At 53.6% G+C, this 57,671-nt stretch carries 41 protein-coding genes (2 of these 41 only partly in view); 30 read left to right on the forward strand and 11 right to left on the reverse strand.

Annotation, left to right across the window (positions count from 1 at the left end):
• The 8 genes from BLQ88_RS01010 to BLQ88_RS01045 form a co-directional block, all read left to right on the forward strand.
• Positions 1-577, forward strand: the final stretch of a protein-coding gene (locus BLQ88_RS01010) for a RagB/SusD family nutrient uptake outer membrane protein (RefSeq protein WP_090145831.1). 1,226 nt of this gene lie to the left of the window's left edge; 577 of the gene's 1,803 nt are visible here — the last part of the coding sequence; the start codon falls outside the window, past its left edge; it ends in the stop codon at positions 575-577.
• A 15-nt stretch (positions 578-592) separates the two neighbouring features.
• Positions 593-1,486 (forward strand): metallophosphoesterase family protein, encoded by an 894-nt coding sequence (locus BLQ88_RS01015; RefSeq protein ID WP_090145833.1) that lies wholly within the window; start codon positions 593-595, stop codon positions 1,484-1,486.
• A gap of 341 nt (positions 1,487-1,827) precedes the next feature.
• Positions 1,828-3,654: a right-handed parallel beta-helix repeat-containing protein gene (locus BLQ88_RS01020; RefSeq protein WP_090145835.1), complete on the forward strand. Its 1,827-nt coding sequence runs from the start codon at positions 1,828-1,830 to the stop codon at positions 3,652-3,654.
• Between the two features lie 88 nt (positions 3,655-3,742).
• The gene (locus BLQ88_RS01025) at positions 3,743-6,124 is read left to right on the forward strand and encodes a glycoside hydrolase family 95 protein (protein WP_090145837.1); all 2,382 of its coding nucleotides are present in this window, start codon (positions 3,743-3,745) and stop codon (positions 6,122-6,124) included.
• A gap of 200 nt (positions 6,125-6,324) precedes the next feature.
• Positions 6,325-6,954, forward strand: a complete 630-nt coding sequence (locus BLQ88_RS01030) for a (2Fe-2S)-binding protein (RefSeq protein ID WP_090145839.1) — start codon at positions 6,325-6,327, stop codon at positions 6,952-6,954.
• A complete protein-coding gene (locus BLQ88_RS01035; protein WP_090145841.1) occupies positions 6,951-7,958 on the forward strand; it encodes an FAD binding domain-containing protein in 1,008 nt (335 codons plus the stop codon). Before BLQ88_RS01030 ends, BLQ88_RS01035 begins: the two co-directional genes overlap by 4 nt.
• A gap of 6 nt (positions 7,959-7,964) precedes the next feature.
• Positions 7,965-10,202, forward strand: coding sequence for a xanthine dehydrogenase family protein molybdopterin-binding subunit (locus tag BLQ88_RS01040; RefSeq protein WP_090145843.1), 2,238 nt, complete (start codon positions 7,965-7,967; stop codon positions 10,200-10,202).
• A 13-nt stretch (positions 10,203-10,215) separates the two neighbouring features.
• Complete coding sequence (locus tag BLQ88_RS01045) at positions 10,216-11,058, forward strand: sugar phosphate isomerase/epimerase family protein (RefSeq protein ID WP_090145844.1); 843 nt, start codon at positions 10,216-10,218, stop codon at positions 11,056-11,058.
• 39 nt (positions 11,059-11,097) lie between these two features.
• On the opposite strand, the gene BLQ88_RS01050 is transcribed toward BLQ88_RS01045, so the two are convergent.
• Complete coding sequence (locus BLQ88_RS01050) at positions 11,098-11,553, reverse strand: hypothetical protein (RefSeq protein ID WP_090145846.1); 456 nt, start codon at positions 11,551-11,553, stop codon at positions 11,098-11,100.
• Between the two features lie 113 nt (positions 11,554-11,666).
• Between BLQ88_RS01050 and BLQ88_RS01055 the strand changes: the two genes are divergently transcribed.
• The 6 genes from BLQ88_RS01055 to BLQ88_RS01080 all read left to right on the forward strand — a co-directional run bounded on the left by BLQ88_RS01055 (position 11,667) and on the right by BLQ88_RS01080 (position 20,426).
• A complete protein-coding gene (locus BLQ88_RS01055; RefSeq protein WP_090145848.1) occupies positions 11,667-12,308 on the forward strand; it encodes an RNA polymerase sigma-70 factor in 642 nt (213 codons plus the stop codon).
• 12 nt (positions 12,309-12,320) lie between these two features.
• Positions 12,321-13,331 carry a FecR family protein gene (locus BLQ88_RS01060; RefSeq protein ID WP_090145851.1) on the forward strand — a complete coding sequence of 337 codons (1,011 nt, stop codon included), beginning with the start codon at positions 12,321-12,323 and terminating at the stop codon, positions 13,329-13,331.
• Positions 13,332-13,361: 30 nt separating this feature from the next.
• Entirely contained in the window at positions 13,362-16,997 is a 3,636-nt protein-coding gene (locus BLQ88_RS01065) for a SusC/RagA family TonB-linked outer membrane protein (protein ID WP_229212516.1), read from the forward strand.
• A 26-nt stretch (positions 16,998-17,023) separates the two neighbouring features.
• Entirely contained in the window at positions 17,024-18,523 is a 1,500-nt protein-coding gene (locus BLQ88_RS01070; RefSeq protein WP_090145853.1) for a SusD/RagB family nutrient-binding outer membrane lipoprotein, read from the forward strand.
• Between the two features lie 114 nt (positions 18,524-18,637).
• Complete coding sequence (locus BLQ88_RS01075) at positions 18,638-19,426, forward strand: sialate O-acetylesterase (protein WP_090145855.1); 789 nt, start codon at positions 18,638-18,640, stop codon at positions 19,424-19,426.
• 121 nt (positions 19,427-19,547) lie between these two features.
• Positions 19,548-20,426 (forward strand): sugar phosphate isomerase/epimerase family protein, encoded by an 879-nt coding sequence (locus tag BLQ88_RS01080; protein WP_090145857.1) that lies wholly within the window; start codon positions 19,548-19,550, stop codon positions 20,424-20,426.
• A 220-nt stretch (positions 20,427-20,646) separates the two neighbouring features.
• Here BLQ88_RS01080 and BLQ88_RS01085 read toward each other — a convergent pair whose 3' ends face one another.
• The gene (locus tag BLQ88_RS01085; protein ID WP_090145859.1) at positions 20,647-21,096 is read right to left on the reverse strand and encodes a cupin domain-containing protein; all 450 of its coding nucleotides are present in this window, start codon (positions 21,094-21,096) and stop codon (positions 20,647-20,649) included.
• Positions 21,097-21,665: 569 nt separating this feature from the next.
• Between BLQ88_RS01085 and BLQ88_RS01090 the strand changes: the two genes are divergently transcribed.
• From BLQ88_RS01090 to BLQ88_RS01100, 3 genes are all read left to right on the forward strand, one after another.
• Positions 21,666-24,041 (forward strand): TonB-dependent receptor, encoded by a 2,376-nt coding sequence (locus BLQ88_RS01090; protein WP_090145861.1) that lies wholly within the window; start codon positions 21,666-21,668, stop codon positions 24,039-24,041.
• 36 nt (positions 24,042-24,077) lie between these two features.
• Positions 24,078-25,310, forward strand: coding sequence for a DUF4374 domain-containing protein (locus BLQ88_RS01095; protein WP_090145862.1), 1,233 nt, complete (start codon positions 24,078-24,080; stop codon positions 25,308-25,310).
• Positions 25,311-25,420: 110 nt separating this feature from the next.
• Positions 25,421-26,302 (forward strand): helix-turn-helix domain-containing protein, encoded by an 882-nt coding sequence (locus BLQ88_RS01100; protein WP_090145864.1) that lies wholly within the window; start codon positions 25,421-25,423, stop codon positions 26,300-26,302.
• Positions 26,303-26,419: 117 nt separating this feature from the next.
• Here BLQ88_RS01100 and BLQ88_RS37495 read toward each other — a convergent pair whose 3' ends face one another.
• Positions 26,420-26,614, reverse strand: coding sequence for a hypothetical protein (locus BLQ88_RS37495; RefSeq protein ID WP_374754746.1), 195 nt, complete (start codon positions 26,612-26,614; stop codon positions 26,420-26,422).
• Positions 26,535-26,987 (reverse strand): Fic/DOC family N-terminal domain-containing protein, encoded by a 453-nt coding sequence (locus tag BLQ88_RS01110; RefSeq protein WP_090145869.1) that lies wholly within the window; start codon positions 26,985-26,987, stop codon positions 26,535-26,537. Before BLQ88_RS01110 ends, BLQ88_RS37495 begins: the two co-directional genes overlap by 80 nt.
• Positions 26,988-27,122: 135 nt before the next feature.
• Between BLQ88_RS01110 and BLQ88_RS01115 the strand changes: the two genes are divergently transcribed.
• Positions 27,123-27,683, forward strand: coding sequence for a hypothetical protein (locus BLQ88_RS01115; protein ID WP_143016770.1), 561 nt, complete (start codon positions 27,123-27,125; stop codon positions 27,681-27,683).
• 110 nt (positions 27,684-27,793) lie between these two features.
• A complete protein-coding gene (locus tag BLQ88_RS01120; protein WP_090145873.1) occupies positions 27,794-30,055 on the forward strand; it encodes a CRTAC1 family protein in 2,262 nt (753 codons plus the stop codon).
• Between the two features lie 62 nt (positions 30,056-30,117).
• On the opposite strand, the gene BLQ88_RS01125 is transcribed toward BLQ88_RS01120, so the two are convergent.
• Positions 30,118-30,639: a DinB family protein gene (locus BLQ88_RS01125; RefSeq protein ID WP_090145875.1), complete on the reverse strand. Its 522-nt coding sequence runs from the start codon at positions 30,637-30,639 to the stop codon at positions 30,118-30,120.
• A 189-nt stretch (positions 30,640-30,828) separates the two neighbouring features.
• Between BLQ88_RS01125 and BLQ88_RS01130 the strand changes: the two genes are divergently transcribed.
• The 4 genes from BLQ88_RS01130 (at position 30,829) to BLQ88_RS01145 (ending at position 38,080) form a co-directional block, all read left to right on the forward strand.
• Complete coding sequence (locus BLQ88_RS01130) at positions 30,829-31,410, forward strand: RNA polymerase sigma factor (protein ID WP_090145876.1); 582 nt, start codon at positions 30,829-30,831, stop codon at positions 31,408-31,410.
• A 102-nt stretch (positions 31,411-31,512) separates the two neighbouring features.
• Positions 31,513-32,499 carry a FecR family protein gene (locus tag BLQ88_RS01135; RefSeq protein ID WP_090145878.1) on the forward strand — a complete coding sequence of 329 codons (987 nt, stop codon included), beginning with the start codon at positions 31,513-31,515 and terminating at the stop codon, positions 32,497-32,499.
• Positions 32,500-32,791: 292 nt separating this feature from the next.
• On the forward strand, positions 32,792-36,274 hold the full coding sequence (locus BLQ88_RS01140) for a TonB-dependent receptor (protein WP_229212517.1): 3,483 nt from the start codon (positions 32,792-32,794) through the stop codon (positions 36,272-36,274).
• A 21-nt stretch (positions 36,275-36,295) separates the two neighbouring features.
• Positions 36,296-38,080: a RagB/SusD family nutrient uptake outer membrane protein gene (locus BLQ88_RS01145; RefSeq protein ID WP_090145882.1), complete on the forward strand. Its 1,785-nt coding sequence runs from the start codon at positions 36,296-36,298 to the stop codon at positions 38,078-38,080.
• A 251-nt stretch (positions 38,081-38,331) separates the two neighbouring features.
• Here the strand turns inward: BLQ88_RS01145 and rsgA are convergent, their stop codons facing one another.
• Positions 38,332-39,396 (reverse strand): ribosome small subunit-dependent GTPase A, encoded by a 1,065-nt coding sequence (gene rsgA, locus BLQ88_RS01150; protein ID WP_090145884.1) that lies wholly within the window; start codon positions 39,394-39,396, stop codon positions 38,332-38,334.
• Positions 39,397-39,811: 415 nt separating this feature from the next.
• On the opposite strand from rsgA, the gene BLQ88_RS01155 reads away from it, so the two are divergent.
• On the forward strand, positions 39,812-40,690 hold the full coding sequence (locus tag BLQ88_RS01155; protein ID WP_090145886.1) for a DUF4349 domain-containing protein: 879 nt from the start codon (positions 39,812-39,814) through the stop codon (positions 40,688-40,690).
• Positions 40,691-40,750: 60 nt separating this feature from the next.
• Complete coding sequence (locus BLQ88_RS01160) at positions 40,751-41,590, forward strand: hypothetical protein (protein WP_090145888.1); 840 nt, start codon at positions 40,751-40,753, stop codon at positions 41,588-41,590.
• Here BLQ88_RS01160 and BLQ88_RS01165 read toward each other — a convergent pair.
• Complete coding sequence (locus BLQ88_RS01165) at positions 41,587-42,921, reverse strand: hypothetical protein (RefSeq protein WP_229212518.1); 1,335 nt, start codon at positions 42,919-42,921, stop codon at positions 41,587-41,589. The two genes, BLQ88_RS01160 and BLQ88_RS01165, sit on opposite strands and share 4 nt — an antisense overlap.
• Before the next feature lie 181 nt (positions 42,922-43,102).
• Here BLQ88_RS01165 and BLQ88_RS01170 point away from each other — a divergent pair, with 181 nt between their 5' ends.
• From BLQ88_RS01170 to BLQ88_RS01190, 5 genes are all read left to right on the forward strand, one after another.
• Positions 43,103-46,159 carry a SusC/RagA family TonB-linked outer membrane protein gene (locus BLQ88_RS01170; protein WP_229212519.1) on the forward strand — a complete coding sequence of 1,019 codons (3,057 nt, stop codon included), beginning with the start codon at positions 43,103-43,105 and terminating at the stop codon, positions 46,157-46,159.
• A gap of 23 nt (positions 46,160-46,182) precedes the next feature.
• Complete coding sequence (locus tag BLQ88_RS01175; protein ID WP_090145892.1) at positions 46,183-47,853, forward strand: RagB/SusD family nutrient uptake outer membrane protein; 1,671 nt, start codon at positions 46,183-46,185, stop codon at positions 47,851-47,853.
• Between the two features lie 42 nt (positions 47,854-47,895).
• Positions 47,896-50,403 carry a hypothetical protein gene (locus BLQ88_RS01180; RefSeq protein WP_374754747.1) on the forward strand — a complete coding sequence of 836 codons (2,508 nt, stop codon included), beginning with the start codon at positions 47,896-47,898 and terminating at the stop codon, positions 50,401-50,403.
• A gap of 50 nt (positions 50,404-50,453) precedes the next feature.
• Positions 50,454-51,032: a Crp/Fnr family transcriptional regulator gene (locus BLQ88_RS01185; protein ID WP_090145894.1), complete on the forward strand. Its 579-nt coding sequence runs from the start codon at positions 50,454-50,456 to the stop codon at positions 51,030-51,032.
• Positions 51,033-51,122: 90 nt separating this feature from the next.
• Positions 51,123-52,196 carry an NAD(P)H-dependent flavin oxidoreductase gene (locus tag BLQ88_RS01190; protein WP_090145896.1) on the forward strand — a complete coding sequence of 358 codons (1,074 nt, stop codon included), beginning with the start codon at positions 51,123-51,125 and terminating at the stop codon, positions 52,194-52,196.
• Positions 52,197-52,218: 22 nt separating this feature from the next.
• On the opposite strand, the gene BLQ88_RS01195 is transcribed toward BLQ88_RS01190, so the two are convergent.
• From BLQ88_RS01195 to BLQ88_RS01210, 4 genes are all read right to left on the reverse strand, one after another.
• A complete protein-coding gene (locus tag BLQ88_RS01195) occupies positions 52,219-52,869 on the reverse strand; it encodes an HD domain-containing protein (protein WP_090145899.1) in 651 nt (216 codons plus the stop codon).
• A 69-nt stretch (positions 52,870-52,938) separates the two neighbouring features.
• Positions 52,939-53,799: a helix-turn-helix domain-containing protein gene (locus BLQ88_RS01200; protein WP_090145901.1), complete on the reverse strand. Its 861-nt coding sequence runs from the start codon at positions 53,797-53,799 to the stop codon at positions 52,939-52,941.
• Positions 53,800-53,859: 60 nt separating this feature from the next.
• Positions 53,860-57,402, reverse strand: a complete 3,543-nt coding sequence (locus BLQ88_RS01205; protein ID WP_143016771.1) for an ABC transporter permease/M1 family aminopeptidase — start codon at positions 57,400-57,402, stop codon at positions 53,860-53,862.
• A protein-coding gene (locus tag BLQ88_RS01210) for an ABC transporter ATP-binding protein (RefSeq protein WP_090146296.1) crosses the window boundary here: on the reverse strand, positions 57,396-57,671 show its 3' end. 621 nt of this gene lie beyond the right edge of the window; the window shows 276 of its 897 coding nt (coding positions 622-897); its start codon lies beyond the right edge, outside the window; its stop codon occupies positions 57,396-57,398. The genes BLQ88_RS01205 and BLQ88_RS01210 overlap by 7 nt, the downstream gene beginning before the upstream one ends.

Raw genomic sequence — 57,671 nt, forward strand, 5'->3', positions numbered from 1 at the left:
GATTACGCAGGCTGACCTGGACAAAACCGTAAACCTGGTGCGCGGACGTGTCCTGATGCCTGACCTGAAACTCGCCGCGGCCAATGGTAACCCCGACCCGGTAATGTCGCAGAAATACCCGAATGTGACCGGCGCGAACCGTGGCGTGATTTTCGAGATCCGCCGGGAGAGACGCGTGGAGTTTGCCTTCGAAAACCAGCGCTTCGACGACGTAATGCGCTGGCAGGCGGGTACTTTGCTGACCGCCATTCCGGAAGGTGCCTATTTCCCTGGCCTCGGCAAATACGACCTTACCGGCGACGGCGTGGAGGACATTATCCTGATCGACAAGTCCAAAACGATCCCGGCGGAGAAGGATAAGGAGAAAAACAGCCTTGGGGTAGTCCTGATCTACTATCGGGCAGGGTCCATCGGCGACGATGTGACTGTGTATCTCAAAAACGGCAACGCCGGAGGGACGATGGTGACCGAAACGGCCGTCCGTAAATTCGAAAATCCGAAATATTATTACCGACCTATCCCTCAGAAAGAAATGCTGCTGAACCCTGGTTTGAAGCAGGTTTTTGGGTGGAATTAATTTAAAATCAAACCAATGAACAGACGTTCCTGGATCCGGAAAACCGGATTGCTCACGGCTGCTTCGCTGACAGGCCCGGCTACCCACGCCGGGCTTGTTGCCGATAAGCCCGTATTGAAAATCGCGCACATTACCGACGTGCATATCCGCGAAGGCGACGACGCGCCCAACCGTTTCAAAAGGTGCCTCACCGATGTGCTGAAACAAAAGCCCGATTTCTTTCTCAACGGCGGCGACTCCATTCACGCCGCGGATTATAAGGATGTTACCCGCGAAACAATGCTGGGCTACTGGAAGCTCTGGGACGAATGCACGGCAGGCCTGAAAGATTACGAGATCCACAGCTGCATCGGCAACCACGATCCCTGGTGGGCGGCGCCTTCGAAGGAGGATGAGATGTACGGCAAGAATTACGTCGTGAAACGCCTCAAAACGCCGGGCCGCTATTATAGTTTTACCAAAAAGAACTGGCATTTCGTGATCCTCGACGGCAACAACGAGCATGTTTCACTGGACGAGGAGCAGTACCAATGGCTGGAAGCCGATCTGGCGAAGCTCGCGCCGGGTACATTTGTGCTCCTGATGTCGCATTACCCGATCCTGGGCGCCACGCCTATGCTCGCAGGCGGGGGAGGGCATTCGGATTACAAAAAGCTGAAAAACCTGTTCTACAAGCACCGCGACAAGGTACGTATCTGCCTCAGCGGACACCAGCATTTGCAGGACCACACCGAATACAATGGTGTTCAATATTGCTGCAACGGTGCCATGAGCGGCTTCTGGTGGGGCAAAGGCGATGCCGAATCCGTCGCGCCGAACTATTACCAGGAAACGCCGCCGGGTTTCGCCATGCTTGAAATGTATGCGGACGGCAGGGTGGTGAATACGTATTTGCCGCATAGTTATTAAGTGCAGCCCTTTTAATGATAGGAGAGAAATCCCGTCAGGCATATCAAGCAATGCGCGGTTGTTACATGCCTGACGGCATTCTCTGAATACATCATTCGGTTTAAGTCCTACCAATATTACATCGCTACGCGATTACGATTCCCCGCAAAATCGAATAACCCACAAAAAGCGCCAGAAAAGTTGGGCGCAGTCCCAAAAAAGTTGGGCGTAGTCTCAGACTACGTCCGAGCGCCCCGCGGTCTCCGACCGCACCGCACCAGACAAAAAGCCAACAGGCGAAACAATAGACCAACTATCCCGATTTTGACCTAATTTGCGGCATTGATCACAATCCCTGACCCATGCCCGTGCTGCACCGTTTTTACTTGCCAATTCTCGCCGGATTCCTGCTACTGCTTCACCCTTCCTACGCCCAAACCATTTCCGTAGCCAACGCCGGCATCCGCCCGGACACCTACGAAAATGCCACCGCACGCATTCAGAAAGTGATCGACGAGGCGATCCGCACGGGTAAGACAAGCCTGACGTTCGAGAAGGGCCGTTACGATTTCTGGCCCGACGGCGCCATTCGAGAACAGTATTTTATTTCCAATACTTCCACGGAAAAAGAGGATTCGCTTAAAATCCGCACCATCGGAATGCTTTTCCGTAACGCCAAAAACCTGACGATCGACGGGAACGGCGCATTGTTTGTTTTTCACGGCAAAATGTCGACGATCGTGCTGGAACATTGCGAAAATGTGAAACTGCAAAACATCCGCGTCGATTTCGAGCGGCCCACGATGTCGGAAATGCGGTATGCGGATGTATCGAACGGGGAGGTAGAGCTGGACATTCAGCGCGACGCCCGGTACGCGATCCGCGACGGCAGGCTCGAATGGTTTGGAGAAGGCTGGAAAACGACGCATTACCACGCCGTGGAGTTCGACACTACCTTGAAAACCATGCGTTACAGCGACTGGAAGCCTTACGCCAACGCGCAGGCGACCGAAATCCGCCCCGGCCGCGTGCGCTTTAAAACCAATGTCACACCCAAGCCAGGCAATATCCTCACCGTCCGCGACATTATCCGCGACCAGGTAGGCATGCATATCCGCGAGTCCAAAAACGTGACCCTCGAGGACGTAGGCATGCATTACATGCACGGCCTGGGCATTGTGAGCCAGTATTCCGAAAACATCACCATGCGCCGCGTCACTTGTGCGCCGCGACCAGAAACCGGCCGTATTATCGCCTCGTCTGCCGATTTTATGCACTTTTCGGGCTGCCGGGGAAAGGTTACCGTCGAAGATTGCCGGTTCTCCGGCGCGCACGACGATCCGATCAATATCCACGGGACTAACCTCCGCATCGTGGGCAAAGAGGGGACCAATGCGTTGAAAGTAAGGTTTATGCATGGCCAGAGCTATGGTTTCAATGCATTTTTTCCGCGCGATACCGTCGCATTCCTGCATTCGGCTACCATGGAACGCTTCACGAATGGGGTAGTAAAAACGGTAAGCCGCCTGAATGACCGCGAGTTGCTGTTGACCTTTGAAAAATCGGTTCCCGCAGCGCTCGAAGCGCACGATTGCGTCGAAAACATGACCTGGACACCGGAGGTACTCATTCGCGGCAATCATTTTACGCGTACCAATACCCGCGGCGTGCTGCTCACGACCCCGCGCAAGGCTGTCATCGAAAACAATACGTTTTTCCGCACGGGTATGAGCGCCGTGCTCATCGAGGCGGATGCGGAAGGCTGGTACGAATCGGGGCCGGTACGCGACGTGACAATCCGTAACAACGAGTTTGTGGATTGCGCTTACCAGGGCGGGCCGAACAATGCGGTTATCGCCATCAATCCGTCCAATAAGGTCGTCGATATCAAAAAGCCGGTGCATTTCAACATCCGCATCGAAGGCAATACTTTCAAAACATTTGACTACCCCGTGTTGTACGCCAAGAGCACGCAGGGTTTGGTGTTTAGTAACAATCAGATTATCCGCACGAATGAGCTTCAACCGCAGTCGGCTAATCATAATATGTTCTGGTTCAACGGTTGCTCGGGTGTAGACATCTCCGGTTTGAAGCTGGAAGAGGGCGTGCTGGGCAAGAATATCCGGCTCGAAAACATGCCAAAAACTGCCGTTAAAGTGAGCGGTGCGCCGAAACTGACGATCGAATGACAGCTTTCGATTTTCCTGCGACTGGCGGAAAATCCATTTTTTAATTCAAAAACGGCATCTAATTTTACCATTATTTGCCAAAACCTTTATGAAGAAAATACTCCCAGGCCTACTCATTTGCGCTGTCGCCGCATTCAGTCCGCTGAGCGCGCCGCTGCAAGCGCAGCCGAATCCCCAACCGCAACCCGCACCTTTGTCGCTCTGGTACGACCAGCCCGCGAAAGAATGGATGACCCAGGCATTGCCGATCGGTAATGGCCACGTGGGCGCCATGTTTTTTGGCGGAACCGAGGAAGAACGGATCCAGTTTTCGGAAGGCAGCCTTTGGGCGGGTGGTAAAGGGGCCAATGCCGAGTATAATTTTGGGTTAAAAAAAGAAGCCTACAAACACTTGCCGCAGGTGCGCGAGCTGCTCGCCGCCGGGAAAATGAAGGAGGCGCACGCGCTGGCCAACAAGGAACTGACCGGTGTTATCCACGAAAAAAAGGAGAATACACCCTCTTCCGATTTCGGCGCACAGCAAACGGTGGGCGATATTTTTATAAAAATGCCTTCCAAAGGCGCCGTACAGAACTACCGTCGTGAGCTCAATATCTCGGACGCATTGGGTAAAGTGAGCTACGACGCAGGCGGTACTCATTTTGAAAGGACGTATTTGGGTAATTATCCTTCCAAAGTAATGGTATACCGGTTCACTTCCTCGACGCCGGAAACCTATTCCATCCGCTTTGAAACACCGCATGCCAAAGATTATGAGCAGTTTACCAAAAATCAATACACTTTCGGCGGGCATTTAAAAGATAACCGTCAGGAGTTTGAAACTACCTACCGTATAGATACCGACGGTAAAACCGCATTCAACAATGGCGTGTTGACGGTAACCAATGCGAAATCCATTCTGCTTGTGCACACCGTGGCGACGGATTACATTATGAAATTCCCTGATTATAAGGGTAATGATTACAAAAAGGCGAATGCCGCCGCCATGGCCAAAGCGGCCGGAAAAACCTACGCCGCATTGCTCGCCGAGCAGCAAAAGGATTACCACAGCCTGTTCGACCGCGTCGCGCTGACATTAGGCAATGCCACTGCACCCGCCATTCCCACCGACCAACGCCAGAAGGCCTATTCCGCCGGACAACCCGATGCCCGTTTGGAAGAACTTTACTTCCAATACGGCCGCTACCTGATGATTTCCTCGACGCGCCCCGGCACGATGCCCATGAGCTTGCAAGGCAAGTGGAACGACAGCACCAACCCGCCCTGGGCGAACGATTATCACACCAATATCAATGTGCAAATGCTCTACTGGCCAGCCGAGGCGACCAACCTTTCGGAATGCCATTTGCCGCTGATGGATTTTACGCAATCCATTGTAGCGCCGGGCCGGCTGGCTGCGAAGGAGTTTTTCAATGCCAAAGGATGGATCGTGAACACGATGCTGAACGCCTATGGCTATACTTCGCCGGGCTGGGATTTCCCGTGGGGCTTTTTCCCGGGCGGCGCGGCGTGGCTTTGCCAGCATTTGTGGGAGCATTATGCATTTACCAATGATAAGGCATTTTTGAAAAACACCGCCTACCCGGTGATGAAGGAAGCTTCGGAGTTCTGGATGGATTACCTCACCAGCGACGGCAAAGGTCACCTCGTGTCGTCACCCTCGTACTCGCCGGAGCACGGCGGTATTTCTACCGGCGCCACCATGGACCACGAAATGGCCTGGGATGTGCTCAACAACACCGCCGAAGCCGCAGCCGTGCTGGGTATCGACGCCGATTTCGCACAAAAAGCCCGCGCTACCCGCGACAAGATATTGCCTTTGCAGATCGGCCGCTGGAAGCAGTTGCAGGAATGGCGCGAGGACGTCGACGACTCCACCAACCACCACCGCCACGTGTCGCACCTGTATGCGTTGCACCCGGGCAAGCAGATTTCTATCACCAAAACCCCCGCCGAAGCCGAGGCCGCACGCGTGAGTCTCAATGCCCGTGGCGACGACGGTACCGGCTGGTCGCTGGCATGGAAAGTCAATTTCTGGGCGCGCTTGCAGGATGGTAACCGTGCACACAAGCTGTTCAAAAGCGTACTCCGGCCCGTAGCCGACCAGGGTACCAATATGGCCGACGGCGGCGGCTCCTACGCCAACCTCCTTTGCGCCCACCCGCCATTCCAGCTCGACGGCAACATGGGCTCCACAGCCGGCGTCGCCGAAATGTTACTTCAATCGCAAACCGGCGTAATCGAACTGCTGCCCGCATTACCCGACGCCTGGGCCACCGGCTCCGTGAAGGGTCTGAAAGCACGCGGTAATGTGACGGTCGATGAAGTCTGGGAGAATGGTAAATTGAAATCCGTGACGCTCGTATCGCCCAATGCGCAGAAGCGGGTTTTGAAATATGGTAGCAAGACGATCAATGCCGAAATCGTTGCCGGAAAGGCGAAGACGTGGAATTCGAGTGATTTTAAATGATAGTGGTATTCAAATGCAGCAATTAAATCGCGTAGCGATGTAATATCGGTAGCAACGAATCGCACAAGACGTATCGCAAATGCCGTCAGGCATGCAACAGCAAAGCATTGTTGTTACATGCCTGACGGCATTTTTAGTAAAATCCGGTAAATCACACCCCAATCGCTCTTTTCAATACATTATCACCGAACTGAACGACCATGGAACCCGACCGAGACGCAATTCCGCCCGATGCCGAAAACGAAGACCGACGTTTTTTTCTGAAACAATCCATGTTCATCGCCGGTCTTTCGATGGCGCCGGCGGATTTCCTGCAAGCCGCGCTGGCACCCGACGACGGACCGGTGGGTAATGCGGTGAAGGTGAAATTGTCGCTCACTGTCAATGGCAAACGCAAGCGCATTACCATTGACCCGCGGATGACATTGCTGGACTTGCTTCGCGAAAACCTGGGGCTTACCGGTACCAAAAAGGGTTGTGATTTCGGGCAATGCGGAGCTTGCACCGTACACGTGGATGGCCGCAGGACGCTATCCTGCCTTACTTTCGCGGTGATGCAGCATGGAGCGAAAATAACAACGATTGAAGGGCTGTCGGATGGAGAAAAGCTGCATCCGTTGCAGGAAGCATTCATTAAGCACGATGGTTTCCAATGCGGGTATTGCACGCCGGGGCAGATCATGTCGGGTGTTGCGTGCATACGCGAGGGGTGCGCGGGGTCGGCCGGGGAGGTGCGGGAATATATGAGCGGTAACCTGTGCCGCTGCGGTGCCTACCCCAATATAGTGGACGCCATTTTGGAAGTAAAGAAGGAGGGACTGAAAGTATGAAACCGTTTCAATACCTCCGTCCCAAAACCGTCCAGGAAGCCGTTACGATGGCCACGGATAACCCCGAAGCGCAGTACATCGCAGGTGGTACCAACCTCGTCGACCTGATGAAGCGGGGCATTGCGTCGCCTTCGAAACTGATCGATATCAATCATCTCCCATTAAAAAAAATAGAACATCGCTACGACCGCCTCCGTATCGGCGCATTGGTGCTGAACAGCGATTTGGCGCAGCATAAGGCCGTGCTGACCCGCCAGCCGCTGCTCGCGCAGGCATTACTCGCAGGCGCGTCGGGGCAGCTGCGGAATATGGCCACGGTAGGCGGTAACCTCTTGCAGCGTACGCGTTGCAGTTATTTTTACGACCTCGCATTGCCTTGTAACAAGCGTAAACCGGGCGCTGGCTGCGGCGCGGAAGAGGGCATTAACCGTACGCACGCCATATTTTTTGCGGGAAATGGTTTTGGAGGTATAGAAAAGTCCTCTTGTATCGCAGTTCATCCGAGCGATATGTGCGTAGCGCTTACTGCCCTGGAAACGACGGTTGTGATAAACGGCCCGGATGGCGAGCGGCGGGTAATGATGAAAGATTTTCACCGGCTGTCGACCCAGCAGCCCGAACTTGATACCAACCTGGGCCCGGGCGAGCTGGTGACGGCCATCGAGGTGGTGGACAATGCATTTGCCAAACACAGCCATTACCTGAAAGTGCGCGACCGTGCTTCCTATGCCTTTGCATTGGTGTCGGTGGCGGCGGCGCTGCAAATGGACGGCGGCCGCATCTGGGATGCGCGGATGGCACTCGGCGGCGTGGCGCACAAGCCCTGGCGTTACTGGTCCATCGACCTCATGCTGCGCGGACAGGTACCTTCCGAAAAGCTTTTCAGGGAAGTGGCCGAACACGAAATGGAAGGCGCGAAGGCCACGGCGCAGAATGCATTCAAAATCAAATTGGCATCCAATGCAATGGTGGCGGCTTTGAAAACCGCAGCGGGCATTTCCTGAGAGCATATGAACAGAAAATCATTGGATAACCCTTCGGATAACTCGCTCAGCCGCGTCGACGGGGCGGTGAAAGTGACGGGTACCGCAACATACTCCGCCGAATACGTTGTTCCGGAGCTCGCGCACGCGGTACTAGTGACCAGCACTATTGCCAAAGGCAGCATTACCGCCATCGAATCGCAGGAGGCGGAAGCTGCGCCGGGTGTGCTGGCGGTTATCAGCCATTTGAACGCGATAGAGGTACCGGGCTGGCCCGCCCGAAAGCAGCCCGCAGAACGGGCGCCGGTTGGAACGGCATTTCGCGTATTTTACGACCCGCTGATCTATTTCGACGGCCAGCCTGTGGCGATGGTCGTGGCGGGCACACGTGAGCAGGCCGTGCACGCGGCTTCGCTCGTACGGGTGACTTATCGGAAAGAAATCCATCAGACACATTTTGAAAAAAATACCTCAAAAGCCGGCATTCCGCTGAATGTGCAACGCGCGAAAAATTCGCCTTTCCAGGATTATGCGCGGGGCGATGCGGCTGCGCTGACCAACGCCGAAGTCAGGATCGAAGCCGAATACACCATTCCTACCCAGCACCACCAGCCGCTCGAACCGCACGCGATCATCGCTGTTTGGGAAGCGGATGATAAGCTGACGGTTTATGATAAAAATCAGGGTGTCAAATCCGCGCAGGGGCAACTGGCGCAGGCATTCAAGCTGCCGAGGGAAAAAGTGCAGGTTGTGGCGACATACATTGGCGGCGCGTTCGGGTCGGGAATCCGGGTGTGGCCGCATACGATGGCGGCGGTAATGGCGGCGAAGCAGGTGAAGCGGCCGGTGAAGTTGGTGCTAGGGCGCGAGCAGATGTTTACTTCCGTCGGTTACCGGCCTTATACCGTTCAAAAACTCACTTTGGGGGCATCGAAAACCGGCCAGCTGGCGGGTATTATGCATGAAGGAACGGGGCAGACTTCGGCTTATGAGGAGCATTTGGAACGCACCGTCCTTGCGTCGCGTGCATTGTACGCGAGCGCATACGCGGCCACGCGCTACCGCCTGCTCCCGCTGGACGTAAACACGCCTACGTGGATGCGCGGGCCGGGCGATGCGACGGGAATGTTTGCTTTGGAGTCGGCAATGGATGAGCTGGCATTTGCATTGAAGATGGACCCGCTGGAATTCCGGCTGAAAAACTACGCCGAAAGTGATCCTGAGCGGAACCTGCCGTGGTCGGCGAAATCGTTGCGGGAATGCTATGAGCTCGGCGCGGAAAAATTCGGTTGGAAAAACCGGATGCAGGAGCCGCGGTCGGTGAAGCGGGGCGGAATGCTGCTGGGGTCGGGTATGGCGTCGAGCCTGTATGGCTTCCATAGGCATCCGTCCAAGGCGCGGGCGTTGATGCAGGCCGACGGCTCGGTGATCGTGCAAAGCGCCACGATGGACATCGGCCCCGGTACGGGCACAGCCATGACGCGCATTGCAGCGAAAGTTTTGGGTGTGAATGCTAAAAAAATACGTTTCGAGCTGGGCCATTCCGCATTGCCCGATGCGCCGGGCCAGAATGGCTCGTCCACGATCCCGAGCGTAGGTTCGGCGGTGCATGTGGTTTGCGAGGCTTTGAAAAGCAAGTTGGTCACTTTGGCCGGTGAAATGTCTGAGCGGTTCAGGTCGGGTGGTCAGCCGGTCGTCAGGAATGGGCAGGTTTTTAGTTCAGGTGAGGATAAAGAGGGGATTAATTATTCGGATATTTTAAAATACCATCAATTAAAAGAGCTGGAAGTAACGGAGGAGTCGAAATCGGGTGCCGAGCGCGACCAGTACTCGATGTATTCGTTCGGATGCCATTTTGTGGAGGTGGAAGTAGACCCGCTTACGGGCGAGGTACGCGTTACGCGCGTGGTCACCTGCGCGGATGTGGGCACGATTATCAACTACAAAACCGCCCGCAGCCAGTCGATCGGCGGGGTTGTCGGTGGTATCGGAATGGCACTGATGGAGCATTCGGCGATGGATCACCGTTTCGGCCGGTATGTTACCAACGATTTTGCCAGTTACCACATTCCCGTCCATGCCGACGTGCCGCCCATTGAAGTGTATTATATCGATAAACCCGACGTACACGTCAACCCCATCGGTTCGAAAGGTCTGGGAGAAATTGCCATTGTAGGCGTGGCGGGCGCGATCGCGAATGCGGTTTTTCACGCCACCGGTAAGCGGGTAAGGGAGCTGCCCATTACGCCGGATAAATTGATTTGAAATAGACAATTGTATGAAAAAGAATAACTTACTGATTGGGCTGGGTGTTGTCCTGGTGGCGGTTTCCGCATTGTTTTACAATTTTCGTCCGGCCGGCCCAGGTGGTGGTATGAAATGGAAGCCCGGCGTGGCATTGTATTCTTTCAACCGGTTTCCCTTCGAACAGGCGCTCGATAAGGCCGACAGTATCAATGCATTGTATGTCGAAGGATTCTTCTTTCACAAACTGGGCGATGCATTCGGCGGGCATTCTATCCCCAATCTGACCGACGAGGAGATTAAGACAATGAAGGGAATGCTGGACAAGCGTGGATTGAAAATGAAGTCGGTCTACGCCGATGGTAAAAGTGAGGAAGATTGGAAAGCCAATTTTGAATTTGCCCAAAAAATCGGCCTCGAATTCCTGACCGCCGAGCCGCAAAAACAGCATTGGGACGCGATCGAGAAGCTGGCCGAGCATTATAAAGTCAAAGTAGCCATTCACGAGCATGCCAAAGGATCGAGCTATTTCTGGCATCCCGATTCCGTGGTGATGGCAATGCAGGGCCGTTCGCATTTCCGCGCCTGTGCCGATATTGGTCACTGGGTCCGCAGCGGCCTCGACCCGGTGAAATGCCTGCAAACACTTCAAGGGAAAATCATTTGCCTGCATATCAAAGACCTCGACGCAGCGGGTAACCTCAAAGCCAACGACGTCATGGCAGGCACGGGGGTAATCGACTACCCGGCCATCATAGCCGAACTGAAACGCCAGCGTTTCGAAGGCTACGTGTACATCGAGCGGGAAGGGAATTGGGACAAAAACGTCACGGATGTAGATTATGCATTAAAATACCTCGACCGGCTGAACCGGTAATGTTCAACCAGCAAAAAACTATCGTAGGGTTAACTCCGATTATCTGCCGGCTTTAACCCACTTCACAATCAAATTCGCGATCAAGAGAACCTGGAAAGCGGCGAACGTGACGACCGCCATCATGAACCGCATTCGCAGGTCTTCCCATTCCTGGTACTGCTGCGGCGACATCGGTTTCCAGGTATCCATTGCCGTGTTGGGCGCGGAGCCCGTCGTACTCACGATGTAAAGCGCAATGCCGATCGTCGCGAGCACGTGTGCGGCTGTCAGCTGCGGGAAGCCCGCGCGGTTTCGCGTGACCCAATATAGCAGGCTGGCAAAAAGCATGATCGCGATCAGCAACTCCGCTACAAGGTAAACGGGGAGCACATAATAAGTATCGTGAAATTGCACATCTACCGTATAGCTGCGCCGAAACCAGGCGATGATGGCGATGACGGGGCAGGCGAGGAGCAGGGCGAGGTGGGGTTTGCTGTGAATGAAGCTTTTGCGCATTGTATCGTATTTTTATGGGTGCAAATTAAAAAAATGAAAGTTTTTTAATGAACAGCTAGGGTAGCCTTTCCAAATTTTGTCCTGTGGGTACAGCCTAAACCCAGCCCCGAACCGTGACGCCCGAACCTTCCGAAAACTTACCGGACGAAGCGCCTGACCGCGAAAGACCAATCGACCCGCGGGAGACCGGCGTGGATTCGAATGCGCCTGGTAACGCGTTGCCTGACAGGGAGTTTTTTCTCCGCAAAACATTCGAACAGGATGCCGCAAAAGGGTATGAGCTGTTGTTCAGGACCTATTACCGGCCGCTTTGCAGCCACGCCGCGCGATTTGTGTACAACAAGGAAATCGCGGAAGACCTGGTTACCGAAATTTTTCTGAATTTCTGGAAAAAAGAACTGCACACGGGCATTAGTACCACTTTCAGGGCTTATCTGTTTACCGCCGTGCGCAACCGGTGCTTTACTTACCTGCGCTGGGAGTTCCATAAAATCCGCCGAGAAGAGCTCGACGACGATTTTCGTTCGGATATGCTCCTGCCCGATCACATCATGGAAATGGACGAGCTCTATATGCAGGTGGAGCGGGTGATCGACACCTTGCCGCCGCAATGCCAGAAAGTATTTGTGCTGAGCCGGTTCGAAGGCAAGTCGTACCAGGAAATCGCTGCGAAGCTCGAAGTGTCGGTGAAGGCGGTGGAAGGGCATATATCGAAGGCGCTTAACATTCTGCGCCGCTCATTGAAAAAAAACTGACAAGCTTACAGCATGAACACACCATTATCCAAAGAAATGCTTTTCACCTACTTCTCGGGCCAGGCTACGGTGCTGCAAAAGCAGCTGATCGAAGAATGGCTCGGCGAACCGGGCAATGTGGAACGCTATTTCGAATGGTTGCAGGAATGGGAAAACGGTCATCCGCAGTTTTTGCCGGATGTGGAACAGGCATTCAAGCATGTGCAGACAATGCTGGAAGGGCCGCCGGCAAGCGGTGATTCCGCTCGGGAAAGCAAAGGTACGGTGCCGCTCCGGTGGCGGAACTGGCTTCGTGTGGCGGCTGCCGTATTGCTGATGGCAGGTGCAGGAGGGTATTTTTACCACGATGCGCTCATTTACCGGCATTACCGCACCGGTTATGCCCAAAGCCGGACCGTTGCGCTCAACGACGGAAGCCGCGTATCGCTTTTACCCAATTCCGATCTGAAACTGCTCCGGTGGGGCTTCGGGCGTATTGGGAGGGACGTGTACCTCACCGGCGAGGCCGGATTTGTGGTCACACACCAGGTCGATCATCAGCCATTTACAGTCTACACGCTCGATCACGGGAAGGTAACCGTGCTCGGCACCGAGTTTTTTGTGTATACCCGCAAAAAAGGCACGCAGGTGGTTTTGAGCAAAGGAAAAGTACAGATTTCCTCAGCGGAAATGGCTGTTCCGCTCGATATGAAACCCGGCGAAAAGGCCTCCGTCGCGACAGACGGCAAAATCGCAATACAACCGCTTACCGTTACGGAGCTGAAAGACCCGGTGACCTGGCAGGAGCATCATTTCCACTTCGACCATACCACACTCGCTGACGCCAGCCGTGAACTGAATGCGGTTTTCGGACTGGAAATAATGGTGACCGACCCGGCGCTGGCTGCCCGACAGGTAACGGGCACGTTCAAGGCACGGCAGGCCGACGAGCTGCTGTCGGTGCTGTCCGAAATGCTCGACATGCGCGTGCAGGTCGAAGCCGGCCAGGTACGCCTCATTCCCGATTCAACTGACACCAATTAGACCCTTTTAACTAACCAACCAAACGCTACCATGAACCCACATGTACCTTTGGCAAAGGCATTTGGCCTTTACGCCATGCTCAGCTTGTGTCCCCCGCCGGGATTCGGGCAGTTGCTGGCATCGGCACAGCCCACGCAGACCGAAGCGCGGCAGACACAGCCCGTACGCCTGCGCGACGCGTTGCTGAAACTGAAAGAGCGCTACGGCGCCGACATTCTCTTCGAGGAGAAGCTGCTGGACGATCTCAAAGTTTCGTCTACGGCCGTGAATCCGGCAAGAACGCTGGAACAGAACCTGGATGCGCTGCTGGCTTCCACCGGTTTGAAATACAAGAAAATCAAGGACAATACTTATGTGCTGCTGGCAACGAAAGAGCGCCGTAAGAAAGAAAATGCCGTGCCGGCCCGTGAAAGTTCAGCATTGCCGCAGGACAACAGCCCGCTGGCGTCGCTCGCACCCGTAACACGCACGGAGGCCGCCGAATCGACGGTTCGGGGCACGGTCGTTGATGCGAAAGGCGAGCCGCTGATCGGCGTGAGCGTGCTCGTAAAAGGCACAACACGCGGCACGGCGACGGACGTGGCCGGCAAGTATGAGATCCTCGCCGACGATGCTTCGGCGGTACTGGTTTTCTCATTTGTAGGTTATGTGCGGAAGGAAGTGGTGGTGGGTGCGCAGTCGGAAATCAATGTTACCCTCGCGGAAGACACGCAGAACCTTTCGGAAGTGGTCGTGACTGCGTTGGGTATCAAGCGCGACAAGCGTGCATTGGGGTATTCTGTCCAGGAAATCGGCGGCGATGCGGTCAGTACGGCCAAAGAGGCTAACCTTGCCACCACGCTGGCCGGAAAAATGGCGGGCGTGCAGGTGACGCGGTCGGCCAACGGGGCCGGCGGGTCGTCGCGGGTGGTGATCCGGGGCTCCAATTCGCTGGTCGGCAACAGCCAGCCGCTGTACGTGATCGACGGTATCCCGATGGACAACAGCAACCCCAATGCGCCGTCGTCCACGGGTGGGATCGATTACGGGGATGGTATTTCCAATATCAATCCGGAAGACGTGGAATCGATATCGGTGCTGAAAGGACCTAACGCGGCGGCGCTGTACGGCCAGCGCGGTAGCAACGGGGTGGTACTGATCACGACCAAATCCGGTAAATCCAGAAAAGGTATCGGTATCAGATACGGCATCGATTATTCCGTCGGCGACGCATTGGTACTGCCTGATTTTCAGGACGAATACGGCCAGGGGCTCGACGGCGCGTTTACGCATTTCCGCGGCAACGACGGCAAAATCTACACCTGGGCGGCAGCGCAGGCAGGGAATATCCAGGGAATGCCGAAGGTCAGCGGCGGTCGCGACCGCTTTACGCGTGCGAGCTGGGGCGCGCGTATGGATGGGCAGCAATATGAAGATCAATGGGGGAATGTGCTCAGTTTCTCCCCGCAGCCAAATACCTTCCAAACCTTTTTCAGAAAGGAAAAGCAACTGGTGAACAACCTGAGCCTGGAAGGGGGTAATGACAATATCAACTACCGGCTTTCATACGGAAATACCAACATCGATGGCTACACGCCGGGTAACACATTGAAACGCAATAATGTAAACCTGCGCACCGTAGCCAAGATCACTCCCAAGCTGGAACTGGACGTGAAAGCCAACTATATAGGTCAGAAAGGTGCCAATCGCCCGACGGTCTCCGACGCGAGCGATAACCCGGCCTACCTGTTCATCAGCCAGCCGCGCAGCATGCCCATGAGCATTCTGGCCAACTCGGCATGGACGGCCGAGGATGTGGCGAAGCAACTGGGCTATGGTACCGTGCCGTTTGTAGGGATGGAAAAGACTTATGCTACCAATTCGTCGACCGCGAATCCATACTGGACCGTCGATCATACGCGCAATTCCGACGACCGCCAGCGGCTGCTCGGGCTGATCCGCCTGAGTTACCAGTTCAACGACTGGATCCGGCTCACCGCGAAGACCGGTACCGACTTCTACACCGACCAGCGCCTGCGCTACCGCGAAAAAGGTACCTACCAGAGCGCCAACCGAAACGGGGATATTTCGGAGCAGGTGACCCGCGTGCGGGAAGACAACAGCGATATCCTGCTCTCGCTGACCCCGCAGCTGACCAAGGACATTTCCTTAGGCCTGAACCTCGGTGCCAACCACCAGAAATTCTATTCGCGGACCACGGGCAACACCGGTAGCGAGTTTATCGTGCCCGGCTTGTACGCGATCAATAACACGCTGATCAATTCCTATGTGTTCGGTCTGACGGAATCGTCGATCAACTCGGTCTATTTGTCGGGGCAGGTTGGGTTTAAGGAATACCTTTTCCTTGATTTTTCGGCACGCAACGACTGGTCTTCGACGCTTTCACCCGAAAACAACTCGTTCTTTTACCCGGCGGTGAGCGCGAGTTTTGTGATTACCGATGCATTCAATATCCGGAGCAATACATTGAGTTTTCTCAAACTTCGTGCTTCGGTGGCGCAGGCGGGAAGCTCGGGTTCGCCCTACCAGCTCACTGGTACGTACTCGCTGGACCAGGTTGCGCATGGCGGCGTTCCGCTGTCGTCCTTCTCGTCGACCATTCCCGATCCCAATCTGAAAAACGAGCTGACGACCTCCGTCGAGTTCGGGGTGGAGGCGCGGTTTTTCAAGAACCGGGCGGGGCTGGCATTTGCCTACTATAATGCGTCAACCAAAAACCAGATCCTGGATGTGCCCCTGCCGCCGTCGAGTACATTTGCCTCCCGGCGGATCAATGCGGGTGAAATCCGTAACCGCGGTGTGGAGCTGACCCTGAATGGTACGCCCATTAAAACGGCTGACGGTTTCACCTGGGATGCGACATTCAATTTTTCCAGAAACCGTAACCAGGTGGTGGCGCTCGCGGAAGGTGTGGATACCTACGTGCTTGGTGCCGACAGAGGCGTGAATGTGGTAGCCGAGCCCGGCAAACCCTTCGGTACCATTGTAGGAAATGGTTTCCAATGGCTCCGTGATGATAACGGGAACCGGCTGATCGATCCCGCGACCGGTTTGCCCCTGAAATCCAATTCCAAGATCCTTTACGAACTGGGCAATGCATTGCCGAACTGGATAGGCGGTTTCAACAACACCTTCCGCTACAAAGGCCTTAGCTTGTCCGGATTGTTCGATATCAGCCAGGGCGGCAAGATTTACTCACAAAGCTTGCGCGAAGAGCTGGTATACGGCACAATCAAGAAAACGCTGCCGGGCCGTGACGGTACCTACGTGGCCGATGGGGTAGTGGCTTCCAAATCCGAAAACGGAACGTGGGTCGGTACCGGACAGGCGAATACGAAGCAGGTGAAAGCGCAGGAATACTGGAATGTGGTGGCACCCGACAAGGACAACGTCATCCCCGAAGAAATGCTCAACGACGCAAGTTACATCATGTTTCGCGAGCTGACATTGAACTACCAGCTGCCCAACACACTTGTCAGCCGCACGCCATTCAAGGGTATCCGTGCGGGCATTTACGGACGTAACCTCTTTTATCTGCAACGCAAGACGGAAGGTTTTGCGCCGGAGGCTTCTTCCTTCAATGTCAATAACTCGTCGCTTGGGCTCGAATCCACCGCATTGCCATTGCTGCGGTATTTCGGGGTCAGCCTGAATGTGGAGTTGTAATTATTCAAACCGGAAATTTTTGAGAAATGAAAAATATCATCCCATCGATCCTGCTCACCGGTGCGATATGCCTTACACAGGCCTGCACCGGCGATTTTGAGGAAATAAATACACCGCCCACGTCCGTCACGACGGTGGACCCCGGCCTGCTGCTTTCGAAAGTGCAGAAAGACGCTGCTTTTTCGGAAGGATATGAGGTACCCAACAGCCAGTACGGCTCCTGGATCCAGCAATGGGCGGGCGGCGTGCTGGTGTCGAGCTCCCGGTATATCGAGCAAAGCGACAATAATACCTGGGACGCACATTATACCTTGATCCGTAACATCAGCCAGGTCCGCAACGAAGTTTTGAAAGGGAAGGAAAACGACCCGAGCGGCCGGAGCAAGCTGGCCATCGCCCGCATTGTCGAAATATCGGTATGGCAGCGTCTCACCGACCTTTTCGGCGACGTGCCATATTCCGGCACAGCCCTCGGCCCGACGGAAGTGAATACGAAGCCTGCATTCGATACGCAGGAATCGATTTACAAGTCGCTCATTAACGACCTGAATGCGGCCATGGCGCAGCTTACCCCCGGCGATGCGAGCTACGGAAGTGCGGATTTTTATTACAAAGGCGACATTGGAAAGTGGAAAAAGTATGCCAATTCGCTGAAAATGAGGCTGGGAATGCGCATTCGTTACGCCGACCCTGCATTGGCACAAAAGACGGTGACCGAAGCGATGGGCCAGCCGCTGCTGGAAAGCGCCGCCGATGACGCAACCGTACCGACCTACAACAATGCCACCAATGCCAACGTGCATCCGGTATTGAACCAGTTTTTGGCCGGAAGCCCCGATTTGAAATACCTCGCCGATGCATTTGTTACCCAATTGGTTACCACGAGCGATCCGCGCCTGCCGCGCATAGCGCAGCCGAGCGTCAATTCCGTGAAAGCGGGCACACCCGCATACAAGGGCATAGGCGTGGCATTGACCGACGAAATACTGAAAACCATCATCAAAGACGATTACAGTACCGTTTCGACGCTCACATTCTTCAACCGCGATTACAGTCCGGCGATACCTTGCATGGTGATGTCGTTTGCCGACGTCTCGTTCTATAAAGCGGAAGCTGCGCTGGAAGGGTGGGGCGGAACCGCGGCGGAGGCCGAGAAATACTACCAGGACGGCGTGAAAGCGGCATTGGCGCAAGCGCCGTACAATGTGACGACCGTGCCTGCTGCTTTTGAAAAGGAATTGTCGTTTACCGGCCTTACCAAAGAGCAGAAGCTGGCAAAAATAGGGGCGCAAAAATGGATCCAGCTTTTCGGACGTTCCTACGAAGCGTTTATCGAATGGCGGAGAATGGGTTATCCCACGTTGAAACCCGGCCCGTTCCAGGGGTCAACCGGCGGTACCATCCCGCGGAGGACGATCTACTCGTCACGCGAGGCGCTGCTCAACAAAGCGAATTATGAACAGGCGGTAGGTCGGTTGTCGAATGGCGATTCCTATGTTTCCAAAGTGTGGTGGGATAAAAAGTGACCGCTGTCCATGGTTAAACATGCAATCGGCCGTTAAAGAGCAAGTGCCCGGGATGTTAAATGTCCCGGGCATTTTGCTTTTGGTGGTATTCCAATAGTCGAATTAACGGATAATATGAAATTGATAAATTTAAAAAACTTGAAAGTGCTGGTGGGGCTGCTCTTAGGCGCGAGTACCGCCATCGCACAGACGGCGCCCGAACAAATGGACCTTTACCTATTGATAGGGCAGTCCAACATGGCCGGACGTGGCACGACGGATGCCGCCTCTCAGCCCGGTTCTCGCAAAATATGGGCCATTAACCGCCAGAATGAATGGAAAATCGCCGCTGATCCCCTGCATCAGGACAAACCGACCGTCGTGGGCGTGGGCCCGGGCCTTACTTTCGCGCAGGAAATCCTCAAAAAACACCCTGAGCGCCCGATCGGCCTCATTCCATGCGCGGTAGGCGGCAGCGGCATCGACGACTGGCTGCCCGGCGCTAAGCATGAACAAACCGGGATTTACGCCTACGACGAAATGTTAGCCCGCGTGAAAGAGGCACAAAAACGGGGAACGATCAAAGGCATTATCTGGCACCAGGGCGAGTCCGACAGTTCGCCGCAGAAAAAGGACGCTTACGCTGAGAAACTGGCCGATTTTTTCAAGCGCCTTCGCCGGGATACGCATACCGAGAACGTGCCGCTGGTAGTGGGAACGCTCGGTAATTTTTATCTGGCCAAAAACCCGGACGCAGCATTCATCAACGCTGTGATCACCGATTATGCCAAAAAGAACAAGCTGGTTTCCCTCGCATCAGCCGCCGGCCTGACCCACAAAGGCGACGACACGCATTTCGACACCGCCTCCGCAAGGGAACTAGGCAAAAGATACGCCGAAGCATTGCAACGCCAGGCCCCGTAACGCAAAGGTGCAGCGCACCGCAATACTTATAGGGTGAACAGCATCATTTTTCGTCATTATTATATCACGATATAAATTCAAAAACATAACCAGAACCTCACTAACCTCACCGCCATTTTTCATGAAAATTAAACATTTATCGCTTCGCGGGGCATTCCATGCGGCACTCTTCGCGGCTGTGGCTTGCGGATCTCCGGCTTTGGCCCAGAAAGGTAAACCGCTTTTTCCCGATCAGCCGGGAATGGTTTCCTACACGTTCAGAAACAGCCTTTCTAAAAATACAGCGGCCACATTGGATACAATCAAGGCGCTGAAAATTACCGACATGGAGTTCTCCAGTCTGTTTGGCAAGACGGCGGCCGAGCTGCGCAAGCTGCTCGATGAACGCGGGATCAAATGCTCCTCGTTCGGGGTAGGGTATGACGATGCGCTGAACAAGACCCAGGAAGTGGGTAATAATGCCAAAGCATTGGGCGCGAACTTCGTACGCGTGGCCTGGGTGCCTCACAAAGGCCCTTTTACGTTGGAAATGGCTGAAAAAACAGTCGCAGATTTCAACAAGATCGGCAAGCAGCTGAAAGACGAGTTCGGCCTCACATTTTGCTACCATAACCACGGCTACGAGTTCGAAAAGCACGGCGATGGCACGCTCATGGATTATATTATCCAAAAAACCGATCCGAAATACGTCAGCTTCGAGCTCGATATGCTCTGGACCTTCTTCCCCGGCCAGGACCCGGCCGCATTGATCAGCAAATACCCCGACCGTTTCAAACTCATGCATATGAAAGATTTGAAAAAAGGCATAACGGGCAATATGTCGGGCGGAACGCCGGTGGAGAACGACGTGGCATTAGGTACCGGGCAAATCGACATTCCCGCCGTGCTGAAAGCCGCCAGAAAAGCAGGCCTCAAACATTACTACATCGAGGACGAAAGCCCAAGCTACGCGACGCAGGTACCGCAATCGATCGCTTATTTGAAGAGTTTGAAATATTAATACTGGCCGCAATAGGTTGCGTAGCTGCGTCAGTTCCGGAGTAACCTACTGTTTCTAGCAATGGTCATCTAAAACGTTTGGCTCCGGAGGAGCACCCTGGGCAAGTCCCGGGATGCTCCTCCGGAGCCAAACGTTTTACGTACTGGACAATGCAATAAATAGGTGGCCTCTCCGAGGCGTTTTCCAGACGCAGCGCTTGGCCAGACTTTTTACTCCGAAACTATTTCTTGGCTGCCTTTGCAGGGTATTCGGGCGTGTAGGCGTTGCGGCCGTCTTTTATTAAAAATAGCAACAGCACGCGGGAAGGCTTGTCGGTGAGCTGGTTAGCCGCCAGCGAATGCAGCACATTTCTTTTCTCGAAAAACATCTGGCCCGCTTTGTAAACAACCGGCGCCGCATGGTCGAGCCCGATTTGCACTTCTCCTTCCAGGATATACCCGAAAAGATCGCAGTCGTGGCGGTGGCTAACCGTATCCTTCGCACCGGGTGCGATGGTCATCACCGACGATTCGAGTTTGTAACCTTTAAGTTCCGCATCGGTAAGCCACTCATTGCGAACGGTTTGAAACTGAAACGGGTCGGCAGTCGCATTGGGTTTGGAATGTTCATGCTGCGCAAAAGCCGGAAATGCGGCAAATGCCAGCATTGAAAGAAGCATGGTGGTTCGCATTGGTAATTGGGTTAGGTGAGTGAGCCAATATAAATAGGGCTCCGGCGAGCGCGGTAGTCCAATCGAAAGATAGTTGCTAGTCCGTTTCGTGGTTCCGAGAGACCCCTGTTTCTAGCAAATGTGTGACCGTCCATGGTCATCACCCAATATCGGTACCACACAATCCATCGGCGGTCCGCGGTCGGCCGTCGGCGGTCAAATCCGCACTCCCGCGCTCCCGCAATCTCCCTACGAAATCCCCCAATGTGCAAATTGTCCAGCTAAACCGGCAAATTGTATAAGCGTAACTGTCGCCGGGCGGCTACTTTTGTGGCGTTATTTAGAATAAGTCTACTTACTAATAAAATAACTCAATAAGTTGTTCGAAAAGTACAGTGCGGTTTGCTCTTCCTTACGCTACTATCATTTTGAAATGTTGCAATAACCCTCAAAAAACTGAAAGCATGAATTAACCACTATCTGAAATCCCCCCGAAGACATCAATTCAAAGTAAAAAACCGGATGGCTGGTACCCACCCGGTTTGCTGCGCCGAAGCGCATTACTTATAAACGCTGAAACATTTAAAGCAATGCAAATTAGTAAAATTCTGCATACAGGGCTCCTTTGTGCCTTGTCGTTCGTCGCCTTTGCCCAGCAGGCGGATGTTACCCTCACCGGGCAGGTCAGGTCGGAGGAGGGCGAGACGCTCCCCGGCGCTTCCGTGAGCCTCAAAGGCACCTCGCACGGTACCTTCACCAATGCCGATGGAAAGTATACCCTCAAAGACGTCCGTCCCGGTTCGTACAAGCTGCTGGTGACGTTTATGGGCTACCAGGCGCAATCCAAAGATATTACCCTTAAAGCCGGCGATCATTTCAAACACAATGCCAAACTGGTTTCCGAGACCCGCGAACTGGAATCCGTATCGGTGATTGGCCGTACGGAGACGAAGGAAATCAACCGCCAGGCGTACAATGTGACGGCCATCGATGCCAAAAAGCTTCAAAACTCCACGCTGGACCTTTCCCATGCACTCGACCGCGTGTCGGGGGTGCGTGTACGGGAGAGCGGGGGCGTGGGTTCGAACATGAACTTCTCGCTGAACGGCTTCACCGGCCGCCAGGTGAAGTTTTTCCTCGACGGCGTACCGATGGATAATTTCGGTTCCTCATTTCAATTGAACAATATCCCTATCAACCTCGCCGAGCGCGTGGAGGTTTATAAGGGCGTGGTGCCGATCTGGCTCGGCTCGGATGCATTGGGCGGCGCGGTGAATATCGTGACGAACACCCGCCAGAACAGCTACCTCGATGCTTCCTATTCTTACGGTTCGTTCAATACGCACCGCACGGCGATCAATGCAGGTTATACGGCAAAGAATGGCTTTACAGCCCAGCTGAATGCATTTCAGAACTATTCGGACAACAATTACTGGATCACGGTAGACGTGGCCGATGTGAATACGGGAGAGTATTTCCGGAACCAGCGCCTGCGCCGTTTCCACGACACCTATCATAATGAGACGGTGATCGCGAATGTGGGTGTTGTGGGCAAGAAGTTCGCCGACCGGCTTTTGCTGGGCATTACATTGGGTAAAAACAAAGCCGAAATCCAGACCGGCGCGCGGATGGTGAGCGTTTTCGGGCAGTGGCACCGCAAGGGTAATATTGTGATGCCGAGTTTGAAGTATCAGAAGAAAGACCTGTTTGTTAAAGGGTTGAATGTCAATATTTCTGCGAATTACAACCTCGGTCAGGAGCAGAATGTAGACACGGTATACCGCCGCTACAACTGGTTTCAGCAGTTCAAACAATACGAAGGAAAGGGTAGCGAACGGGAGCGCTCGCTGTACAAATTCCGGAACAACAACGGCCTGGCTACGGCAAATGTGACCTACCAGATCGACCCGCGGCATTCGGTTACGATCAATAATGTGCTGAATACATTCAACCGCAAAGGGCGCGACGAGCTTTTCCCGGAATCGGCCAAGTACGAGCAGCCGCGCGTGAATACCAAGAATGTACTGGGATTGGGTTACAAATTCGATTATAGCGAGCGTTGGAACACCTCTCTTTTCCTGAAACATTTCTCGCAAAACAACAAGTTTTCAGTCTCTTACAACCCGACGGGCAACTGGGGCGACGAAGCTTTTATGACCCAGCGAAACAAGTTTGAAAAGCTGGGTTACGGCATCGCTTCCACTTATTTTCTTTTCAAGAATTTCCAGCTAAAAGGTTCATTTGAAAAGAGTTATCGCCTGCCTGAAACCGACGAGCTCTTCGGTGATTTGCTCAACCTCGAAGGCAATATCGAACTCGATCCGGAGACGAGCTACAACTATAACCTCGGTTTCAGCTACAATGGCGCGATCAACCGCGTGCACCGGTTCAGCGTGGATGCCAATGTGCTCTACCGCGACGCGCAGGGCTTTATCCGTCCGCGCCTGAACGCCAACCAGACCAAGCAGGTAATGGATAACCTGGCCGATGTGACCAACTTCGGTGTCGACGGCGAAGTGCGCTACTCCTTCCGCCAGCTTTTCACGGCCGGGGCCAACATTACTTATCAAAACCTGCGGAACAACACACGTTTCGAGGAAGGCTATACCACTGAAAGCCCGCTGTACCGGGATCGCATTCCCAATATGCCATTCCTATTCGGCAATGCGGATGCGGCGGTTTTCTTCAAAGACCTCGGCAAAAAAGGCAACACGCTCACGCTTGGCTACAACCTGCTCTACGTGCATGCCTATTACCTCTACTGGCCTAGTCTCGGGAGCGACAAGCTCGACATTCCGGAGCAGCTGAGCCACGACGTGAATGTGGTGTACGCGATGGCCGACGGTAAATACAATGTCTCATTAGAATGCAAAAACCTGCTCGATGCGAAGCTGTTCGATAATTTCAGCTTGCAGAAGCCAAGTCGTGGTTTCTATGTCAAATTGCGCTATTTCATCAGTAAATAATCTCTAACAATTCAATAATCCAATCAAAAACAAAAAATGAAAAAGTCATATTTGAAATGGTTTTTCGTAGCGGGTATGGGCATCGCTTTGGGCGCGTGCAGTGACGATGATAAAACTGAACCGACGCCCGAACCAGGCAATGGCACCCAGTCGCGCTACGTAGTAGCTTCTGCGCCGATCGGCTCGCAGGGCGTCGCCGATTACCTCCTCACTACCGGCGACCTTTCGCAGGGAACCATCAGTACCATCGGGCAGGGGATCGAGCAGGACGGCTCTTACCGTTACTACCTGACGCACAAGGGCAAGTTTTTCAGCTTGTTGTATGGCCAGGGCAACCCGGGCGCTGTTACCACTTATGCATTGGATGAAAAAGGTGCTCTGGTAAAAACATCTGATTTTCAAAGCGAAACCGTGCAGGTTTTTGCACCGGCGGGTGACGATATTCTCACTATCAAGGTTCCAAGAAGCGGTAACGAAAGCGCTTCGTGGTTCCGCATTAATGCCGATCAGTCCAAAATCGTAGGCGAAGGACAGGTTAACATCGTAAACCTCGCAGGTAACGGCGAGCGTGCGCACTTCACGTGGGCTACGCAGGTGGGCGACAAGGTTTTCGCTCCTTACATGAGCATCAAAGGCGCCGCTCCCGACGTGTTCGGAACGGCATTCCCGGATAGCAGCTGGATCGCCGTGTTCAATTACCCGGCTATGACGCTGGATAAGGTGATCAAAGACAACCGCACGAGCTTTATCGGTTCGTATTTCAACAACGGTTTGTCGGTGGATGAAAACGGCGATGTTTATGGATTCTCGCCTGCATCGGCTACCAACAGCGGCGCGGCTACTACTACCAAGCCTTCGGCGTTTGTGCGTATCAAGAAAGGTACTACGGAGTTTGACAAAAGCTACTTCTTCAATGTGCAGGAAAAATCGGGCGGCTATAAAATCGCTAACCAGACCTACCTGGGCAGCGGCAAGTTCCTGCTTTATATGTACGGTGACATGGGTAAGGCATCCGGAAACAAGAAATTGGCCATTGCCGATGCTTACAATCAGACATTTGCATGGGTAACCGGTGCGCCGGAAGCTTTCGCGTCGTCATCGGCTTCCTATAACAACAATACTGTCAGCGATGACAAAAAGAGCGTCTTCGTAGGTATCAATACCGAAGCCGGAAGCTGGGTTTACACAGTGGATATCGCCACTGCGGTCGCCAAGCAAGGTCTCAAAGTCGAAGGCGGAGCTATCACAGCCATTGTTAAGGTCAAATAGTTTGGGTTTTAGAAGTACTACAAACCCCGCCGGAGCGATGCCCGGCGGGGATTTGTGTTGAAAAGACGATATTTGCGGCAGCGAATGCGGAGCAAGCAGCAGGAAGTGATATGGATTATACAGGTAGCAGGGCAACAGAGGAGCAGCATCATGAGCAACAGCGCAGTGAATTCCCGCTGCACGACATGGGTGACGCCTTTTTTGAAATGGCGACCATCGAAGGCGGCGACGAACACTTTTTCAACGGTGTCCACCGCCACGATTTTTATGAAGTGCTCTGGTTCACCGATATAAAACCGCAGCAGGCCCATTACATCGATTTCAACAAATACCCCATCGAACCCAACCAGGTTTTCCTCCTGCTGCCCGACCAGGTCCACAGCATGGACCGCGGTGACAAATGTGGTTTCCTGATGGCCTTTTCCAAAGATTTCTTCGAACGGCTCATCGGCAACGACATTTTCAAACTCTTCAAATACTCCACCAATTTCTCCGTCACGATACCCGATTGTCGCCAACCTGTCCTGAACACGCTGCTGGACCTTATCCGCAACGAATACGACGACACAAAGCGCCCGGCCATCCTCGAATCCTACCTGCGCAGCTGGTTCCTGCATTGCATCGACCTCCAAAAGGAAGCCGGCGAGACGGTCCCCCGCGATCCGCGCCTCCAAACGCTGCTCGAATCCATCGAAACCAACTACCGCAGGCAACGCAAAGCCGATTTCTACGCCAACGAGCTCTCTCTGAGTGCCAAACGCCTCAACGAGCTCACCCGCAGCTCCTTCGGCAAAACCATCAGCCAGATGATCAACGAGCGCCTCGTATTAGAAGCGAAGCGTGAAATCGGTTACGTACGAAAGCCTATCAAGGAAATAAGTTATGAACTAGGCTTCTCCGAGCCCGCCTATTTTACCCGTTTTTTCGGGAAACAGACCGGGTACGCACCGGAGGATTTCCGGAAGCGCATTGCGGCGATTTATGAAGGGTGATATGTATAGAAAATGCTGCTTTTCTATACATGTTTTTTGGATATGTATAGAAAATGGCACTTTTCTATACATGTTTTTGAGATATGTATAGAAAGCATGACTTTTCTATACATGTTGTCAAGTCTGGGGAAAGCTGTTAACGTTACCCAGGTGGTCGTACAAATCCAGGTTAATGTAGTAGTTATCTCTCCCGAATTTCTGCTTGTGTAATATCCCGATTCGGGCCAGCTGATCAAGATAACGTGTTGCGGTAATCCTGGATACCTCCAAATCGGCCACTACAAGTGCCGGGCATCCGCCGGAATCCCGCATTATTGGCTTCGATCGTTGCCTGAATCTGTAAAATATGGTTATTAGACACAAAACCTGCTTCCTTCACAATCTCAAACCCGCTTCGTAGCGCGCTCGCATAGGTGTGTACCTCCTTAGCCGCCAGATTCTTGAACTTTCCGGCAAAGGTGTCAAACTGGTACAGCTCGTCCTGCGTAGTTACAATGTTTTCGATCGCCGAACTGTCCTTCGCCTCCTGCAATGATGGCGTATTAATCAGGATTGTCTCATTCGGAATCCCGGCCACTGATCCTTTAAGTTCCGCCAGCGCGCTGCGGGCAGCGGCAACTTTCTTTAAAACTGCCCTGGTTTCAAGGTCGATGCTTAGAGGAAGTGGCGAAATTTTGTAGGACATACTTTGATTTGAGTTGCAGCTTGATTGCCCGAAAGCTTGGCTACAAATATAGTTGCGGCAATAGCACCTTCACTCATAAAATGAATGGAAATATTTCCAGAACATCTATCACTAAATAGCTGAAAAAGGGTACATTTGGAGAAAAACATTCGGTTGAGAAAGCTTTTTTCCATACTCATGTGCGGATTGCTGCTCTACAATGTCATGGGTTTTCCACTCGTGTATTGGGTAGAAGAGTATCTGGCTTGGGGAGAAAGCGGCTATACACCGTCGGAATCGCTCGTGCCCGAGGAGACGCTGGTGCTCAAAATCCCGATTATGATCCCTTATCAGACGGACTGGCAGGTGGCCGAACCGGCGGAAGGACGTTTGCGAAGAGGCGATGATTTCTACCAGATCGTGGAGCAGCAGTTGGTGAACGACACGCTGCACGTCAAATGCAAGCTCGACCTTACCGCCCGCGACCGTTATCTCGATCTCGTCGCGCATGTGGACAAGCATGTGAAGGGCGGCATGACCGACGGCAAGAGCAAAACCCCGCAACTGCTCAAAAATTTCCTGAAAGATTACCTGACGTTCAACCGTAAGCACTGGTTTTTTGTGGTCGACTGGATCACTTCCCAAAGCGGGTTTGAATGCATTCTGCCTACATTTTCTTCGTTTTTCCTGCTCGTAGCCTCACCACCTCCGAGGTGATTTTTGAAATAATCCTTTACACCCTTCGTCCCACCTTTGTCTTTGCAAACAGGGGCGGTGTTGCGTGTATATGCTGTTTATTCCAAAAATCAGAATTGTAATTACGTACGATGCAAAAACTTATACTTTTTGCCATTGCGCTCACAGGCGCTTTGGCTATAAGCCTGTGCACGAAACCCAGCTCCGAGGATAAAATGCTCGAAATGTTGCAGGAATCGAAGGCGAGGGCTTACAATTACCAGAACAATTTCTGCCCGGAGGCGCAATTGACCTACCTCGATTCGCTCCTGAAATCCATTCCGGAAGCAGAGGTTGCGCAACGGTTCCGCGCCAGCCATTTCAAGGCGAATGTGCTGCTGCAACTCGGGCGGCCCGACGAGGCGATCGGCATTCTGACCGCCCTGGAACGTAATCCGGGCCCTTTTGCCGTGATACCGGGTGTGGTCCGCAAAGTGACGGACGACCGGGCCGTGGCTTTCCTGCGGTTCGGGGAGCAGATCAACTGCATTAACAACCATTCCGTGGACGCCTGTATTTTGCCCATCAAAAACGGCGGTATCCATACCAACACGAAAGGTTCGAAAGGGGCGGTCGATATCTACAAAAGGCTGCTGGGCGATGCGCCGGAAGATTATGAATCGTTATGGCTGCTCAACATTGCGTATATGACGCTGGGTCAGTACCCGGCGCGGGTGCCCAAGCGAATGCTCATCCCTGCGATGGACCTGCCCGACGCCATTGCAGTGAAGCCGTTCCAGGACATCGCGCCGGACCTGAAACTCGACGTCCGGAACATGGCCGGGGGCGTTGTTACCGAGGATTTCGATAATGACGGTTTTCTGGACCTGGCCATGTCGGGTTGGGATTTGAGCGAGCCTATGCATTATTTCAAAAACAATGGCGACGGCACGTTCGCGGATAAATCGGTGCAATCGGGGTTGAGCAAGTTTACGGGCGGGCTGCACATGACGCAAACCGACTACAACAACGACGGCTACAAGGATATCTTTGTGCTGCGCGGGGCGTGGCTCAACGGCTCATTCGGCGAACAGCCCAATTCATTGCTGCGAAACAACGGAGACGGCACATTCACTGATGTAACGATCGACGCAGGCCTGCTTTCGAAACATCCCACACAAACCGCCACGTGGAACGATTTCAACAACGACGGCTGGCTGGATGTGTTCATCGGAAATGAAACGACGATCGGCGCCAATTACCACCCCTGCGAGCTTTACCTGAACAACAAAAACGGGACATTTACCGAAGTAGCGAAGGAAACCAACACCGCCATTGCGGCATTTGTGAAGGGGGTGAACTCCGCCGACTACGACAACGACGGCTGGAATGACTTGTTCGTTTCGACGCTGAGCGGTCGCCGTTTCCTGCTTCGCAACAAAGGCATGGGATCCGGTCCGAACGGGAAAGGGATCAGTTTCGAGGATGTAACCACGAAGGCAACGCTGGATAAAGACCAGAACCGCAGCTTCGCGACGTGGTTCTGGGACTACGACAACGACGGCTGGATGGATATCCTTTGCGGCGACTACACCATGGACTATGCCCTGAGCTACTACGCGGCCGCCGAACGACTGGGCAAGTCGCCCGAATTTCACGGGCAGCCGGTGCTGTACCATAACAACCACGACGGTACTTTCACGAATGTTACCCGCCAAATGGGCCTGGACAAAACAGGCTTCGCGATGGGCGGCAACTTTGGCGACATCGATAACGACGGCTACCTTGATATTTTTATTGGGACCGGAAATCCGAGTTATAAGTCGCTGGTTCCCAATAAAATGTTTCTCAATATCGACGGCAAGGGCTTTGCGGATGTGACCACTTCCGCCCAGGTCGGCAGCTTGCAGAAGGGCCACAGCGTGGCATTTGCCGACATGGACAACGACGGCGACCAGGATATTTATATTGAAATGGGCGGCGCTTACATTGGCGATGCTTACCAGAATTCGTTTTTCCTCAATCCCGGCCAGAGCGATAATAACTGGATCTCCCTCGACCTCGAAGGCGTCGCATCCAACAAGGCCGCTATCGGCTCGCGCGTGAAGGTGACATTTACCGAGAACGGCAGGACGAGAAGTGTGTACCGCGACGTCAATTCGGGCGGGAGCTTTGGCTCAGCGCCGTTCAAACGGGAAATCGGGCTGGGTAAGGCCACGAAAATCGACGAGATCGAGATACGTTGGAACGGGAGCGGAAAGGTGCAGAAGCTGCACAATATCGCTGCCAATCAGTTTATCCGGATTCGCGAAGGGGCAAACCCTGAAAAATTGCTAGTCAAGAAACTGGAATTCAAATCGCACGGCAAACATGAAATGCCGGTATGTGTACCGGTAGCGAAGGCCTCCATTTAAAGTTCGAATGTAAAACCTGGCGGAATGTCTATTAAAAAGGCTGTTGCCGCCAGGTTTATGCACTATGCGATTTTTAGCCCAAAATTGAACCGTTCGCTGACAACCCTCCGGAGAATGCCGATCTGCCCGCAGTGGTACATCGTGTGCTTCACATTCCAGTCGATCGCCTCGAACTTGTTGGTCGCTACCGGATGCGGTGTTGGAGTGGGCTCCAAGGGATTTTCGAGCTCTTCCGGTGTCACTGCCGCGAGTATTTCCAATGATTTTTGCTGCATGGTTTTCAAATCGGCAAGTAGTTTTTCCGGGTTGAATTTACCAATGGATTGCTCGGCCCGCGCGACGGTGAAGTAATCGCTGTATTCTTTGATCGGCAATTGCCGCAGGATATCCATTTGGTGCCCCCGGATAACCATCACCGTGTGAAAGTAATGGCTAATGATCAAATGCCCGACCTGCCAGCTGATGCTCGACTCGACGGTATCCGGTATGATTTCCCACTTTTCGAACGGGATGTTTTCGATGAGTTTGTCAGTCCAGCGGTAAGCGTCGGCGGTTTGATGAATGAGCAGTTCAATGGTGTTCATGAGGAAGTTGGTTGACTAAGGTGTGGTATGGCTAAAAATAGGGAATAAAGAACAGGTGACAAAGTGGGCGAGACATAGTCATTTTTAGTAATGGATAATTATTATGATTAATATCATTAAATTGTAAACACCTTCCGCTTTTCCGGTTATTTCCCTGAGTTTTTTAACCCTTTTACCACTGCGCTGCCCGTGATCCATTCTTACAGCCACTATTCCGAACAGGCCCTGATGACGCTGGTTTGCGAGCAGGACGAAGAGCTGGCATTCAGGGAGTTGTATCGCAGGCATGTGCGCTTGCTCGTGCATACGGCCATTCGTAAAACGGGCGTGAAGGCGATCGCGGAGGACCTCGTACAGGAAACTTTCGTGAAATTCTGGCTCGCGCGCCATAAGTTTGACATACAGAAAAATATCCAGGCCTATCTCAATGGCATGCTTCGCCATTGCATTATCAACTACTACCACCAGGAACAGCGCAAACAGGTGCTGACGCTCGGAGAGGACGATTTTCTGCCCGATAATGTCACGGCCGAGAACCTGGATTTCAATACCCTCAATGAATTCTACGAGCAGTCGCTGCTCAAACTGCCGGAGAAATGCCGGGAGGTTTTCACGCTCAGCCGCAAGGGATATACCCTCAAAGAAATCGCCGGCCAGATGGAAATTTCGGAGAAAACGGTGGAGGCGCACATCAGTAAAGCACTGAAAATCCTGCGCGTAGAAATGAAAGACTACATCGCGCTGGCGGTGCTCGTGCTGCCCCTCATTTGACACATCCAATTTTTTAAAAAAAATTACCATTGGAGTAAGGGATGTTCCCGCTTTTCCCTGACTGTACTGTTAGTCGATTAATAAGTGTAAAAGCTACACCTAATGAAAAAGCCCCCGTTTCATCCCGAAACCCTTAGAAAATATCTGGCGAACGAATGCTCTGATGAGGAGCGGCGCCTGGTGAACGAATGGTACCAGCAAGTCGACGAGCCTGCCGATGAGCCGTTTACGGACGCCGATCAGGACCGGCTCTACAACCGCATTCGTACTTATCTCACCGAATTGCGCAAAAGCGACGAAGCTGCGCGGCCGGTATACAGCCTGTGGCATTACATGACGCGCATTGCGGCCGTTTTTGCGGTTGGCCTGGGTGTATTGTATTTTTTATACGAAAGACCGACCGGAATGGGGCAGCAAAATGACCGGCCGGACGGCGATTGTGTGAGTTATACAAACGAAAAGCAAAAAATTGTGCCGCATATGCTACCCGATAGCACCGTGATCTGGTTGCACCCCGGCGCCAGCATTTCTCGCACTCATCCATTTGTAAATCGTCATATTACATTTTCGGGCGAAGCGTTTTTCTACGTGAAGCCCGACTCGCTACGGCCGTTCGTGATCCATACCGGTGACGTTGAAACGAAAGTGCTCGGGACGAGCTTCAATGTCCGCGCCATTCCCGGCGAAGCCACGTTCAGAGTATCGGTGGCGACGGGCCGTGTGGAGGTGAGCGATGTGAAAAAGAACGAACGGGTAGTGCTGAAACCGGAACAGGAAGTGGTACTTGGACCCAAAAGCCTGCATTTGGAAGTTCAGAAAGTGCAGGAAAAGGCATCGGATAAAGAACTCTGGCAATCAGCATCGCTGGTTTTCAATGATACCCCGATGACGGAGGTAGCGGAGCGCATTATGCAGACATTCCACGTAAAAATCGGTTTCGCAGACGACGGCCTGGCCGATTGCCGCCTCAAAGTCGATTTTACCGACCAGCGCCTGCCTGAAATCCTCGAAATGATCGACACGCTGCTCGGAAGCACCTACCGCATCGATCGCGACAGCATTACCCTAAAAGGCCAGGGCTGCAAATAGATGCTTTACAATTCTTACGGTGCGCTGCACCGATTTAGCGGAGGTGCAGAGCACCACAAGAATTGTAGACGGAAAATTTTGATCAACAATTTATCATCCCCTGACAACCATCATGAAAACTTGACCACCCCCAACCAGCGATTTTAGCCCATAAAAAAATCAGGAGTGGTTGCGACACCCCTGATCGGAAACCGGCTAAAATATCCCGGAACGTGCGGTTCACAGGCTCGCCCGAAGGCAGGCTTGGCAGGATAACTATTGTCTGAATTTTAACACAGTCAACCGTAAAATTATGAAAAAACCTTTTCATCCATGGCATAGATTGCTACTCCATATCATGCGCCTGACTTTTTATCAGTTACTATTGATCAGCCTTTGCTCGGTGGTGGCTGTGGCGAGCCATTCGCCGGCCCAGGAGCTGCTGAACCGTGACGTGACGCTGGACCTGAAAAATGTCACGCTGAACGAAGCCCTTACCCGGCTCGAACAGGGTACGAAAGTGAAATTTGCGTACAGCAGCGGCTTGGTCAACCTTCAAAAGACCGTCAGCGTAGAAGCGCGGCAGGAGAAGCTTTTCGCGGTGCTCGACCGCCTGCTGATGCCGCTGGACATCAATTACCGCGTAAGGAATAACCAGATACTCCTGTCGCGGGCTCCGAAGAAAACGGGCGGAATTCCCGCGGCTACCACAACCGAAAATCTCGCGGAAGCTGCCGACCGGACGATCAAGGGAACCGTTACTTCGCCCGAAACCAACGAGCCATTGCCGGGAGTGAGCATTATCCTGAAAGGCACGCAGCGCGGTACTACTACCGACGTTTCCGGCAAGTTCCAGCTCGAAGTGCCGGACGAGAATGCGACCCTGATCTTCTCCTTCGTGGGTTACCTTTCGCAGGAAGTGATCGTGGGCAACCGCACCGACCTTGCCATTGCATTACAGCTCGATACCAAGGCATTGGATGAGATCGTGGTTGTGGGTTACGGTACGCAGAAGAAATCGACGTTGACAGGTTCCATCGCGGCTGTGAAAGGCAGCGAGATCGCGGAAAACCCGGTGCCGAACATTTCCAACTCCATTGCCGGTCGCGTGGCGGGTGTGAGCATGCGCCCGAATGGCGGCCAGCCCGGCTCCGATTCGCCCGAAATACATATCCGCGGCATTGGTACCACGGGCAATAACAAGCCGCTGGTAGTGGTGGACGGCGTGATCCGCGACAATATCAACCAGATCGATCCCAGCTCCATCGAAACCGTTACCGTGTTGAAAGACGCCGCGGCGGTTGCGCCGTACGGATTGGGTGGCGCGAACGGGGTATTGCTCATTACCACCAAAAAAGGCGCTACTGGCGCACCTACGTTATCGTTCGGTGCCTATTACGGTACGCAAACACCGACTTATTATCCCAAAATGCTGAGCGCGCAGGATTATATGCGACTTAAAAATGAGGCATATCTGAATGAAAACCCGACCGGGACACAACTCCCTTTCGCGACAGACCTCGTGGAAAACTACCAGAACCTGAACCGAGAGGACCCGGACAAGTATCCGATCAGCAACACGAAAGACCTGGTGAATATGAATGCGCCGATGCAGAATTACACCCTGCAACTCAGCGGCGGCTCCGAGCGGATCAAGTACCAGACCGGTTTTGGCTTTTTGAAACAAAACGGGATGTTCGACCCGGTGAAATACATGCGTTACAGCTATAATATGAACCTCACCGCCGAGGCGACCAAAACCACCACGGTTTCGCTCTCGCTGATCGGTTCGGTGGAGCGCATATCTTCGGTGGATACGGCTGTGTCGGCAGGGAATTTGTTTCGTAACGGCTTCAAATACATTCCGATACGCTCATTGTATTACAGCAATGGTTTATGGGGTGAATTTGCCGGAAACTCTCCGGTAGGTATTCTGAATGCGGGTTATACCAAAAACTCGAACAATACTTTGCTCACGACCATCGCCATCGAGCAGAAGCTGCCGTTCATCAAAGGCCTGAGCATTAAGGGGACATTCAGCTACGACCCGAGCCAGCGTACCAAGAAGGGCTACCATAAGCCATTTTATTACTACACCCAGGACCTTACCACGACGCCTTACACCTACAAACGCGAGATTTCAACCGCGGAAGGCGGTGCGGCGGCATTTTCCTGGCTCGCACAGCAGTTTATCAAAACCCAGACATTTACTTACCAGGGTTACCTCAATTACCACAACACCTTCGGCAAGCACGATTTCACCGGCTTGCTCGTGGTCGAGGCCCGAAACAACACCTATGAGCTGTTCTCCGCGCGCCGGAACAACTTCGCCGTGGACGTGGACGAGCTGAATATGGGTAGTTCCAACAAAAACGATTTCGATAACGGCGGTACTTCCTCTACCGGCAGCCAGATCGGCTACGTGTACCGCGTGGGCTACGCCTATGCGGGCAAGTACCTGCTCGAAGCGTCGGGCCGCTACGACGGGCATTATTACTTCGCGCCGGGCAAGCGCTGGGGGTATTTCCCGGCATTCTCGGCGGGTTGGGTGATTTCGGAGGAGAATTTTCTCAAAAATGGCTTCAACTGGATCGATAATCTGAAAGTACGCGGGTCGTGGGGGAAATCGGGGAACCTGGCGGGTACAGCATTCCAGTACCTCACAGGCTATAACCTGAACGGCAATGCGTACGCATTCGGGCCGGGTTCGATGGTGCAGGGCGCAGTGGTGCCCAACGAGGCAAACAAGAACATTACCTGGGAGATTTCTACCAAAACCGATATTGGTCTGGAAGCATCGCTGTGGCGTGGTTTGCTGACTATCGAAGCGGATTATTTCCACGAAAAACGCACCGGAATGCTGCTTCCGCCAGCCGTGAGCGTGCCGGTGGAATACGGGCTTGCATTAGCCGACGAGAACGGCGGTACCATGGAAAACAATGGGGTAGAGCTGAGCCTCGGTACCAACTACCGGTTCCAGAACGACCTCCGGCTGGGTATCAACGGCAATGTGAGTTATGCCAAAAACAAAATGATCAAGGTTTTCGAAACAGCCGCCACGCGCAACAATCCTAACCGCAGCCGCACGGGCCGGGCTTTGGGGACGCAGTTTGGCTACAAAACCGATGGCCTCTTCTCCACGGATGACGACAAGAACGACGACGGCCTCATCAATGCCGCCGACGGTTATAATGTAACCCCGTTCGGCGCTTTGCGCCCGGGCGACATTCGCTATGTGGATGTGAGCGGCCCGCAAGGTGTTCCCGACGGCAAGATCGATTCCAATGACGAAGTCGTGATCGGCAAGCCTGTCTATCCGCTGCTTACTTATGGTTTGAATGCCACCGCCGACTGGAAAGGTTTCGACCTGAACCTGTTCTTCCAGGGATCGTCACTTGCCAGCCTGGATATTCGTCAGTTCCAGACCATTCCGTTCAATAACAACAACAGTAATTCGAGCTACGAATATTACGACAACCGCTGGACGCCGCAGACGCAGGATGCCCGCTACCCGCGCGCTACCCAGGCGCCTTACGCGAACAACACCCAGCTGTCGGATTTCTGGATGACGAGTACCGCCCATTTGCGCCTCAAAAACACGATCATCGGCTACACGCTTCCCAAAAGCATCACGCGCGCCATCCGCATCCAGCATGTACGCGTGTATGCGTCGGGACAAAACCTGCTGACATTCAGTAAGCTGAAATTCATGGACCCGGAAGTGGGCTACACCGACCGCGAAACCGCCTATCCGAACCAGAAGGTGTATGTGTTTGGGCTTAATGTGACATTCTGATCTCGAAAAATCTTTGAAACAATGAAAAGAATTAGACATACCATATTATTTGCGATGCTCGGCGTGAGCCTCTTCACGACGTCCTGCAATGAGGATTTTCTCGAAAACGATATCAAAAGCCGCCTTACCGACGAAATGCAATGGTCGTCGGAAGGCAATGCGGACTTGTTCCTGAACGACATTTACGCCGTGCTTTCCAACAAATGGAACTCGCCCGATAACCTCGATAATTTCACCGACGACAACGACGCGGGCTTCTACTGGAAATCCTACTCGTGGCGGCAGGGCATCGTGGACCCCGCGGTGAACAACGGCACGCCGATGGACCACGCCAATGGTAATGCCACCGATTACGCGTCGTGGGCGGCCGGTTTCCTCAAAATCCGCAAATGCAACCTGTTTATCCAGAAAGTGACCGAAAACTCGGCCAACTTTTCGGAGGCGTACCGCAAAAAACGCATCGACGAGGTGCGTTTCATGCGCGCTTACTATTACAGCGAGCTATTCATGCATTTGGGCGGCCTGCCGATCATCACCGAAGTGCTGGACCGGAACACAATGGGAGAGGAGGAGCTTTACCAATTCCGCGCTACATTCGAGGAGACATTCAATTTCATTACCAAAGAGTTAGGTGAAATTGTGGCCAACAAAGCATTGCCTGTCAAATACGCCAATGGCGATGCGGATGCCGGCCGGGCAACGCTGGGAGCGGCGCTGGCGCTCAAAGGCTGGCTGGAATTGTACGCAGCGAGCCCGGCATTCAATGCGGCCACGCCGGCATCCGGCGCAGACCCGAATAAACTGGTCGGTTTCGGTAATTTCGATCCCAAACGCTGGGCTACGGCGGCGGCTACCAACAAGCAGTTTATGGACACTTACGGTGGTAATTATGCATTGTTCCCGGATATCAATGCATTCTGGTGGGAGAAAAACGAGTACAATTCGGAGGTGATCTGGGACCGCCAGGTAGTGTCGGTGATCATGGGTTCGAACTATGAGCAATACGGCGGGCCGGTCTGGATCGACGGCGTCTATTACACCTGGGGCAACTACTGCCCGACGCAAGAGCTCGTCGACCAGTTCGCGATGGCCAACGGCAAACCCATTTCCGATCCGACTTCCGGCTACGATCCGCAAAAACCCTACGTAAACCGCGAAAAGCGCTTTTACGACTTCATTGTGTACGACGGCGCACCCTACAAGCAGGACTGGATGGCCAAAACCGACACCATTTACACCCGCATCGACAAGGTCAGGCCTTCTAAAAACCAGATCGATTTCGGCACCGACGACGTGGGTAATACGGGTTATTATTTCAAAAAGAAGATCAATCCGTTGAAGCCACGCGGGGGTGCTGCTAGCGGGCAGAACTACGTGTATTACCGTTATGCGGAGGTATTGCTGAACTATGCGGAGGCTCAGAACGAGTCGGTTGGCCCGGATGCGTCAGTGTATGCAGCCCTGAATGCGATCCGGAAGCGCTCCAACCTCCCCGAGCTGCCGGCCGGTTTAACCAAAGAAACCATGCGCCAGGCCATCCGCCGCGAGCGCCGGGTGGAGTTGTGTTTCGAAGCCAAGCGCTTTTACGACATCGTCCGCTGGGTAATCGCGGAGGACGTGATGAACAAGGATTTCCACGGCATGAAAATCTCGAACACCTCGCCGAACGATAATAAAGGCAAATGGGTATACGAAGTTGTGGGACTGAACCATCCGCATGTTTTCACCAAGAAAATGTACATGAACCCGGTGCCGCAACCGGTTGTGGATCAGAACAAAAAGATCGTTCAGAACCCCGGTTATTAAACCATCAGTTCAACCCCGGCAGCGTACTTCTGCCGGGGTTTTTACTGTTTGCACGGTTTTTGCTGCTACCGTTCACTCGGTGATTTTACTAAAATGCATTAGAGAACAACGCTACAAGGCCTTTTAGTGGAGTCCGGTCTCCGGACATGATTTCATTGTAGTTTGAGCAAAGAGAGGGGCGGGATGTTCCTCTTTTTCTTTTTTTGTATCCTAAAAAAAAGAGCGCTCCGAATGAAGCGCCCTTGCAGTCCCTAATATTTGCGTTGTTTCCTGTGCTGGACCACCTGCTTGGCCATTTTCCCAAACTGCCGCTCCGCCCGCTTGCGTTCGACCGAATCGGTCTGGTAATGCGCCTGTTCACGGCTGATTTTGAGATAACTCTCATAAACCTCGCGCGGAAGCTCACCCTCGCGCACGGCCGCCACTACCGCGCAGCCCGGCTCGTGCCGGTGCGTGCAATCGTGAAACCGGCATTCGGCCGAAAGCGCTGCCAGCAACGGATGGTAGTTCAAGCCCTGGTTGTCGGCTTCCAGCGTCACGCCGAATTCCCGCATTCCCGGCGAGTCGATCAGCATCGCGCCCGACGGGAGCGTAACCAGGTTCCGCGAAACCGTCGTATGCTTTCCCTTATTATTGAAGCTGCTCACAGCACCCTCGTCCTGGAACCTGTAACCCAGTAATGCATTCACCAGCGTACTTTTCCCGACGCCCGAGGAGCCGATCAGCACGCAGGTCTGGCCGGGCAGCAGATGCCCGGCGGCCCATTCTTGCAGCCCTTCATTCCCGGTCGCGCTCAGTAGCAGCACGGGGCAGTCATAGCCTAATGCGGTCACTTCCTGCCGGTAACTTTCAGGGTCGGGAACCAGGTCCTGTTTATTCAGAAGTACCACCGGGCGGATGTTGCATTGCAGGATTTGCACAATGTAACGCTGCAAACGCATGGGGTTAAAGTCGCGGTCGAGGCCCTGCACGATGAATGCGGTATCGATATTGGTCGCTATCACCTGCTTTTCCGTGGTACGGCCGGGCAGTTTGCGGCTGAGTTCGTTAATCCGTGTTAATACGGAGATGATAATTCCCTCATTATCATAAGCTTTGAATGCAACCCAGTCGCCGACTTTGGGCAGGTCCCAATTCTCGGCACCATTCATCAATGCGCCCGAAAGCATCGCATCGACCGGGCCGCTGGCCGTAACGAGTTTGTGCCGGAAGCCTTCGATAGCGGTTACGCGTCCCGCGTCTAGTCCTTGTGCCTGGTAAGTATGGAAATGTTGTTCAAAATGGGTATTCCACCCGTATGAAGTTAAAGATGTCATGATTGTAAAGTCTGAGCTATGGGCAGCACATCACCTGTACGCGCGCATAGCGTGGAGAAAATTAGATCAAAGCAGGGGAATGTCGCGGGTCCCGAAGAGATAATGAATCAGAGGACCAGCGTCAGGCTGCAATGTCAGCAGATGGGCGATATGTAGTTTCAGACCTTGACATATTGGGTGCAAAGATAGGGAATATTTGCTATAAACACGAAGCCCCGTCGGGGCCGAGATGGCGAAGAATGGAGGATATCACGAAGAGGATCAGGCTCGTGATTATCACCTGACGTTCATCATTACGAGCCGGTTGCTCATCGGTTTGTTTGTAGTCGTTCTTCATCAGAAATATTTATAGAAAACCTTGTTGGATTTGTTTAAACACAAATATATATTTAAGAAAATTAAATATGCACTAGCTATGAAACGACTATTTTTAATCCCTATCATAATATTGGCGCTTGTCGCATGCAGCGGGCCGAAAGAAGAGGACAGTACGGTAGCATTTGCGGTAGAAACCGCACCGCTGCCACCCCATGAGAACGTTGCTAATGCGGAGGTCATGGCGCATCCATTAAGGGAGAAACCTGCACCGGAAGTAGCGGCAAGCGCAGCGGCCATCGAAAGAAAATTTATAAAAACAGGGCGTATTGCATTTGATACCGACGATGCCGACGCGACACGTAAGACGATCATGGCGGCTGTGAAGGCAGGTAACGCCTATATAAGTAGGGACGATGAGGAACGTAGCAGTAGCGCAGTCAGCTACACGATAGTTGTGCACGTACCTGCTGCCCGTTTCGAATCGTTTATCGCTTCGGCGACGAAAGGCGTTACGGATTTCCGGGAGAAATCTATCTCCAATGAAGATGTAACAGCGCGATATGTCGACACAGAGTCGCGGTTAAAAACCAAAAAGGAAATAGAAAACCGCTACCGCGCCTTGCTAGCAAAGGCTAATACTGTGACCGACATGCTGGAAATTGAAGAGAAGCTCGGAGAGATACGCACGGATATTGAAGCCACCGAAGTGCAATTCCGCCAGCTGAATGGCGATATTAAATATTCAACGCTGCATATTGTTTTCTACAAATCGATCGACTCATCCATTCCATTTCTGACGGATCTCGCCGACGCATTCAAGCAAGGCGTAGAAAACCTCCGCGCATTTACGGTGGTGCTCGTAGCGGTGTGGCCGTTTGTGTTGCTGGCGATCGGCGTGATCATGGTGCTTAACTGGTTAAGAAAGAGGAGGAAAACGCCGGTAAAAAAGGAGGCCGCCGGGCTGTCTTCCGAGTAACCGCATGCAACGTTTTGGGAGGCAAAACTGTCTCCCAAGGCGAATCTTGCTTCCTGACTTATGAAACGACTGCTACACACCGCACTGCTGCTTTGGTTCGCGCTTTTTGCCGGTTGCAAGATCCGCGACGAGCTGAACGTCATGGACCGGGATGGGTTATCCCTTTACTGGCATCACGCTGCCGATACCCAAAAAGGAAGGTATCTGTTTTTTAGTTTTCTCAATGCCGAACCTTCCACGGAAAAGTTCGACTATAAATTTGAATACAAAATTCAGGGGCGCGTCATCGACGTCAGGCTGACCGAAAAGATCAGCAAAGGAAAATGCCCGATATTTCCAGGATCTTACGGTGATGAGTGTTCTTCCTGGGGGAACATTTATATCCCGGAAAGCGAGCTGTCGCAGGGAACTTACCAGTTTCGGCTGCAAACCGGCAAGTCGATAGTCACATCGGAGCTCGTGGTGGGAGATATCCAATTTGAATTGAAGGTACCGGCGAACGGCCATTTCATAAACAGAGTTCCGGTTATCTACGCAATTCCTAAAAATATCGTTTTTGGGGCTGTTTCATACAATGGAGCAGCAAATGAGCTATTTGCCAGTGCATTGATCGACGATCTGACCAAGGCCGGGCTTAAACCTGCCATTGTTCCGCCGCACCCCTATGAATTTATGATGCGGGATAACCGGCCACACCTGTCGAAAGACTTTTGGGAGCCCGATAACTATTCGATTTTTTTGCTTTTCAGCTGGAATGGCGAACACAAAAGAGTGGCGGAGATCTGTAAAGAGCATTTTGAAAAATCGCAAAAGCGACTGGGGATCGCATTATGGAACAGCGATTTCATGGAGCAGATAACTGCGGAACAGAACGGTAATTTCACCACATTTCTTCGCTAAAAATTCCCCGCAAACACCTTACCCGTTTTCAAATCCTTCAACCGCACGGAGCGGATGGTACCGATGCCGGCGAACATGATATCCAGGCCGTAAATGTGCCTCAGCGCCTTGTTATAGGTGCTTTGGTAAACCTCCCTGCCGTTAATGAGCAGTGTGGCCCGGCGGTTCACGACTTTCATGCCGATCGTTCCACCGGTGGTAAGGTCTGCGCCGAGGAAGTCGGGGCCTTCCGAGCGGCCGTCTTTGCGCAGTTCCGAAAATTGCAGTTTACTCCAATGCACGCAGCCAGGTTTCATGATATCGACCATGTGATTGGACGAATCCCCGAAAACGGTCAGGCGTACCTGTGAGCAGCGCACACCCGGGCGTGGCGGCGAGGCTTTCACATCCACGAGCAATTCGAAATTATCGCCGTCGATGCCGGTGAGGTGGGTGTTGATAAAGTTTACAAAAAAGGTCCGGTTGGTATCGACGCCCGCGCGGGCTATCTCGTTGACGCTGATGCTGTTGTGGCCATTTGAAAATAGGTCCGGTGCTTCGATCGGGTACACGCGCGTCGTGTCGTACATCATGTTGGCCGTGGCGGTCCAGCCGTTGGTATGCAGGAAAACCGGCACGGTATCCAGCGCGATCCCCGCTTTTTTCAAAACGGCAAAATAGCGCCCGGGCACCTCGTAATAGTGTGAATAGACGCTGTCCCTGGCATTCAGCTGCATTTTGTCATTATCTCCAAAATCAATGGAATACTCATTGGAAAGCTCGGAAACCTGGCTGAAATTCCGCAGTACGAATACGGCCGAATGCGGATTGCCGCCCTCGGGATTTTTACAGAACAGGGTTACTGCCGGTTGTTTATTCTGCCAGAACACGAAGCCTCGCCATGCGGCTATGGCAATCAAAAGCAATGCAAAAACCGCAGACAGCAACTTGCGAAAAGGAAATTGACGCCTGCTTGACGGAAACGTCGCCACCTCGGTAGGTGTGACAATGATCGGTCGAATGGCCGGTTGCTCGGCGATGCTGACCTGCCGCTCGCTTGACTGCGAACCGATAAACTTGTCCCAATCCTTAAAGCCCACATATTGCGCCAAAGCGTCACGCGTCGCTTTCTGGGGATAATAGCGCGCATCCGTCTTTATTTTCCCGAAAATTCTTTTCAAAGTATTCGGGCTGATCTGTACCTGCGTCTTTTTATAAAGGATATGACTCAGCCTGACAAAATCCCCGTTGGGCCATTCCTGGCTGTCGGGCTTGCCGTAGGTGTCGGCCACGAGTTGACAACAGCGATCGAGGAGGTCTAGATTGCTCGCCTTGTCTTGTCCATTCTCCATAGTAATCATACAATAAACTTCTGTATGTCAGCTTTTTAGGTTGTCCATAATTTTGGATAGCGAACTGGCTAAGCGCATTTGAAAATCTCCGTATTGTCCAATTTTATATTTGCTCACTCAAATTTTTGATCTGTGCCGTCGGAAGCTTCCGAAGGCATGAAACCCTAAATATTGGAAAAATATGCGACAAAAAATTCTACTAGGCTGCGCCTTGCTGTTTGCTTCCATGGGACCGCTGCTCGCGCAAATGCGGCAGCTTACCGGTAAAGTGACCGACGAAGGCGCAAAAGACCTGCCCGGCGTCAGCATCGTCGTTAAAGGCACCCAGCGCGGAACGGTCACGGACGCGAACGGCGATTACGCCATAGCATTACCGGACGGCGAATCCGTGACGCTTACATTCTCATTTGTAGGTTACCAAAGCCAGGACATCGCGCCCGGCGCGCAAACCAAACTGAACGTCACCCTGAAACAAAGCGACAATGCACTGTCGGAAGTAGTGGTGGTGGGTTATGGTACGCAGAAAAAGAAAGACCTTACCGGCGCTATCTCGTCGATTGGCGCACGGGATGTGGGCGGACGGCAGACGTTACAGGTCTCGGATGCATTGCAGGGCAGCGTGGCAGGCGTTTCGGTTACCCGCAGCAGCGGTGCGCCGGGCTCGGGGTCAAGCATTCTCATCCGGGGCATTACCACGATCGGTACCAACAGCCCGCTGGTGATCGTCGACGGCGTGCCGGTGGCAAGTATCGATAATGTGAACCCGGGCGACGTGGAGAACATCACAGTGCTGAAAGACGCGGCATCGGCGGCGATTTACGGTTCGCGTGGGGCGGCAGGCGTGATCCTGGTGACCACCAAACGTGCCAAAAGCGGGCAGGGGAGCCTCGAATACACGTACGAATACGGCGTGCAGCGCGCCACGGCCACACCCGAATACGTGGGCGTGCAGGACTACATGCGGTATTTCAATGAGCAGGCGGTTAACGACGGTGCCACTGCCGGGCCGTTCGGCGATGCCTACATTGCCTCCTACCTCGACAGCAACCGCGTAAATCCCGACGGTTTCCCGAATACCGACTGGCAGAAAGCGATGCTCACACGCAAAAGCGCACCGCGCCAGCGTCACGACCTGGTGTTCACGATGGGAACCGGGAAAATCAAAACGAAAGCGTCGTTGGGCTACGCGAGCTCCGGTGCGTTCTATGATAACCGTTCGTACGACCGTTACCTGTTCCGTGTGAATAATGATATGCAGGTGAATGATAAAATGAGCGTCAATTTCGATGTTTTCTACAAAAGGACGACGAATAAGGGCAATGGCAACGAGCTTCCGGGCAATACCTACAATCCCATTTACGAAGCGAGGGTCATGCCTCCGATTTATGACGACGTGTATGAAAACGGCCGGCTGGCCGTGGGTAAGGACGGCCGTAACCCGCTGGCACAGCTCCGCGAGGGCGGTTTTACCCGGCAATTGTATAACCAGCTGGGCGGCAGGATGCAGTTTAATTACAAGCCGGTAAATGGCCTTACACTCACTGCATTGGTGGCGCCGGTGTTTGATTTCGATAAAGCCAAATACTTCTCCAAACAGATCCGCTTCACCAACCCCGATGGTACCGTGGGCACGGTGGTGAACCAGGCGCGGACGGTACTGAACGAGGGCCGCTCCGAGGGAGTGACGATCAACGGACAGGTGCTTGTGAACTATGCCAGGGAATTCAATGCAAAGCATTCGATCGATATTCTGGCGGGTTTTGAGGAAAATTACCGCTCGCAGGAATCGTTGGGCGCATCGCGGAGCGGATTTGCATTGACGGGCTTCCCTTACCTCAATTCCGGCTCCACCGAGCTGCGCGATAACAACGGCAGTGCCAACGAATCGGGCCTGCATTCATTCTTCGGGCGGTTGCAGTACAATTTCAAAAGCAAATATTTTTTACAGGGAAACCTTCGTTCGGACCTTTCGTCGCGGTTTGCGTCGCAGTACCGGAAGGCCGTATACCCGTCGGTTTCTGCTGGCTGGACGATTTCTGAGGAGCAGTTTCTCAAAAGTACCGGCTGGCTTTCGTTCCTGAAACTCCGCGGGTCGTGGGGCGAGGCGGGCAATGAGCGACTGCTCGACAAGGATGGTAACCCGGCCTATTATCCCTACATGGCCACGATCGATTTTTCCACCGCATTGTTTTACCAGAATGGCGGCGTAGTACCCCTCACCGGCGGCGCGCAGCAGGTTTACGCGGTTGAGAATATCAGTTGGGAAACCAGCCGGACTGCCGATATCGGCCTCGACGCCTCATTTCTGAACGACCGGCTTACATTGGCGGCGGATTATTACAAAAAGACCACCACCAACATCCTGCTGCCGCTCGATATTCCGCTTTACCTCGGCTACGACAAGCCCAATCAAAACGCCGGAACGCTGAATGTGAAGGGCTGGGAGCTCGAACTCGGCTGGCGTGACCGCATTAACAAGCTGAATTATTCCGTTTCGGCCAACCTGTCCGATGCCAAATCAACCGTAGGAGATTTGAAAGGCACCGAATTCCGCGGCGATCAGATCGTGCGCAACGGCAGCCAGTACAACGAGTGGTTTGGATACATTTCAAACGGGTTATTCCAAACGGTGGACGAAATCAATGGAGCGCCGGTGCTGAATGTGACTACCAAACCCGGGGATGTCCGCTACGTGGATGTGAACCAGGACGGCAAGATTACGACCGACGACAAAGTGCTGCTCGGAGGCGCATTGCCGCGCTATCTGTACGGTGGTAACCTTCGGGCCGACTACGAGGGTTTCGATGCGGGCATTACGTTCCAGGGTGTAGCCAAAAAGCTGTCACGGCTTAGTTCCGAAGTGACACAGCCGTTCGCCGAAGCATTCGGCAATATGCCCGCTGAAATGGCAGGTAAGTTTTGGAGTGACAATAACACGCCCGATCAGAACCTGAAAGCGACTTATCCGAGACTTTCGCGCACTTCCAATGCCGCCAACTATGCGCTTTCGGACTACTGGCTGATGAGTGGCGCCTATTTCCGCCTGAAAAACGTCACATTGGGCTACACGTTGAAGGATGCACTGAAAAAGACCGGCGTGCAGTCGCTGCGGCTATACCTTTCGGCCAACGACGTGTTCTCACTCAGTAAGTTTCCCAAGTACCTCGACCCCGAATCGGGCAGCTATTCGTACCCGATCGTCGCCACTTTCATGGCCGGTGCCACCATCCGGTTTTAGAAACCTTTTTTGACTGACAAAACATGAAAAAAACTATATTCCTGATGCTCCTCGCCGGCGCGACGGGCTGCCACACCCTGGACCTGAACCCGCTTTCGGAAGCTTCCACCGGCACATTTTATTCCAACCAGACCGAGCTCGAACTCGCCGTGAACGACCTGTACCGGCTCGCATTCTGGGGCAACGACAACGAGCTGTTCAGCGACAACGAATGGCACCGCGGGCAACTCACCAATGCCGTGATCGGCGGAACGATGAATGCCGACGACGCCAATGTGCAGACGTTCTGGCTGAATTCTTACAAAGCTATCGCCCGGGTAAACTCGTTTTTGGCAAACAAAGAGCGGGCCGCTTCTAACACCCCGACCGCCGTGATCCTGCGCCTCGAAGCGGAAATGCGGCTGATACGTGCCTACCAGTATTCGCGACTGATCACGCATTTCGGCGACGTCCCGCTGCTGACCGAACCCGTTACGCTGGAAGAGTCGTACGGCGTGGCGCGCAGGAACCAGGCCGAAGTCCTGCAATTTGTTTTCGACGAACTCGATTTTGCCATTGCCAACCTGCCCGTTTCCTACGGAGCGGCGGAGGCTAAAAGGCTCACCAAAGGCGCCGCGCTGGCGATCAAGGCGCGTACGGCATTGTATACCGGTAAATGGGAGATCGCCCGTGATGCCTCGAAAGCGGTGATCGATCTCGGTGTATATGCATTGCACGGCAGCTATGCGCAGCTATTTCTGAAAGCGGGGGAAACGAGTAAGGAGATCATTGTCAGCGTGCCGCGCGATGAGAAGCAGCAGGTTTTCAACGGCGCGGGTTATGTGCAGGACAACATCTCGCGTAACGCGGGCGGGTTCGGTGCGCAGCTGCCCACGCGGGACATGATGGACGCCTACGAATGCACGGACGGCAAGCCGATCGACGAATCGCCGCTGTACGATCCCAAAGCGCCTTTCAAAAACCGCGACCCGCGCCTGACGGCGACCATCGTGGAGTTCAACACCCAATGGCTCGGCTACAATTACATGCCCCATCCGGATTCCCTAACAGTGTTCAGCTCGAAAGAAAACCGCCGTGTACCCAACAAAGACACCCGCGCCGTAGCCGCATTTGCGAGTTTTACAGGGTTACTTTGGAAAAAAGGCATCGACCAGACCTGGCCGGACCGCCTCGTGGAAGACAACGACGCCATCGTTGTCCGCTATGCCGAAATGCTCCTCACGTACGCAGAGGCCAAATTGGCGCTCGGAGAGATCGATGAAAGCGTTTTGAACAGTGTTAACCAGGTCCGGGCGAGGGCATACGGGGTAACAGCGGAGCAAACCAATGCATACCCTGCCATTACCAGTACCAATGCAGCCGCACTACGCAAAATACTCCGCCGGGAGCGCCGCGTGGAGTTCCCGCGCGAAGGCTTGCGGTATCTGGACCTTATCCGTTGGAAGCTTGCCGAAAAGGCATTATCGACCCCGGTAATCGGCCTGCCTGACCCCGCGACGCAAAACCGCGCCAAATGGCCGTTCCCGGGCGTAACGCCGCTCGACGACGACGGCCTGGCCGACTATTCAGGCTTCGGTACCGACGTGAAAACACTTTCGCAGCGCAGTTTCGACAAATCGCGGCAATACCTCTGGCCGATCCCTGCCGTAGAGCGGCGTGTGAACCCGGGCATTACACAGAATGCCGGATATTAATTTTATATTTTCCAGTTGATTATCAAATCTATGAGTCTTTCGATGAACAAAAATCGTATGTGGGCGTTCGTGGCCGGTTCCGTGATGTGTCTCGCCCAGCCGGTGAATGCGCAAACCCCCAAGCAGCCCTCATACAGCGGCATTTACCCGCATCTGGCCATGTACAACAATGAGGGAGAATGCGGCACGGGGGCGGTTGTGCCCTGGGCCGGCAAATTATGGGCGATTACCTACGGCCCGCATTTGCCGTTCGGTTCGTCTGACAAGCTGTACGAGATCGGTACCGACCTGAAACAGACGGTACGCCCCGAAAGTATTGGCGGTACGCCCGCCAACCGCATGATCCACCGCGAAAGCAATCAGCTTTTTATCGGGCCTTATGCTATCGATAGCCAGGGTAAAGTCCGCACGATTCCCTATAAAGGCAAGCCGGGATCGGATATGCCCGACATGTCCATGCCGGGCAGGCATACGGGTAATGCCCGCCACCTGACGAATCCAGCCGGGAAAATTCTTTACGGAACGATGGAAGAAGGTTTTTATGAAGTGGATGTAAAAACGCTGACGCCGAAAATGCTGTACGAGGACGGCAATATCGAACGCAACAAGGAAACGAATAAAGCCACTTACCAAACGAAAGGATTGCTCCCGGGCACGCACGGGAAAGGGTTTTACTCCGGCCAGGGTGTGGCGGTGTATTCCAATAATGGCGAACCCGGGCGGCAGGCTGAGATACAATTTGATATTGAATCGGGCTCGTTGTCGGAGTGGGACGGCAAGAACTGGAAGGTGGTACGCCGCAACCAGTTTGTGGAAGTAACCGGCCCGGGCGGGATTTATGGCAATGCTAACCCGGCTACCGACCCAATCTGGGCCACCGGCTGGGACCACAAATCGGTGCTGGTGGGTGTGCGCGACCATGGTAAATGGACGTTTTACCGCCTGCCCAAAGCCAGCCATGCCTACGACGGCGCCCACGGCTGGAATACCGAGTGGCCGCGCATACGCGACGTGGGTACGCCGCAGCAACCCGATTACCTGATGACCATGCACGGCATGTTCTGGAAATTTCCGGGCCAGTTCAATTCGGCAAACAGCGCCGGAATTCGCCCACGCTCGGCCTATCTGAAAGTAATCGGCGATTTTACCCGCTGGAAAGAAGGCCTCGTTTTCGGCTGTGACGATTCGGCCCAGCGCGAATTTCTGAACAAACGCAAAGCCAAGGGAGGCATAGAAGGTCCCGGACAATCCAATTCCAATCTTTGGTTTACACCTCTTAACCTGCCCGACCAGCTCGGCCCCAATTCCGCCGAGGGATCGGTGTGGCTGAATGAGGCCGTCAAAGCGGGGCAGAACTCGGAGCCGTTCCTGTTTGCAGGATGGGCGCACCGCTCGGTATGGATTCGCAACGAGGGCGATAGCGAAACGGGTTTTGTGTTGGAGGTAGACAAAAAAGGAAATGGCGCATGGTCGGTGCTGAAAACCTTGAAGGTCGGACCTGGAATGGCCTTGAATGCGGTATTCAGCAATGCTGAGTCGGGCGAATGGGTGCGTGTGCGTGCAGAAAAAGCGACCCGCGCAACGGTTCAGTTTACCTACACTTCCGACGACAAGCGTGTAAGTACGCCGAATGCGATTTTTGCGGGATTGAGCCGTGCAGATGCAGCGGCGAGCCACGGCGGGTTGCTGTACGGGCTGGGCGACAACCGGCGGGTACTGGGCATTGCGGCCATTGATTTTAACGGGGGCAAGCCAACCGGCACAGGTTACTATGAGCTCGACGGCAATATGCAGCTCACCCGCCGCGAAGACGCCAAAATGCATTCGTTTATCCAAACTAAATTTGCTGTTCCCAAGCAGGTCGTGACCCTTGATGCCTCGTCGGTGCTGGTGGTCGATGACAAAGGCCGCCGCTGGCGGTTGCCGCTGGGTAACGAGGCATTCACCGGCCTTACCAACCAGGCCGCATTGCGCATTTGCCGCGAGGTAGCCACCGAACGCGATCTTTTCAACTGCCACGGGACATTTTACGAGCTGCCGGCCGAGAATGCCGACGGTTATGCCAAAATCCGCCCGGTTTCGTCGCATAACCTCCGTATTCATGACTATGCATCTTACCGCGGCTTGCTCGTCATGACGGGTATCGATCCGAAATCCATGCAAAACGGCGGGCATATCATTGCTTCGGCGGATAAAAAGGCGGCGGTATGGGCCGGCGCGATCGACGATTTGTGGAAACTCGGCAAACCAACCGGCCACGGAGGCCCGTGGAAAGGCACGCAGGTGCAAGCAGGCGACCGTTCGGACGCATATCTGATTGGTTTTTATGACAAAAAAAGCCTGAAACTTTCGCACGACGCCAAACAGGCTGTGACCTTCACGCTCGAAGCCGATCCGGTTGGTAATGGTCCGTGGATGGCGTATAAAACGTTCACAGTGAAGCCTGGTGAAACTGTTTCATTCGTCTTTCCGAAAGATTTCTCGGCCCGGTGGGTGCGGTTCAAAACCGATAAGGCGTGCAAAGCAACGACCTGGCTCGATTATCAGTGAACCAAAATTTCGGGCAAACATTTATATTTCGGCATTGAAATATCCCCGCAATGGACGCCCGGCAAATCCTGAAAGAAAATATTACCAAAATCGTCGAGCTGACCGATGCGCAGCTCGACGATTTTTACGCTTGTTGCAGACGTGAGTCCTTTCGGAAAGGGCAGTTCCTGATCCGTGAAGGCGACGAGGTGACGCGGGAATATTTCGTGCTCAGCGGTTGCCTTAAAACCTATTTTCTGAACGACGAGCTGAAAATGACGATCCTGCAATTCGCCATGCCTACGTGGTGGGCATCGGATTACATGGCGCTGTATAACCATTGCAAAGCGGCGGTGAATGTGGATTGCGTGGCCAATGCGGAGGTTTTGTCGATCACGGCGGAAGACCGGGAAAGGATGTGCCATAAAATCGACGCGATCAACCATTTTTACCGCTGGCGCACCAACCGCGGCTATGCAGCCTCGCAGAAGCGGCTCCTGTCGCTCATGACCAACGACACGAAAAAGCGTTACGAAGACCTTCTGGTGCAATATCCGACGCTTTTCCAGCTCGTACCGAAGCACCTCATCGCCTCGTACCTGGGCGTGTCGCGCGAGACGCTGAGCCGGCTTTACCACGCCTCGCGCTAATGCAAAATGTGACATAGGTCACGCATTACCGATCGTTTTCTCTGCTTAATTTGCGCAGCGGGTTTCGCTTACTGCCCGCTAACCTGGATTATGTGGAACCAAACCAATGTTTCCCGCGTGCTGGGAATCGAATATCCGATACTGCAAGGCCCTTTCGGGGGCAATTTGTCATCTGTCAAACTCGTGTCGACAGTGTCGAACCTCGGTGGAATGGGCGGTTACGGCGCATATATGCTTGCGCCCGACGAGATCGTCGCATTGGACAAAGAGCTCAAACAAGCCACCACCAAACCCTACAATATCAACCTATGGGTCTCGGACAGCGATTTTCCGGCCGGGGAAGTTTCCGACGCGCAATTCGAAAAAGCCGCCGCGCTGGTGAAGCCGTTTTTTGATGAACTGGGCGCACCGCTACCGGCAAAACCCAAAGCATATCCTTCGCGTTTCGAGAATCAGGTCGAAGCATTGCTGACCGCCAAACCCGCGGTTTTCAGCTTTATTTTCGGTCTGCCTTCGCAAACGATCCTGGAAGATTTTCGTAAAAAAGGCATTAAACTGATCGGCAACGCGACCACGCTCGACGAAGCCATCGCATTGGACAATGCGGGCGTGGATGTGATCATAGCCTCCGGATTTGAAGCGGGCGGGCACAGGCCGTCGTTCCTCGAATCACCGGAAGCGTCGCTGACGGGCACATTCGTTCTCGTGCAGCAAATCCGCGAGAAAGTAAAAACGCCCGTGGTAGCCGCCGGAGGCATTGCCGACGCCCGGGGCGTAGCAGCCGCCTTCGCGCTCGGCGCCGATGGTGTGCAGATCGGCACCGCGTTCCTCGCCACCGAAGAATCCGGTGCATCCGCCTATCACCGCAACCTCCTGCATTCCGACGCTGCACGGTATACGACGCTCACAAAAGTTTCGACGGGCCGCCTCGGCCGGGGTATCCGCAGCCGCTACACCGAAACCATTGCAGGCCGCAACGACGAACTGCTGCCGTTCCCATTGCAAAACCAGTTTATCGTACCGCTCCGCAAAGCGGCCACGGAGCAGCAGCAATACGACCTGATCATGTTCTGGGGAGGCCAGATCGCGCCGGTATTGAAGCATACCAGCGCGAAAAAGCTGTTTGAAACGATCGTCGAAGAAGTGCCGGCATTTTTGAAATAATCACTCCATTTCAAATGCCCGGCTACTCGCTCCACGGCGAATGTAAAATGCCGTCGCAGAAGTTCTTGCGTTCGAAATTGGGGATCATATAGGCGCATACGTCGGCTTTGATGTTGCCGAATGTCGTATCCGTTTTGTGCGCGAAGCCTGAGAAAAAGGTCGGTATGATCTTGTTTTTGAAGTCGTTACGCGGAAATGCGGTGACGATCGCCTCGCGATCGGCGGTACTGAGGTGTTCGTAGCCTTCGCCCATTACATCCAACCCCACACCGGAGTAGAGCAACGCGACCTCCGGCTCCTTGTATTTGGCCACGCCGATGGTGGTGTGCAATGCAATGGCGTCCCAAACGAGCTGCATAGATTCTTTGGGTAAGCCGTTGCTTTTCAGGAAGTCGCGGGCGGCATTGGCGCCGTCGACCTCGAAACGCTTGTCGGGGCTGCTGTAATGGGGCACCAGGCCCAGGTCGTGGAAAACGGCGCTGATATAAAGCAATTCAGGGTCGTATACCCGTTTTTCGCGGTTGCCGTTCAGCGAGGCGAACAGGAACACGCGCAATGAATGGTTATAAATAAACTCGGTACCGTGTTCGAGGAGCAGGTCGGTGGCGTCGTTGGCCAGCTTGCTATCGGGTATGCGGATGCCCGCGATGGTGTGCAATGCGTTGACAGACATAATTTTGTGTTTTTTGTTTTGACAAAATTAGGTCCGTGCGCCGTGCCGGGGAATGTCAGATTCTACGGATCACCTGCCAAAATTGACGAACCGGGTGCGGTAATCCTGGGGCGACATCATCGCATTCTTCTTGAAAAAATGGCTGAACTGCTCCGGCGTGCTGAAATGCAGGTGATAAGCGATTTCCTTCACCGGCTGCGACGAAAACTGCAACGAGCGTTTCGCCTCCGCCACAAGCTGCCCGTTGATGATCTCCTTCGCGCCCTTGCCCGCGCAGCGTTTGCAAATGTCGGAAAGCCGCCGGGCCGGAATGTTCAGCTCCCGGGCATATTCCGCTACCTCGTGCATTTCGCGGTATTTCCGGCTGACGAGCTCGATAAAGCCGCGGTAAAGCTGCTTTTCGTGGTTATCGAAGCCCGCGCCCGCTTCCGCATTGATGTTCGCAATCTTGATCATGATGATTTTCAGATAGGCCGCCAGCGCGTCGATTTTGTTGACATAATCTTTTGTCTCAAACTCCTTTTGCAAGGATTCGAACAGAAATGTGAGTTCCGCAAAAGAGGCGTCGCTTACCGGTAACATTTGATTTTCCGCCGCATTATTAAACAAAACAGCCTTGCAGTTGCTTGCGCTATCCGGCGCTTTTTCCCAGAAACAGTCCCCGAAATTCAGCTCATAACCCGTAAGTATGCACTCTTCCGGTAAGCGACAAAGTTGCCCTTTCGAGAGCAGGAACAGCGTTTTTCCAGTTAGGTCAAACCGCACGTCGTCGATTTCGATCACACCCGACCCTTCCTGTACAAACAGTATGCGATGGTACGCCAGGCGCTGGTACGACGGGTGGACGGGAATGCGCGGATTCCTTTCGTTTTGCGTAAAATGGCTGACGCGAAATGAGTCTTTAATGTCCTTCTCAAATACAAGTTCCATACAATGCAGGGTGAGGATAAAATGGAAAGACGAATATGCCTTTCAAAGTTCCGCCCGGCTTCACTTTAATACTGCCACATTGTTATGATCGCTCACGTCGAGCATGTAAGCCAGCGGATCGAGCATTACGGTAACCGCACGGCGCGGTACCACGATGTGGATTACCGAACGGTTTTGGGTGAAATGGTGCCGTTGCAGGTAAATCGGGGTTTGAATGCCGATATCAGATGCTACTTCCCGATCGAAAACTGCGATATCGATAGCATCGTCGGGCATCATCGGTACGGGTTTGCCCGAGGTTTCGCCGGTTTTCCGGACATTAACTTCCAATGCAAGCGCGCGGCTACCGTTGTGTAACGGTTTGTCTGACAGTATCTTAATGTCATTATCGAATACAATTACCTTTTCAAAAAGCTCGTCGATCAACCGAACCTGGGCTGCATTTGCGCCTTGTTTCAATGCCTCTATCAAATCGGCGGGACGGGGCTTTTGCAATGGGTAGCCGTGATTTGCAACCAGTTCATGCAGCGCGCGCGAGAGATGTGCTTCTCCCAAAACCTCTTTCAGACGGTACAGCGCCAATCCGCCCTTTTGGTAATGCACGAAAGTCTGTTCGGTGGTTTTCCAAAGCGGCGTTTCCAGCTCCCCGGCGGCGGCGCGGTAGGCGAAATAGAGTTGCGAATCTTTCACGTGGTAAGGCCGCAGGTACATTTTGCCAAACCGTTTTTCGGTTACCACCGCCTCGGTATATTTTGCAAGCGACTCGGAAAGTACTGCCTGGCCGGGGCCTGCCGGAGCGTTCACCTTTCCGGCCCACCATTGATGGGCCGTTTCGTGGGCGGTAGTGGCGTAGGTGAAGTGAAAACCGGTGCTATCGCTGAAATTGCTCCTGAAATTGGCACGTTCCTGGCTGAAAATGACACCCGGATAAGCCGTCGCGGAGCCGGGGTAATGCGGAATTTCGGCCAATGTGAGCATGCGATGCTGATAAGGCCCGAAATTCGTGCTGCTGTAATCCATGGCGTCTTTCATGGCCTGTACCATCGCGGGAACATTCTGTGGATGGCCGGGATAATGGTAAATCCGGAACGTCGTGCCCTTGTACTGCTCCGTTTTCAATGCATAACGGGCGGAACTCAATGCAAGCATATAGGGTACCGGTTGCCCGGACCGGTATTGAAAATACTTTCTTCCTGCGTTTTCCCAGCTTTTAACTAATGTGCCGGTCGTGACAACCTGCTGGTCGGTTTCGGTGGAGATAATGTTCTGAAAATGAATAAAATGGTAAGCCCGGTCGGATGATGATGTGGCACGGCGGGGCGGCAGGCCATTTTGCCCCCGCTGCTCCGGATCTTCGATTTCGTAGGCGGCCCGGTACCCGAAATGCGGGAGGTATTTTTCCAGTTCGATGTAAGAGCCATTCGTTGCAACGGAGTTTTCACTATTGAATACTTTAAATACCGACCGGTCGGCGCGAATGGAGAAATGGATGGTCGTTTCGGCTCCCGGCATCAGCGGTTGGCGGCGCTCAAACGCATACTGCCCGAAGGTTTCGTCCGACGACACGCGTGCGGCGCCTTCGGAGTGCATTGCTACCAGTTCAATGTCCGGGTCGGTACCGATCCTAAGGCGTGTAATTGGTTGTTTCGATTCATTTTTAACCTTCAAAACGCCCTTAACCGTGTAATAATGATCCGCAGGGAAAAGATCGGTATGCAGGTCAACAGCGGTAACCAGCGGCTGGGGCAGGTTTTCAAGCGGCTTGTATTTCCGTTCGTACCGCGCCTGCCAATCCGTATCGGTAGCACTGGTGCGGTTAAGCGCCGAATGCCCTGTTTTGTATTGAATGTAAAAACCTGCTGCGGTTGCCGATAAGGCGCAAAGCGCGATAAAAGCTGTGGTTCGCGTGACGCGCGTTATGCGCTCACGTATGCGCTTGTGTAAGTACCCGCACGCATTACCCGGCCACATGCGCGTCACCGCGCCCGCGAGTGCCAGCGCGATGAATGCCCAATAAAGCATATAACCGTTAAACGCCAGGCCGCTGTGTCCAAAACCGTCGAAATCGGAGTAGCGCAGGCGCGGGGTGGTAGCGAAGCGTGCGAGGTTACTGTCGAGGCCAAATTTTCTGCCAAAAATGAAAAGGCCGATGACCAGTCCGCTGAGGAGCATTCCCAGGTATTTGTTCGGTATGGCGGTCTGGATGAAGAGGATCAATACGGCATAGAGCACGAGCGGCAGGCCAGCGTAATAGTAGAGCGACAAATAAGTGCTCCATTCAAAAGTCCCGAAGCCGGAAAACCATTGAACAGCCACGCCGACGGCCATGTGCACGGTCATAAGGGCAAAGATCCAGACGATCAGTGCGAGCGATTTGGCCATGGCAAACACCGCCGTCGAAACCGGCGTGGCGAAAATAAGCGGCTGGATCCCCGTTGTTTTTTCCCGGTGGATCAATTCGGACGCATAATAAATGATCAGCAGCAATGCCGGGCGGACGGCTACAAGCTGCTCGGTCAGGATACCGCTGGTGGCGTAACTCCGCACCCCGTACGGACCGTTGGAAAGGTTTTCAAACAGCTCCACAGCATTGAAGAACACCCATAATGCGAAGATCAGGGTCGTTACAACCGGGCCAAAGAGCGTCCTGGTTTCCAGTTGCATTACCCGTAAAAAGGCTTGCACGTGGTAGTTTCGGTTATTAATGCGGGCGTTTACCGTCCGGTATGGAACAGTGGACGCGGTTTGAGCGGTTGCTATGCGGCTTGTCTTGCTTTCTTTCTCCGTTAAAGTTCTGAATCTGAATCGGCGATAGGCCAGTCCGAGCATTACCAGTGAGATGCCGGTCCATATTACGCGGTTGGCAATGAACATAGGTGTTATAGGAAATACCTCGCTGTTGCGCCGCCAGACGGGCCAGTTCATCGTTTCTCCGAAAAACGCCGTCAATCCAAACGGATCGATAAGCACCGAAAACCAGCCCGGGCCACCAGCTGCCGGAACGGAGCCGGCCATTACGGGCGAGTTACCCAGAACGGAGGCCGTGAAATAGATGATGAACATCAAAACACCCGCGGTGTACACCAGCCGGGCATTGCGCGTGAGCATGGCCGTCGCAAATACGATGCTGCAACAAAACACGACACCCGGAAGACCGAAAGCTAGTAGTGGCGCCAGGTAATGTAAAAAATGGAAAGGCCCAAGGCGCTCGGGCGGGGCGATGAACGTAACCATCGCCCCGCCGACAGACGCAAAGCACATTACCAGAAAAACAGCGAAAACCAGCCCGACAAGCCGGATAATGAAATAGGGACGACGGCGAATGCTGGTGGTGAAAATCAGCGGCTCCATCCCGTGCTGGGAGTCACGCAGTACCACCGCCGCGCAGGCCAGCGTGCTCACGAAGATGGTGAACAGCGTAAGCAGGCAAATGATGAAATTGATCACATGCGGTGCATTCCGGTGTATTTCTTCACCGCCATAGTTACCAAACGGCATGATTATGCCCAGCGCCAGGAACAGCAATGCGGCAATGCGAAAGGTGATTTGCCGGAAATGATAGCCCATTTCGAAGCGTACCAAATCGAGATGAGTAGCTAGCATGGCAATACCTCCTTTCTGCCCGTGCCTGCGAGCGTAGCAAAATAAACGTCTTCCAGCCCCGGATCGAATGCGTGGAAACCCGCGCCCGGCCGCGCTCCCGCCAGCACGTGTACCTGAATGCGCCCCGCGACCCTGCGCGTGGAGATCACCTGCATGGCTGTTTGCAACCCGGCCAATTCCGAAGGCGTGACGGTTTTGCGCCAAAGCTGCCCTTTTAGTGAATGGGTGAGTATTTCGGGCTTGCCTTCGAGGATTACCCGGCCTGCCGC

The organism is Dyadobacter soli, assembly GCF_900101885.1.
GTDB lineage: Bacteria > Bacteroidota > Bacteroidia > Cytophagales > Spirosomataceae > Dyadobacter > Dyadobacter soli.

Excerpts from the sequence above, each read along its gene's own strand:
- BLQ88_RS01195 (WP_090145899.1), bottom strand. The coding sequence starts at position 52,869 with ATGTCTGTCAACGCATTGCACACCATCGCGGGCATCCGCATACCCGAT.
- BLQ88_RS01135 (WP_090145878.1), top strand. The coding sequence starts at position 31,513 with ATGAAAAAGCCCCCGTTTCATCCCGAAACCCTTAGAAAATATCTGGCG.
- BLQ88_RS37495 (WP_374754746.1), bottom strand. The coding sequence starts at position 26,614 with ATGCGGGATTCCGGCGGATGCCCGGCACTTGTAGTGGCCGATTTGGAG.
- BLQ88_RS01060 (WP_090145851.1), top strand. The coding sequence starts at position 12,321 with ATGAACACACCATTATCCAAAGAAATGCTTTTCACCTACTTCTCGGGC.
- BLQ88_RS01090 (WP_090145861.1), top strand. The coding sequence starts at position 21,666 with ATGCAAATTAGTAAAATTCTGCATACAGGGCTCCTTTGTGCCTTGTCG.
- BLQ88_RS01165 (WP_229212518.1), bottom strand. The coding sequence starts at position 42,921 with ATGGAGAATGGACAAGACAAGGCGAGCAATCTAGACCTCCTCGATCGC.
- BLQ88_RS01125 (WP_090145875.1), bottom strand. The coding sequence starts at position 30,639 with ATGAACACCATTGAACTGCTCATTCATCAAACCGCCGACGCTTACCGC.
- BLQ88_RS01045 (WP_090145844.1), top strand. The coding sequence starts at position 10,216 with ATGAAAAAGAATAACTTACTGATTGGGCTGGGTGTTGTCCTGGTGGCG.
- BLQ88_RS01160 (WP_090145888.1), top strand. The coding sequence starts at position 40,751 with ATGAAACGACTGCTACACACCGCACTGCTGCTTTGGTTCGCGCTTTTT.
- rsgA (WP_090145884.1), bottom strand. The coding sequence starts at position 39,396 with ATGACATCTTTAACTTCATACGGGTGGAATACCCATTTTGAACAACAT.
- BLQ88_RS01080 (WP_090145857.1), top strand. The coding sequence starts at position 19,548 with ATGAAAATTAAACATTTATCGCTTCGCGGGGCATTCCATGCGGCACTC.
- BLQ88_RS01155 (WP_090145886.1), top strand. The coding sequence starts at position 39,812 with ATGAAACGACTATTTTTAATCCCTATCATAATATTGGCGCTTGTCGCA.
- BLQ88_RS01065 (WP_229212516.1), top strand. The coding sequence starts at position 13,362 with ATGAACCCACATGTACCTTTGGCAAAGGCATTTGGCCTTTACGCCATG.
- BLQ88_RS01020 (WP_090145835.1), top strand. The coding sequence starts at position 1,828 with ATGCCCGTGCTGCACCGTTTTTACTTGCCAATTCTCGCCGGATTCCTG.
- BLQ88_RS01120 (WP_090145873.1), top strand. The coding sequence starts at position 27,794 with ATGCAAAAACTTATACTTTTTGCCATTGCGCTCACAGGCGCTTTGGCT.
- BLQ88_RS01100 (WP_090145864.1), top strand. The coding sequence starts at position 25,421 with ATGGATTATACAGGTAGCAGGGCAACAGAGGAGCAGCATCATGAGCAA.
- BLQ88_RS01185 (WP_090145894.1), top strand. The coding sequence starts at position 50,454 with ATGGACGCCCGGCAAATCCTGAAAGAAAATATTACCAAAATCGTCGAG.
- BLQ88_RS01175 (WP_090145892.1), top strand. The coding sequence starts at position 46,183 with ATGAAAAAAACTATATTCCTGATGCTCCTCGCCGGCGCGACGGGCTGC.
- BLQ88_RS01095 (WP_090145862.1), top strand. The coding sequence starts at position 24,078 with ATGAAAAAGTCATATTTGAAATGGTTTTTCGTAGCGGGTATGGGCATC.
- BLQ88_RS01200 (WP_090145901.1), bottom strand. The coding sequence starts at position 53,799 with ATGGAACTTGTATTTGAGAAGGACATTAAAGACTCATTTCGCGTCAGC.
- BLQ88_RS01085 (WP_090145859.1), bottom strand. The coding sequence starts at position 21,096 with ATGCGAACCACCATGCTTCTTTCAATGCTGGCATTTGCCGCATTTCCG.
- BLQ88_RS01140 (WP_229212517.1), top strand. The coding sequence starts at position 32,792 with ATGAAAAAACCTTTTCATCCATGGCATAGATTGCTACTCCATATCATG.
- BLQ88_RS01145 (WP_090145882.1), top strand. The coding sequence starts at position 36,296 with ATGAAAAGAATTAGACATACCATATTATTTGCGATGCTCGGCGTGAGC.
- BLQ88_RS01015 (WP_090145833.1), top strand. The coding sequence starts at position 593 with ATGAACAGACGTTCCTGGATCCGGAAAACCGGATTGCTCACGGCTGCT.
- BLQ88_RS01025 (WP_090145837.1), top strand. The coding sequence starts at position 3,743 with ATGAAGAAAATACTCCCAGGCCTACTCATTTGCGCTGTCGCCGCATTC.
- BLQ88_RS01110 (WP_090145869.1), bottom strand. The coding sequence starts at position 26,987 with ATGTCCTACAAAATTTCGCCACTTCCTCTAAGCATCGACCTTGAAACC.
- BLQ88_RS01170 (WP_229212519.1), top strand. The coding sequence starts at position 43,103 with ATGCGACAAAAAATTCTACTAGGCTGCGCCTTGCTGTTTGCTTCCATG.
- BLQ88_RS01180 (WP_374754747.1), top strand. The coding sequence starts at position 47,896 with ATGAACAAAAATCGTATGTGGGCGTTCGTGGCCGGTTCCGTGATGTGT.
- BLQ88_RS01050 (WP_090145846.1), bottom strand. The coding sequence starts at position 11,553 with ATGCGCAAAAGCTTCATTCACAGCAAACCCCACCTCGCCCTGCTCCTC.
- BLQ88_RS01205 (WP_143016771.1), bottom strand. The coding sequence starts at position 57,402 with ATGCTAGCTACTCATCTCGATTTGGTACGCTTCGAAATGGGCTATCAT.
- BLQ88_RS01190 (WP_090145896.1), top strand. The coding sequence starts at position 51,123 with ATGTGGAACCAAACCAATGTTTCCCGCGTGCTGGGAATCGAATATCCG.
- BLQ88_RS01030 (WP_090145839.1), top strand. The coding sequence starts at position 6,325 with ATGGAACCCGACCGAGACGCAATTCCGCCCGATGCCGAAAACGAAGAC.
- BLQ88_RS01035 (WP_090145841.1), top strand. The coding sequence starts at position 6,951 with ATGAAACCGTTTCAATACCTCCGTCCCAAAACCGTCCAGGAAGCCGTT.
- BLQ88_RS01070 (WP_090145853.1), top strand. The coding sequence starts at position 17,024 with ATGAAAAATATCATCCCATCGATCCTGCTCACCGGTGCGATATGCCTT.
- BLQ88_RS01075 (WP_090145855.1), top strand. The coding sequence starts at position 18,638 with ATGAAATTGATAAATTTAAAAAACTTGAAAGTGCTGGTGGGGCTGCTC.
- BLQ88_RS01040 (WP_090145843.1), top strand. The coding sequence starts at position 7,965 with ATGAACAGAAAATCATTGGATAACCCTTCGGATAACTCGCTCAGCCGC.